A 57,671-nucleotide genomic window follows, 5' to 3' on the forward strand; every position below is an offset into this window, starting at 1 on the left:
CCCCGCCGATCGGCGGCTGCGGCTCGCCTCCTGCGCCGTCCCGCTCGATGTCGCCTGGCACGGCCGCGCAAAGGCCAGCGTTAGGGTTGCTTGTCCGGGCCCGCAAGCCTGGCAGATCTTCATCGCCCTGCGCACCCCCGCCCCGGCCGAGCGCGCCGCGCCCGCCATCGCCCGCGGCGACCCGCTGACCATCCAGATCCGCGGGCGCGGCTTTACCATTCAGAAACCGGGCGAAGCGATGGAAGCGGGCGGCGTGGGCGAATGTATCGCAGTCAGCACCGGTCGCGGGAGCGAGACATTGCGCGCGCGCATCGAACGCCCCGGTCTCGCCGTCATCCCCGCGGGATAGGGCGTCGCTGCCGAAAAGGCGCGTCCGCCCTCTTAAATCTCCGGCGCCGCAACCGTTCTTTAACTTGCAGACTATCGGGAGCCCTCTCATGCCCTCTTTCGAACTGACCAAATTGCAAGCCATTACAGGGATTTCGCCGATCAGTGGCGCCGATCGCGCGGGCGCGCGTGCCGGCGAGACGCGCGCAGCGGGCGGCGCCGGGGCCGAGCGCGCGGGCGATCCCGGGATCGCTCTGGAGATCGGTGCGCGGTTGCGGGCCGGTATCCCCCAGGACGACAACCGCGTCGCAGAGATCCGTGAGGCGTTGCGCGACGGCAGCTACCCCCTCATCCCCGCCAAGATCGCCGATGCGATGATCGCGGCGCAGTTCAGTTACGAGAGCGAGCGATGATGCCCGCTCCTTCCCCGGTCCCCTCTCCGGCCAGTGGCACTGAGCTTGGCGATTGCCTGCGGCAAATGGTTGCCGCTCTCGAGGCAGAGCGGCAGGCGCTTGCCGGGCTCGAAGCCGACGGGCTGATCGAGGCGACCCGCAGCAAGGAAGCCTTGTGCGCGCAGCTGAGCGGGGTCGGGCCCGACGCGCTCGATCCGCAAATGCGCGAGCTTGCCGAAAGCGCGCGGGCGCTGAACGAGGTGAACCGCCGGGTGCGCAACCTGCTGGCTGCCAATATCGCCGCCCGGCTCGAGGCGTTGGGCGCACCGCCTCGCTCCTATGCGCCGCTCAACAGCGCGCTGGCCTGAGGGTTCGTCACAAGCGGCGGACAAACATCCCGCTAACTCCAAGCGTCTGGCACGCCCCTTGCTAGGCTGCTCTCGCCCCTCCCGCAGCGAGACAGCCCGCCAAGGAAACGCCCGTGCCAGCCTACCCCCTACCTTCAGCTCCGCAAGCGAGCCTGGAAGCCGCCTTTGACGCGGCGCGCCGCGCCTTTCCGCACGCTTCGCAAGGTCCAGCCCCGACGCGGCGCTTCGAGCTGCCCCCCGTCTCGGCCCCCACGCCATCGCCGGTCGAGCACGCGATCGCCAGCGCCGCGCGCGCGAGCCAGGTCGACTACGACTATCTGCTGGCGCAGGCGCAGGTCGAGTCGGCGATGAACCCGGCGGCGCGTGCGCGCACGTCGAGCGCGACCGGGCTCTACCAATTCATCGACAGCACCTGGCTAGATACGATGCGCCGCCACGGGGAACGCTTCGGCTTGGGCGAAGTCAGCGCCCGGATCGGCATTGATGCGCAAGGGCGCGCGGCAATCGCCGATCCGGCGGGGCGCGCGGCAGTGCTCGCCCTGCGCAGCGATCCGCAGATCGCGTCCTTCATGGCCGCGGGGCTCGCCGAGGACAATCGCGCGCATCTCGCCCCGATCCTCGGGCGCGAACCCGATCACGGCGAGCTTTACCTCGCGCATTTCCTTGGCGCAGGCGGCGCCGGTCGTTTCCTGACAGCGATGGCGCAGGACGCCGGGCAGAGCGCCGCCGCCCTGTTCCCGAAGCCCGCCGCGGCCAACCGCCCGATCTTTTACGAACCGGGCGGCGCGGCGCGCAGCCTCGAAGGCGTCCTCGCGCATCTCGGCGGCAAGATCGAAAAGGCGAAGGCCCTGGCCGGCAACGGGCACCCCATTGCCGCCCTCGCTGCCCCGGCAGGTCAGCCACCGATCCCCGCGCGGACAGGCGTGCGAGGTCTCGCATATGCCGATCTCTCCCCGCGCCCCGCGATCCGCCAGCTTCCCCCGCTCGGCCTCGCGCAGCCGGGGCAGGGCCGCGCGATGTCGAACCTGCTAAAAACCGCCTTCGCCACGCCGGGCGGCGCACACGCGGTGCCGGGTGAGGTCGCGCGCGCCTATGACAAGCTCAGGGCGCTCGGATTTTGAGCGCGCCCGCCACCTCGCTCACCGGCCCGGCCTCGCTGACCCAGCGCCTGCGCGCCGCGCCCGCGGCCATCGCGCTGCCGTTCGGCATCTTCGCGCTGTTCGTGCTGATGGTGCTGCCGATCCCGCCGCTGCTGCTCGACATGTTCTTCGTCCTCAATATCGCCATCGCGGTCGCGGTGCTGATGGTCGCGCTCAATGCGCGCGCCCCGCTGGATTTCTCCTCCTTCCCCAGCGTCCTGCTGTTCGCGACTTTGCTGCGGCTCGCCTTGAACGTCGCCTCGACCCGGATCGTGCTGGTCAACGGGCACGAGGGCGAGGACGCCGCGGGCGAGATCATCGAGAGCTTCGGCCAGTTCCTCGTCGGCGGCAATTTCGCGGTCGGCCTGTTCGTCTTCACCATCCTGCTCATCATCAACATGATCGTCATCACCAAGGGCGCGGGCCGCGTGTCGGAGGTGTCGGCGCGCTTCGTCCTCGATGCACTGCCGGGCAAGCAGATGGCGATCGACGCCGACATCGCCGCAGGGCTCATCACCGCCGACGAAGCGCGCGCGCGGCGACGCGAGGTGACGGTCGAGGCCGATTTCTACGGTTCGATGGATGGCGCGTCCAAATTCGTGAAGGGCGACGCGATCGCCGCCTTGTTGATCCTGGCGGTCAACATCATCGCCGGCTTCGCGCTCGGCATGTTCAGCCATGGCCTGTCCGCAGGGCAGGCGGCGGAGCTCTACATCACGCTCGCGGTGGGCGATGCCCTCGTCGCGCAGGTGCCCGCGCTGCTCCTGTCGATCGCCGCCGCCGCGATCGTCACCCGGGTTTCCGACTCGCGCGATCTCGCGGGCCAGATCGGCGGACAATTCTCCGATCCGCGCGGCTGGCTCCCAGTCGCCGCGATCCTCGCCGCGATCGGCACGGTGCCCGCCATGCCGCAGCTGATCTTCCTCCCCGCCGCCGCCATCGCCGCCGGCATCTGGTGGACCTTGCGCCGCCGCAGCGCCGAACCGGAACCGGTCGAAGAGGTGGCCGAGGTCGCCCCCGATGCGATCGACATCGCCGAGGTGTCGGACCAGACGCTGGTGACGCTCGAGCTGGGATATGGCCTCGTCCATCTCGTCGACGAGCGCAGCGGCGCGGGCGGTAACGCAGCTGGCAACGCCCCTCTGCTGACCCGGATCACCGGCATTCGCAAGCAGATGAGCCGCGATCTTGGCTTCGTCCTGCCGCAATTCCGCATCCGCGACAGCCTGGAGGCGGGGCCGAACGACTATCGCGTGCTGCTCGGCGGACTCGCCATCGCCAGCGGTTCCGTCCGGCCCGGGCGCATCCTCGCGATCGACACCGGCGAGGTGCGCGCGGGCCACGCCATCACCGGCGAGGCAACCCGCGATCCCAGCTTCGACTGCCCGGCCCTGTGGATCGAACCCGCCACGCGCGATCATGCCATCGCCGAGGGGTTCCTGTGCGTCGATCCCAGCACCGTGATTGCCACCCATGCCAATCAGGAATTGCTCGCCGCGGGCGACCGCCTGCTCGGTCCTTCCGAAGTGCAGGCGATGGTCGACGACCTGAAGGAACGCGCGCCCGCATTGATCGGCGCGGTCCATCCCGAACCGCTCAGCCTCGCCGCGCTGACCCGGATGCTGCGCGCGCTGCTCGCCGACGGCATCACGCTCGCCCACCCCCAGCCGCTTTTGACCAGCCTCGCTCTGGCGCTGCAGACGACGCAGGATTTCGACGCGCTGGTCGATGCCGTGCGCGCGGATCTCGGCGCGCGGCTGATCGCGCGGATCTGCGCACCCGGCGAACGGCTGAAGGTGGTGACGCTCGACGCCGCGCTCGAAGGGGCGATCCTTGGCGGCATGGTCGATCCGGGCAGTGGCCAGCCACTGATCGAACCCGATTGCGCCGCGCTGATCGCCGCGCGCGTCAACGCAGCGATGGAGGAAGCGGGCGGTCCGGTCGCGCTGATTGTCCAGCCGCCCGCGCGCCGCGCGCTCGCCTCGTTGCTGAAAGCGCGCGCCGCAAGTTGCCTGGTACTTTCGATTAACGAATTGCCGGCGACCCAGGGCGTTGAGGTCGTTGCAGTAATCGGCGGCGACACCGGCGAGGGTGCCGCCCTCGAAGACGCGCCCGCTCCCGCTCCTCCAAAGCCGAGCCTTGCCGCATGAAACAGGACCACGCCGCCTTTACCGCCCCCTATGCAAGTGCCTCGCGGGCCGATGTCGAGGATCGCATCGCCCGCTTCCTCCCGCTGGTCCGCCGCGCCGCCTGGCACATCTATGGCGACGGGCGCCATGCCGCGGGGCTCGAGGTCGAGGATCTGATCCAGGTCGGCCTCGTCGCGCTCACCGAATGTACGCAGCGCCATGCCCGGCCGGGCGAGGACGGCTTTGCCGCCTATGCCAAGATCCGCGTGCGCGGCGCGATGGTCGATTGCCTGCGCAAGCTCGCCGAAGACACCCGCAACTCCCGCCGCAAGCGCGCGCAACTTGCGCAGACGGTGGAGACCCTGCGCGCGCAGAGCGGCGCCGAACCCAGCCGGACCGACATCGCCCGCGCGATGCAGGTGAGCGAGGACGAGCTCTTCGCGATCGAGTCCTCGGGCATTAGCGTCACCTCGATCAGCGAGGAATATGACGAGACCGACACCGCCTTTGCGAGCGACGATCCCGATCCTTTCGAGCAATTGTGTTCGAGCGAGGACCGCGAACGGTTGGTATTGGCCCTCGCTAAGATGCCCGAACGGCTGCAACTGGTCATGCAGCTGTTTTTTGTCGAGGAAATGAACCTGACCGAAATTGCCGCCGTGCTCGAAGTCAGCGTGCCACGGGTGCACCAGCTGCGGGCCAAGGCGCTGAAGGATTTGCGGGGGCTGTTGGAGGTGGCGGATTGACCCGCCACCTCTTGTCATTCCCGCGAATGCGGGAACCCAGCCTGGCCACGGCACTACTCCCGCCCTGGGTCCCCGCTTTCGCGGTGATGACCACTATTTCGAAAACTGCCCCCGCTTCGGCCCGAGATAGCCGAACAAATACGCCCCCACCTTCCGCATCTGAATCTCCTCGCTGCCTTCTGTGATGCGATAGCGGCGGTGGTGGCGGTAGATATGTTCGAAGGGCTTGTGCCGCGAATAGCCGATCCCCCCATGCACCTGCATCGCACGGTCGGCGGCGTCGCAGCAAAGGCGGTTCGCGTAGTAATTGCACATCGAGACCTTGTCGCTGATCGTGCGCTCGATCTCCTCGTGCTCCATATTGTCCATCTCCCACGCGGTCTTGAAGATAAGGAGGCGCAGCATCTCGGCCTGCGTCGCCAGCTCGACCAGCGGGAACTGGATCGCCTGATTGCGCGACAACTCCTGCCCGAAGGGTTTGCGCTCGCGGGCATGTTTCACGCTCTCGTCGATACAGAACAGCGCCGCGCCGCAGCTGGACGCCGCCTGCCGGATGCGGTTCTGGTGGACGAAGCTCTGCGCGAGCGCGAGACCGCGACCTTCCACGCCGAGGATCGCGCTGTCGGGCACCCACACGTCCTTCACCGAAAGGCGGGGGTGGTCGGTGGGCATGTTGAAGGTCCACAGCCATTCCTCGATCTCCAGCCCCTCGGTGGGATTGGGGACGAGAAAACAGGTGATCCCGCTCGCATCGCCATCCTCGCCGCCGGTGCGCGCGAACATCGCGCAATGGGTGGCGGTGTGCATGCCGGTGATCCACATCTTCTCGCCATTGATGAGCCAGCCGTCCACGCCATCGCGGGTTTCGCGAACCGCGCGCGTTTCCATGTGGGTGGCATCGGAGCCGTGGTGAGGTTCGGTGAGGCCGAAGGCGACGCGGCGTTCCCGCTCGAAGCCGCCGGTGATGAATTCTTGCTTCTGTTCCTCGGTCCCCCACTGGTCGAACATGGCGACGAAGGGGAAATTGCCGACGATCGAATGCTCGTTCTGGAGATCGTTGTGGAGGCCCAGGCCCTTCCTCGCGAAATCTTCGCGGATCACCGCCATCCAGAGGTTCGAGCCATCTTTGCCGCCATATTTCTTGGGCGCGGAGAAGCGCCAGTGGCCGGCAGCATCGGCGCGTTTCGTCGCTTCCTTGAGGAGGTCCTCCCACTCCTTGCGCGGCAAGCCCCCGCCCTCAAAATCGGTGCGCGCCCACTCGCGGCGATGATCGAAGAAGCGGACGTTGTCGTCTTGGCTCTCAAGCGGCTTGATCTCGGCCTCGATGAAGGCGTCGAGTTCGCCCAAATAATCCTGCAGGTCGGCGGGAATTGCGAAGTCCATCAGTTCTCTCCAGTCCACTTCTTCCGCGCGACCGCGAGCGCAGGATATTTCGGCACGTCCTGCATGATCGTCGCCAGGATCGCCTCGCGCAATTCGGCGAGCAGGCCCTCGTCTTGCAGGGTCGCCTCACCAGCCATGATGCGGCGAGCAAGCGGCGCGTTCTCGAAGGCGGGGATTGCGGCTGCATTGTAGCGCGAAATCATACCAAGCGCGTTGCGGGCGACGGCATATTGAAACTTGTCGTGGCCGGAAAAGCGGTCCTTCACGGTGCCCAGCCATTCGTAGATCGCGATGGCTAGTTCGCCATCGGTCGCTTCGCCGACCTGCGGGGGCGCTTCCGGCACGGCGACCGTCCTGGAACGCTCGGCCTCCGGCGCTTCCTCCTCCAGCAACATCAGGAGGTCGAGCTCGTTCTCGCTCGTCCTCCTCGAGATCACCACGCGCTCGAGCATCCGGTCCTGCCCCTCGCGCCAGAATTTCGCCATGCGCAGGCAGCCGAGCGCCCACCACACGGTGCGGTGGATCAGCCAGTAGCGAAAGCGCTCGCGGTCGACGCGGACACCCGCCTCGGCCTCGTAGACGGCGAAATAGTCTTCGAGGCTGCCGAGCCCGAGCGCGGGCCGGTCGTAGCGGTGGAAGCGCCACACCGCCATGCACCCGAAGGCCAAGTCTTCGTGCCGGTCGCCGAAATGCGCCAATTCCCAATCGAGCACGCCGGTGAGCTTGCCCGCCTCGGCGAGCAGATTGCCCATGCGATAATCGCCGTGGTTGAGCACCGGCTCGGGCGCCTGTGGCGGACAATTGTCCTCCATCCATTTAAGGCCCAAAGCGATGATCGGTCGATCGCCGCCCGCTTCCTCGAATTGCGCACGCAACTCGGCGATCGCCGCCCGGTAATCCATCGCCGGAACGGCTTCGGGCACCGCATCGCGCGGGACCGCATGAATGCGCGCCAGATCGCGCGCCGCCTGCTTCAGCAGCGCGCCGGAATCGTCCATTTCGAGGATAAGCTTGGGGTTCGGCGTCCCCGGCAGAGCGCGCATGACGAAGCCCGACCCGATGCCATCCTCCGGCTCCAGTTCCGCGACGACCTCGGGCGCCGTCACGCCGCCCGCATAGGCCGCGCGGATCACCGCCGCCTCGACATCGTGCCCGAACGGGCGGTCCTTCATGAATTCGAGGCTGGGCGCGCGGCGCAGGACAAAGGCGTCCTCACCCGCCTCGAAGCGCCAGCTCTCCATCGTTGCCCCGCCCGTCAGGCGCGTGAGGTTCGACGGCGGCGAAAGGCCGGCGCGCGCGCAAACCCGCGCCAGCCCTTCGATCAGTTGGTCAGGTGAGGTGTCGCCCACGGTTTAGGCGACGACATTGTCCTTCTTGACGGTGATGACCTGCGGATAGGTGAATTCCTTCAGCCCCTCCTTGCCGTATTCCGCGCCGAAGCCTGACTGCTTGTGCCCGCCGAACGGGGCGAAGGGCGACAGGTGCATGTATTCATTGATCCACACCGTGCCCGTCTCGAGCTGTTCGGCGATCTCGACGCCCTTGTTCGTGTCTCCGGTCCACACCGCGCCGGCAAGGCCGTAATCCGAGGCATTGGCACGCTTGATCACCTCGTCGGTGTCGGAGAATTTCATCAGCGGCATGACGGGTCCGAATTGTTCCTCGGCGACGATCCGCGCATCTTCGGGCGGATTGTCGAGGATGGTGATCGGCACATAGTAACCGCTGCCGCTGGGATCCTTGTCGCCGCCGAGCAGGAACTTGTAACCGTTGTCCTTGGCGTCCTCGATCAGCTCGAGCACGCGCTCATACTGCTTCTTGTTCTGGATCGGGCCGACGCCGGTCCCCTGCTCCGCCCCGTCGCCGACGACGACGTTCTTCGCATATTCGGCGATCGCGGCGGACAGCTCGTCATAGATGTCCTCGTGGATATAGACGCGCTTGGCCGCGACGCAGATCTGCCCGGCATTGGCGAAGCTCGACCAGAACAGCTGTTCGGCGACCTTCTTGGGATCGGCATCGGGCAGCACGATCGAGGCATCGTTGCCGCCCAGTTCCAGCGTGATGCGCTTGAGGTCGGCGGAGGCGCCTTCCATGATCTTCTTGCCCGTCGCAGTCGAGCCGGTGAAGGTGATCTTGTCGATGCCCGGATGCTCGGTGATCATCGGCCCGAGCGCATCCTCGCCGGTGATGATGTTGACAGTGCCCGCCGGCACCTTGTCGGCGATCAGCTCGGCGATCCGCAGGGTGGTGAGCGGGGTGAAGGGCGAGGGTTTGAGGATGATGGTGCAGCCGCTCATCAGTGCGGGCACGATCTTCTGGATCGCCATCATCACCGGAAAGTTCCACGGCACGATCCCGCCGACTACGCCCACCGGCACGCGGCGATGGCGATGGAGGCGCGTATCGTCGTCCTGGATGATCTCCTCTTCGAGCTTCAGGGTCGATTGCGCGCTCGCCATGCCGGCCGCGCCGTAGATTTCCTGCTGCGCCTGGGCGTGCGGCTTGCCCTGTTCGCTCGTCAGCAGGCGGAACAGCTCGTCGGCATTTTCCTTGATCGCGGCGGCGATGGCCTGGCACACGGCCTGGCGTTCCTCGAAGGAGCTGGTCTTCCAGCTCTTGAACGCCTCGCGCGCGGCGAGCACCGCGCTATCCAGTTCCTCACTGCCGCAGGCGGGCACCTGGCCGATCACTTCCTCGTTCGCCGGATTGACGACGTCGAGCCAGCCGTCGGCATGGCGCATCTCGCCATTGATGAGGTTCTTGTACTGCGTGACCATGTCTCTCTCCCAGCAAATGCTATGCGTTGCGTCTCGCTTTTGAAGGTGGACGATGCGCAGGAAAAATCAATCATCAAAAGCGTGAGATGACGGGGAGAGACGGCGTATCGGTGATTGCGCGCTCGCAAGGGTGCCCTATCACCTGCACAGACAAAGAGGAGACGAGGCATCATGAGCGACAGCGAAAGCAGCGATACCAAGCCCGATCTGCTGTTCTACGGCAGCCCGCTTTCCCCCTTCCTGCGCAAGGCAGCGGCGGTCGCGATCGAGAAGGGCGCGGACTTCGACGTCGAGCCGGTCGATATCTTCAACATGCCCGACTGGTTCCTCGCGATATCCCCGATGCGCCGCATTCCCGTCCTGCGCGACCGTTCGATCGCCGAGGAGGGCACGGGCGGCACGATTGCCGATTCATCCGCGATCTGCGCCTATATCGAGCGCAAGCATTCCCAGCCGCCACTCTATTGCGAGGACGCCTTCGCGCACGGCCGCGCGTTGGCGATCGAGGAATATGCCGATACGGCGCTGGCGATGGCCTGCGGCATGGGCATTTTTCGCCCGATCTTCTTTGCGAGGATGCAGGGGCAAGAGCCGGATCTGGACAAGGCGCGCGCGACCTGGCGCGAGGACATGCCGCCGATCCTTCAACGGCTGGAGGATATGCTGGATGGCCGCGACTGGTTTGCCGGCAGCGCCATCTCGATCGCCGATATCGCCGTGACGGCGGTGCTTATGCAGATCGATCTGGTCGCGGATTATGCGCTGGACGACGCGACTGCTCTGGCCGCGCATCAGAAGCGGGTGCGTCAGCGGCCGTCCATCGCGCAGCCCTTCGAAGGCGCCGAACGCTTTGTGCGCAAGGCCTTGCCCGAAAGGTTCGACCTGACCTAAGGCCGCGCGAGGCAAGAGGACAGGCTGCCCGACATTCATGGCAAAGAACTGGTGTATCGGGATTATCGGGGGCTCGGGCCTCTACGATATCGAGGAGATCGAGGACGAGCAGTGGCTCGCGATCGAAACGCCGTGGGGCGATCCTTCCGATGAAATCCTGTGCGGAACGATTGCCGGGGTGAAGGTCCGCTTCCTGCCGCGCCACGGCCGTGGCCATCCGATCGCGCCAGGCGAGGTCAATGCGCGCGCCAATATCGATGCATTGAAGCGCGCGGGCTGCACCGATATTCTCGCGGTGTCGGCGGTCGGCAGTTTGCGCGAAGAGATCGAGCCGGGGCGCTTCGCCGTGGTCGAGCAGTTCATCGACAATACCAGGCAGCGCGCCTCGAGCTTTTTTACCAGCGGACTCGTCACCCATGTCTCGATGGCCGATCCGGTCTGCGAGCGGCTGTCCAAGATGGCGGTGAAGGCGATCGGCGCGGCGGGCGGCAAGGTGGCGACGGGGGCGACCTATCTCGCCATGGAAGGCCCGCAATTTTCGACCCGCGCCGAAAGCCTGATGTACCGTGCCTGGGGCGCCGACGTGATCGGGATGACGGCCATGCCCGAGGCCAAGCTCGCGCGCGAGGCGGAGCTGCCATATGCGCTGATCGGCATGACGACCGATTATGATTGCTGGCGCATCGACGAGGACGGCAATCCCGAAGCCGCGGTCGACGTCGCCAGCGTGGTTGCGCAGATGCAGGAGAATGGCGCGCTCGCCCGCGCGGCGCTGGTGGCGTTTATCGAAGGGCTGCCAAAGACCCGGCGCGCCTCGCCGATCGACACTGCGCTCGACAACGCGATCATCACCGCGCCCGAAGAACACGACCCCGCTCTGATCGCGCGGCTCGGCGCGGTCGCGGGGCGGGTGCTGGAATAGGCTGACGCGCTCTCTCCAACCGGGTGGGTCAGCCAGGCGTGTTGCTCACATTGTAGTCGCGGATCTCGTCCTGGCTCAGGCAATAGCGCGTGCTCGGATCGTCCTCGTTCTCGACCGCCTGTTGCTGATACATGACGTCGGTCAGGAGCTTGCGGCTGATCCCCATGCGGATCAGGAAATCGTTGTCCTCCGAGGCGAGCAGCGCGCTCGACTGTTCGATGCTGGCGATCAGTTCGGTGGTCGCTTCTGCGCCGTCGATCACCGCATCGTCGATCATCCAGCGATCGCGCGTATGGGTGAACATGTGGACCATGAAGATGCCGCCCTCGTCGACGAAGCGCGGCTGGCCGCCCATGAAGACGAAATTGCACGCCGAAAAGCACGCCCAGCCCGCCGGAATACGCGTGGCGAGGCCGGGATAGGAGCGGATGATCCGCCCCGCTTCGTTGCCCGCGCTGGCATTGCCGCCCTGCGAGCGCAGCCAGATTTCCGCGATCTGCGGGTCGCCGTCGATCGCCGCCTTCAGCCGCTCCGGCAGCCCGGCATCGATCCGCCCCTCGGCCAGCAGCACGCGCACGCCGCCGCGATCCGCCGGGGCCAGTGTCATCTTTTCGGCCGGGCCCCAGTCGGGCTCGGCAGGGCAGGAGGGATTGTCGGGATCGTAGGCCGGCTCGGACGCCGCCAGCGCCAGCAGGCCCAGCGCGCTCGCTACAAGACGCCCTGCGCGCCTCGAGAAGCCTAGTCTAGGCAACGATCGTGTAGCGGGCATTGCCGGCGAAGCGGCACATCCGCTTTTCCGCGCGGGTTTCCTCGCCCTCGACGATGACGACATCGGTCACGGTGATGCAGTCCGAGCCATCGCCCGACGCGTTCGCTTCGCGTGCGGTGACGGTGGAGGAGCCGCTCACGCCTTCGCGGGTGCGCGAGGTCCAGCTGCTGGTCTGGCCGACCGGCGGACCGCGCAGCGCGCCGTCGTCGCTTTCATCGTCCTCGTCGACGACCACATCGGTGTCCGCGTCCGATACCTCACCGGATTCGCCCGGCGTTGCGCTGTCATCGCTCGCTTCGTCGGCGGCAGGCACCCGCGTCGCCTCGAGCGTCGCTTCGGCGGCCTGTTCCTGCTCCTCGGGTTCGAGCAGGCAGGCGATTTCGTTGGAGAGGACGTTCGTGAACTCGGCCACCGGCACGAAGGTCGGCACCCCGGCGCGGCGCGCGGTGCGGCGGCCGATGCCGCCCAGAATACCCCCCAGCACGCGGCCCGCGCGGCTGCTTTTCTTGCCCTCGCCGCACGTATCACTGCTCCGCGCGCTGCGCTGAACGTCGTTCAAGAGCCCACGAAACTGCGCCTGCGCGACGACAGGCTGCGCGGCGAGAATGCCTGCGCTCGCCAGCATGGCCGCGCGTCTGAAAACCTGTCCCATTGCAAAAACGCCCCCCTGAAAATGCCCCCCGGCGCATCCTGCGCCACGGATGCCGGTTTACGCCCGCGCTGGGGCAAGGTCAAATCGGTGCGCCCGGCGACGCGGCGCGATTTGCCGCGTAAAATCAACGCCCGGACGTGCTCGCCCGCGCTTTGATCACTCGTCCTTCCAACGTCCGCGCAAGGGCTCGAACCGGTCGACCCGGATCGACTGCCACACCCCGCCGACGAGATAAGGATCGTCGTTGACGGTCGCGCGCGCGGCCTCCTCGTCCTCGGCCTCGATGATCAGCAGCGAGCCCACGAACTCGCCCTTGGCATTGGTCAGCGGCCCGGCGACGGCGTAGTTTTCGGTATGCTTCGCCATGAAATCGCGCTGCGCCTCCTTGTGCGCTTCGCGCAGGCGCTCGTTGTTCTCGCCATCGCGGCAATAGAAGCAGAACAGGGCCATGCGCGTGGGGACTCCCGTGAAGAACGAAGGGTTGGCCCGCGAAGATAGCCGAGCCCCGGCAGCGATCAAGGGAGCGCGCATCCCGGACGCAGGCGCTTGATTGCGCGTCGGTGCAGGTCCACATCCGACCGCAGCACAAAAGCCGGGCGAATCGCCTCGCTTCGCGCAACGCCTCCTCCCCAAGCGAAGGGAATGCCCGCCGACGTGAACGCCCCGCACAAACCTGAACGGCCCGCGCCGGAAACCGCCGCCTTCCGCCCGCTGGATCGCAGTGAGCTGCGCCGCGCCTACCGCGCCGAGGAAGAGGCCTGCATCGCGCGGCGGCTCGAACAGGCGGCGCCGGCGCGCAAACTGGCCGGCGAGGCGGCGGATTTCGCGATCCGCCTGATCGAAGGCGCGCGGGCGCATAAGGCATCCGGGATCGACGCTTTCCTTCAGCAATACGGGCTCGACACCGAGGAAGGCATCGCGCTCATGTGCCTGGCCGAAGCGCTGCTGCGGGTGCCTGACGATGCGACCGCCGATGCGCTGATCCGCGACAAGCTGGGCGAGATCGACTGGGGCGAGCATCTGGGCGAAAGCTCCTCCACCTTCGTCAATGCGGCGACCTTCTCGCTGATGCTGACGGGCGAAGTGCTCGAACAGCCCGACGCGCATCAAAAGGGCATGGGCCGCACGCTCAAATCGGCGATGAACAGGCTGGGCGAACCCGTCATCCGCAAGGCGACGCTCCAGGCGATGCGCATCCTGGGCGGTCAGTTCGTCTATGGCCGCAACATCGAGGAAGCGCTGAAACGCGCAAAGCCCGAGCGCGCGAAAGGCCTCACCCACAGCTTCGACATGCTGGGCGAGGCGGCGATGACCTTTGCCGATGCGGAGCGCTATCGCCGTTCCTATGCCGAGGCGATCGAGCGCCTGTCGCGCGAGGCCACCGGAACGGTCGCGACCGCGCCGGGCATCTCGGTCAAGCTCTCCGCGCTGCATCCCAAATATGGCTATCTTCACGCCGAGGAAGCGATGCGCGACATCGTGCCGATCGTGAAGGCGCTCGCCTCCCAGGCGCGCGATGCGAACATGCATTTCACCATCGACGCCGAAGAGGCCGAGCGGCTCGAGGTCAGCCTGGACATTCTCGAGGCGCTGGTCGCCGACGACGAACTGTTCGCGCGCGCCGACGGCACCTGCTGGGAGGGTTTCGGCCTCGCCATCCAGGCCTATCAGAAGCGCGGTCTGCCGCTATGCGACTGGACCGCGAAGCTCGCGCGGCGGCACGGGCGGCGGCTTTTCGTGCGGCTCGTCAAAGGCGCCTATTGGGACAGCGAGATCAAGGTGAGCCAGGTCGGCGGGTTCGAAGATTACCCGGTCTTCACCCGCAAGATCGCGACCGACGTCTCCTATCTCGCCTGCGCCGCGCGCCTGTTCGAGCATGACGATTGCATCACCCCCGCCTTCGCCACCCACAATGCCTACACCGTCGCGGTGGTGAAGAAATTGTCGGACGGAAAGCCTTTCGAATTCCAGCGCCTGCACGGCATGGGCGAAGAAGTGTTCGAGACGCTGGCGCGGATCGAGGGCAATGCGAAGACGCCGGTGCGGATCTACGCGCCAGTCGGCGGTCACAAGGAGCTGCTCGCCTATCTCGTGCGGCGCCTCCTCGAAAACGGCGCGAATACCAGCTTCGTCAACCGGATGGGCGATGCCGAGATTGCCGCCGAGGAGCTGGTCGGCGATCCGGTCTCCGAACTCGCCGCAATGGAGCCGCGGCGCAATCCGGCGATCCCGCTGCCGCGCGACATATTAGACGAGCGGGTCAACAGCGCGGGAATCGACCTGTCCGATCCGCTGGTGCGCGAACCGCTGATGAAACGGCTGGCCGAACTTGCGCAGGAGCAGTGGAGCGCCGAGCCGACCTTCCTCGCGCGCGAGGCGGGCGAAATCGCGCCGATCACCATGCCGCACGATCTGACGCGCGAGGTCGGCACGCGGCGCGACAGCACGGCCGAGGAGGTCGACACCGCCTTTGCCCGCGCGGCCGAGATCCAGCCGGGCTGGGATGCGCTGGGCGGCGAGCGGCGCGCGCTGCTGCTGGAGGCCGCCGCCGACCTGTTCGAGGAGCATTCGGACGAGTTCCTCTCGCTATGCCAGCGCGAGGCGGGCAAGACGCTGCTCGACGCCATCGCCGAACTGCGCGAAGCGGTCGATTTCCTGCGCTATTATGCAAGCGAGGCGCGGCGGCAATTCGCCGGGCCGATCCACTTGCCCGGCCCGACCGGCGAGGAAAACACCTTGCGGATGCATGGGCGCGGTGTGTTCGCCACGATTTCCCCCTGGAACTTCCCGCTCGCGATCTTCATCGGCATGGCCTCGGCCGCGCTCGCCGCGGGCAATTCGGTGATCGCCAAGCCCGCCGAACAGACGCCGCTGATCGCCGCGCTCGCCGTCAAGCTGTGCCACCGCGCGGGCATCCCGCCCGAGGTGCTGCAATTGCTGCCCGGTGCGGGCGATGTCGGACAGATGATCGTCGCCGATCCGCGCGTGGCCGGGGTCGCCTTCACCGGCTCGACCGAAACCGCGCGCAGCATCAACCGCGCGCTGGCCGGGCGCGACGGGCCGATCGCGACGCTGATTGCGGAAACCGGCGGACAGAACGCGATGATCGTCGATTCGTCCGCGCTTCCCGAACAGGTGGTGCGCGACGTGCTCGCGAGCGCATTCCAGAGCGCGGGGCAACGCTGTTCGGCGCTGCGCATGCTCTATCTTCAGGACGATGTCGCCGACGAGATGCTGGAGATGATCCGCGGCGGCTTCGAGGCGCTGCATGTCGGCGACCCTGCGCTGCTTTCCACCGATGTCGGCCCAGTAATCGATCCGGATGCCCAGGCCGCGCTCGAACGCCATGTCGCGCGGCGCCGGCAGAACCATCGCACCGTCTGGCGGCTGGACCTCGATGCGCAGCTTGCACGCGGCTGCTTCGTCGCGCCGACCATCATCGAACTGGATTCGATCCTCGACCTTAAGCGCGAGAATTTCGGGCCGGTCCTCCACGTCGCGCGGTTTGCGGGCGAGGAGCTCGCGCAGGTGATCGAAGACATCAACGCGACTGGCTACGGCCTGACGCTGGGCCTGCACAGCCGCATCGCCGCCACGCATCGCTTCGTCCAGGCGCGCGCGAAGGTCGGCAATCTCTACATCAATCGCAACCAGATCGGCGCGGTCGTCGAGAGTCAGCCGTTTGGCGGGGAGGGCCTGTCGGGCACCGGCCCCAAGGCGGGCGGACCGCATTATCTCGCGCGTTTCGCCACCGAACGGGTGACCGCGATCGACACCACCGCCGCTGGCGGCAATGCGAGCCTTCTGGCAAGCCTTTGAAGCGGCGGGTCTAATCCGCCTTGCATCGCCGGGGCGGGCTTGCCTCGCAGGGGCGGGGCGCGATAGGAGAGCGCCATATGATGCAACCCCTCCTGCGATACGCAAGCCACTTCCTCGCCATTCTCGCCCTGCTGTGGAGCGGGGCGGCGCTCGCCGATGTGCGCGTCCACTTCCACAGTTTCGACGGCTCGGTCCTGTTCGGCAGCCGCTATCCGCACGCTTTCGTGGTGCTCGAGGGGACGCTGGACGACGGCACGGTGGTGAACGAGAATTACGGCTTTTCCGCGCGGCGGGTGACGCCCGCGATCCTCTCCGGCCCGGTCGAGCATATCGTGATGACCGAAAGCGCCAAGAGCGTGGCGAGCACCAACCGCCATTTCACGCTGACGGTGGACGACCGCGACTATGCCAAGGTGATCGCGCTGGTGCGCAGCTGGCAGAATGCGCCGGGTCGGTTCTACGATCTAGATACGCGCAACTGCATTCACTTCGTCGGCGAGATCGCCAAGGTGCTCGGCGTGCGGGTGACCTATCCCGACAATATGCTACGCCGCCCCAAGAAGTGGCTGAACCACGTGGCGAGCCTGAACCCCGCGCTTGGCGCGGCGCGGGTGGATTGATGGATTGGGGGCTGGTGCCCCCTATTCCTTCCAGCCCCTATTCCTTCCAACCCCACGTCATCAGGCAGGGCGGAATGTTGCGCCAGACATAGCCGGTATCGAGCCGGTCGAACTTTTCGCGGGTCAGATCGCGCGCGGCGGGTTTGAACTGATAGGTCATGAACGAGCCTCCCGGACGCAGCACGCGGTAGGTCGCCCCGACAATTGCCTCGCCCACAGCCTCGGGCAGCGAGGACACCGGCAGGCCCGACAGGACATGATCGGCATGGGCATACCCGGCGCGGTGCACGATATCCTCGACATCGCTCGCCGATCCGAGCACCGCGCTGAACCGGCGATCCTCGATCTCGCGCCGAAGGTAGTCGACGAAACGCGGATTGGTGTCGATCGCGATCAACCGCGCGCCCGGCTTCATCCGCTCCAGGATATGCGGGCAGAACGTGCCTACACCCGGCCCGTATTCGACGAACAGGTCGCATTGCTCCCAGTCGACCTTCGAAAGCATGACGTCGATCGTGGCGCGTGAGGACGGGATCACCGAACCGACCATTTTCGGATGTTCGAGGAAGCCACGAAAGAAAATGCCGAGCGGTCCCATCATGCGATCGGCCCTGCGACTGACAGCGCGTCTGGCCCGATAACTCAAACTCCTACTTCGCGCCCGCTCGCGCCCGCGCCGCAGCGCCTGCGCGCTCAAATTCCCAGTCAACTTCGAAACTCCCATCGCGCGCCCCTGATTTGGAAGCGCTCGTGCCTATACTAACGATCCGGGCGCTTATGTCGAATGCCGCCCCGACATACAAACATCATAGTTTGTGAAGAAAAACCTTAATCACAGTCCCAGCCCATCGCAAAGCGCGCCTATCCAGGATGGGATAAGCCCGGCACCCACGCTTGCGCGCCTGCGCCCCATGCGCAAGGCAGGGACATGGCCATTCTTTCCGACAAATGGATTCGCGAAGCCGCCACCACGCGCGCGATGATCGAGCCTTTCGTCGAAGCGCAGTGGCGCGAGGGGTGCATTTCCTACGGTCTTTCCTCCTTCGGCTACGACGCGCGGGTTGCGCCCGAATTCAAGATCTTCACCAATGTCGACAGCGCCGTCGTCGATCCCAAGGACTTCGCCTCGAACTCCTTCGTCGACCGCGAGACCGATATCTGCATCATCCCGCCCAATTCCTTCGCGCTCGCCCGCACGGTCGAATATTTTCGCATTCCGGACGACGTGCTGGTCATTTGCCTCGGCAAAAGCACCTATGCCCGCTGCGGGATCATCGTGAACGTGACGCCGCTGGAGCCGGGCTGGGAGGGGCACGTGACGCTCGAATTTTCGAACACCACCCCGCTGCCCGCGAAGATCTACGCCAATGAAGGGGCGTGCCAGTTCCTGTTCCTGCAGGGGAACGAGCGGCCCGAGACGACCTATGCCGACCGCGCGGGCAAATATATGGGCCAGCAGGGCGTGACGCTGCCGCGGCTCTAGGCGCTGGATGGTTCGAACGCCGCGGATTTTGAGGGCAGTGTTCGCACAACAAGATGCTGGCACGCAGCGTCCGATGCGTCTAGCGGAGCTTCGCCACAATCGAAGCGCCTCCGCACCGAATGATCCGCAACCCGATACGACTGATCCCCGCGCTCTTCTTCGCGGTCATCGCGTTTGGCACACTGCTCCTGTGGCTGCCGATCTCCGCCGCGGACGGCACGCCTGCGCCCTTCATGACCGCCCTGTTCACCGCGACCTCTGCCGTTGCGGTTACCGGGCTGATCGTCGTCGACACGCCGACCTATTGGTCGACCTTCGGGCAGAGCGTCGTCCTGCTGCTGTTCCAGATCGGCGGCTTCGGCATCATGACTGCAGCGACCCTGCTCGGTGTCGTGGCCGGGCGGACCTTTCGCCTGCGCGATCGCCTCGCGACGCAGGTCGAACGCAGCCGGCTCGATTTCGACGATGCGCGCTCGGTGCTGCGGCTCGTCTTCGTCATCACCCTGGCGGTGGAGGCGCTGGTCTTCGCCATCCTCGCCGCGCGGCTGCGCTTCACCTATGGCTACGAATGGGGCGAGGCGGCGTGGCACGGATTGTTCCAGGCGGTTAGCGCCTTCAACAATGCGGGCTTTTCGACCTATTCGGACAGCATGATGGGCTTCCAGAGCGATCCGGCGATGCTCTGGCCGATCATGATCGCCGTCATCATCACCGCGCTGGGCTTCCCGGTGATGCAGGAATTGCGCTACCGGCCCTTCGATTTCAAGCACTGGACCCTGCACTCCAAGATCACCGTCAGCGGCACGGTCATCCTGCTCGCATCCGGCTTCCTGTTCGTGCTGCTCGCGGAATGGGACAATGCCGATACGCTGGGGCCGATGGCGATCGGGGACAAGGCGTTGAATGCGATGTTCCATTCGGTCATGCCGCGCACTGCGGGGTTCAATTCGCTCGATGTCGGCGCCTTTCGCGATGAGACGCTGCTCGCCAACTACGCGCTGATGTTCATCGGCGGGGGAAGCGCGGGCACGGCGGGCGGCATCAAGATCACGACCTTCGTGCTGCTGCTGGTGATCGTCGCCTCCGAAGTGCGCGGACAGCGCGACGCCGTTCTGTTCGATCGCCGCGTCAGCCGCGATGTCGAGCGTCAGGCGCTGTCGGTCGCCGTCCTCGCCGCCACGCTGATCGCGATCGGATCGGCGATCATCCTCGCCACCACCGAACTCGCGCCGCGCGACGTGTTCTTCGAGACGATCAGCGCCTTTTCCACCGTCGGCCTGTCGACCGGGGCGACGGGCAGCCTCGGCACGGTAGGGGAACTGGTCATCATCGTGCTCATGTTCGTGGGCCGAGTGGGAACCATCACGGTCGCCACCGCGCTTGCCCTTGGCGCATCGCGCAAGCCCTATCGTTACCCCGAGGAGAACCCGATTGTCGGATAATCGCTACCCCGTGCTCGTGATCGGTCTGGGCCGGTTCGGAACGGCTGTCGCCAATTCGCTCACACGCATGGGGCATGAAGTGCTTGGGATCGACAATGCCGAGCCGTGCGTCCAGGCGCTCGCCGACAAGCTGACCCAGGTGGTCGAGGCGGACACCACCGATATCGACACGCTGCGCCGCCTGGGCGCCGCCGATTTCCGCAACGCAGTGGTTGGGATCGGCAGCGATATCGAGGCGAGCGTGCTCACCGTCCTCGCGCTAAGCGACCTCGGCGTGCCGAACATCTGGGCCAAGGCGACCAGTGCCAATCACGGGCGCATCCTGGAACGCACCGGCGCCACCAACGTCGTCTATCCCGAAGCGCGCATGGGCGAGCGGGTCGCCCATATCCTGTCGGGTCAGATGATCGACTTCATCCAGTTCGACGACGAATTCGCCATCGCCAAACTGCGCGTGCCCGATGCGATCGTCGGCCAGACGCTGGAAGAGGCCGGAGTGCGCACGAAATACGGCATCACCGTGGTGGGCATCAAGCGGCCGCAGCAGGACTTCGTCTATGCGGTGCCGGAGACACAGGCGCTCGAAGGCGACCTGCTGATCGTGTCGGGAACCACCAACCAGCTGCAACGCTTCGCGGCCAAAGCGTAAGGTCGAGGCGCGGCGTTACACGGCGACGCGCCCGCTTACGCCTATGCCGATCCCGAACCGCTCAGCTCTTCGAAGCGGAGGTGGCGAAACGCACCGGTGCTGGGTTTCGCAAAGTAGAACCCCTGGCAAAGGTCGATGCCGAGCTCGCGCACGAACTTGGCTTCCTCCCTTGTCTCGATCCCCTCGGCAAGACAGGTCACCCCGAGCGCTGCGGTCATTTCGACGATGGAATGGACGATTGTCTGCCGCGCGATGCAGCGATCGATCCCCCTGATGACGGCCATGTCCAGTTTGATGAGGTCGGGCTGAAAGTCCGAAAGCAGGGAAAGTCCGGCAAATCCGGCACCGAAATCGTCGAGCGCGATGGTGAAGCCGAAATTCTGATAGGCCGCGATGATCTTGCGCAGATGATCGACGTCGCGCATCTGTTCGTCTTCGGTGAATTCGAACATCAGCTGCGACAGATCGATCTCGGCCCGGCTGGCGGCCTCGAGGGTCGTCCGGATACAGGCCGCCGGTTCGTAGACCGCGTTCGGCTTGAAATTGATCGAGAGCTTCGTTCGCCCATCGCGCGGCAAGCTGGCGCCCGCCAGTTCGATGGCTTTCACGCGGCACGCCTGGTCGAAGGTGTAGACGCTCTCGTCATCGACCTGGTCCAGCACATGGCTGGCGGGTTGGTAGTCGAGCCCTCTGACCAGCGCTTCGTAACCCCAGATGCGACCCTGCTTCAGATCGACGATCGGCTGGAATGCCATCGTGAAGTCGAAGCCGAGGGACCGGCCCCGGTGGCACGCACTGCAGCCTCTCGCCCGCGCGGGGAACGCAATTGGAGATGATGGATGAGCGATGGCGTTCATGAAAGACCTTGGACGCGGGATTGCCCGGTGTTCGCGGTGCGAGGTTTCAATTCGATTAACGCTTGCCTACGCATATCTCGCCGGTTGGCTGTGGTCGGACGATCGGCCAGGCCAATGCCGCCGCCCGGCTTTCCTACATGCGGCAAGTCTGGCTTGGTGGCGTGTATGATCCCCGCCCCTCCCCCACACCTCGCCGGCGCATCTCGCACAGTGACACTTGGCCGCGCCGACAGTGCCACTTCACGCCCGCGGAGGGTGACGGTTTGGACCGAAAATGTGACACTTTTCGAAGGCCCGGGTGACGCTTTCACGCCGACAGTGACACTTTCGGCCCCCTATAGTGACACAATCGCGTTTTCGCTCCTGGACCGTGTTCCACCTGTTCCATGCTGTAGGAATGGCGCGGCGCATTCGCGCCCGCCTTTGACAGGCCCGCAGACAGCGCCCATGTCGGCGCCCGAAGGAGAGAACACCGATGGCTGACAGCAACGACACCCGCGAATTCGACATCATCGTCTATGGCGCAACCGGCTATACCGGGCGGCTCGTCGCCGAGCACTTCGTGCGCGAATATGGCGGCAAGGCGGACGCGCCCAAATGGGCAATGGGCGGGCGCAACAAGGCGAAGCTCGAGGATGTGCGCACCCTGATCGGCGCAGCCGACGATACGCCGCTTGTAGTCGCCGATGCCGATAGCCGCGAGGCGATGGAAGCGATGGCGAAACGCGCCCGCGTGGTGCTGACCACGGTCGGCCCCTACCAGCTCTATGGCGATGAACTGGTCGCGGCCTGCGCGACGCATGGGACCGACTATGCCGATCTGTGCGGCGAACCTGCCTGGATGGCCGAGAAGATCGAGGAACTGCACGAGGAGGCGAAGGCAAGCGGGGCGCGCATCTGCTTCTCCAGCGGGTTCGATTCGATCCCCTTCGACCTCGGCGTGCTCATGACACAGAAACACGCGACGGAACGCTTCGGCCAGCCGGCGAGCCGCGTGCGCGGGCGGGTGCGGGCGATGCAGGGCACGTTCTCGGGCGGCACCGCGGCGAGCCTGACCGCGACGATGAAGGCGGCGGCAAAGAACCCTGGCGTATTCAAGGTGCTGAGCGATCCCTTCGCGCTGACCGGGGACTTCACAGGGCCGAGCCAGCCTTCGGGCATGGTGCCAACCCATGAGAAAGACCTGGGCAAATGGGCTGCGCCCTTCGTCATGGCGCCGATCAACACCAAGAACGTGCACCGCACCAACTACCTTCTCGGCCATCCCTATGGCGAGGACTTCCGCTATGACGAGATGGTCCTGACCAGCCCCGGCGAGGCCGGCAAGGCGGCGGCCAATGCGGCGGCGCAGATGATGAAGAACCCGTTCGGGGCGAAGCCGCCCAAGCCCGGCGAGGGGCCGACCAAGGAGGAGCGCGAGAACGGCTTCTACGACGTGCTGTTCGTCGCCGAAGGGCCCGATGGCAGCGCGCCGCTGCACTTCGCGGTCAAGGGCAAGTACGATCCGGGCTACGGCTCGACCAGCCGGATGCTGGCCGAAACCGGCATGGCGCTGCTCGAAAGCGATGCGGCGGGCGGGGTCGGTACCCCCGGCTCGTTCCTGGGCGAAGCGCTGGTCGATCGCTTGGAGAAGCGCGCCGAGCTGACCTTCGCCTTGGAGAACTGACGCCAGCGCGCGGGGCCGCCCGCGACTGGGCTTTCCTACAAGTCGCCGGTCTCGCTATGCGGCGGGGCGGTCCGGACGAACCGCCCGCGTATCAGGGTTAGAAGCTAAGGCGCGCGCTCGCACGGATGTTGCGGCCGGGTAGCGGCACGAACTCCTTGGTGAAACTCGAATGGCGGCGCCCGGTCGCGTCGAACAGGTTCTCGCCCGCGAGCTGGAAGACGACGTTGCGGTTCTGCTCGAAGGGACGCCAGCTGAGGTAGAGATTGACGAAGGTGAAGTCGTCGGTGACCGTTTCGAACTCGGAGACCTCTTCCTGGGTACCGAAGAACTGGACCTCGCCGCGAATGCCGAAAGCGCCCGCCTCGGCATCGAGCGCGCCGAGCAGACTGAGGGGCGGGATGCGCGGCACGTTCGATCCGTCGGCGAACTCCGCCTCGACATAAGAGGCGCGCACGTCGCCCTTGATGAGGAGATCGTCAGTCTCGACGATCGGGAAGACAACGTCCGCCTCGAAACCGATGAAGTCAGCATCCTGCTGGAGGAATTCGAAGACCGGCAGATCGTCCTCCTCCTCGCCGGTCGCGCTGAGGAAGATGTAGTCGTCGAAGGACTGGTAGTAGATGGAGGCGCCGAACTCGAGATTTCCGATATCGCCCCTGGCAAAGGCTTCGAGACCGATCGAGCTCTCCTCGCGCAGGTCCGGGTCGCCGATCTCGAAGGTCTGGGTCGCGATATGCGGCCCGTTGGCGAACAGTTCCTCGCCCGCCGGCGCGCGTTCGGAGGTGGAGAGCGATGCCCCGATGCGCACGCCAGCCTCGGTCTCGATCGCGGCCGAGATCGCCGTCGAGAACAGGTCGAAACCGCGCTCTACATCGGTGACGAGGTTCTCGACATCGACTCGCTCGTAGCGGATGGCGCTTTCGAGATCGAACATGCCCAGCTGCGTTTCCTGGACGGTGAAGAGCGCGAATTGCGTGGTGTCGTTGGGCTGGACGAAAGCCTCTTCGCCCACCGCGCGGAATTCGCGCGAGACGAACTGGGCGCCGATCACGCCCCCGCCGCGCTGCGCCAGCTCGGCGCGCGCTTCGTAGGTTTCCGTGTCGAAGACGGTGCCGACTTCGGTGCCCTCGAACTCGGTGTGGGTGTAGTCGGAATAGGCGCCGCGCAGCTTCAGCCGCTCGAAGAACCCGGCACCCAGCGCGATATCGCCGCGCAGATCCGCCCGCCATTGCTCGAGACCGATCGAGACGGTTTCCTCGCCTTCTTCCTCCTCCTCGCCCTCTTCACCTTCCTCGCCCTCTTCGCCTTCCTCGCCGTGATGATGGCCGCCCTCGGGATTGCCGACGAGGCCGTAGAACGTATCGAAGTAACCCAGCGAAGCGCCGAAGCTGCTTTCGCCCAGGATCAATCCGACCCCGCCATTAAGCGTGTAGGTCTCGGTCGAGCTGTTAGGGAGAAAGTCCTGCTGGTTTGCCGCTTCGCGCAGTTCGGCGGCTTCCTCGAGTTCGCCCTCTTCCTCCTCCTCGCGCGCATCGGCGAGCAAATCGGCGCGCAAGGCCGGGCTGAGCTGGAAGTTGGGAATCTCGAGATCATCGGTCTCGCGGTAGGACCCGTCGAAATGGAGCACCAGATTGCTCGCAATCGCAAAGTCGATTGAGGCCCCACCGCTGCGCAGTTCGCTGGCCGTGTCGAACGCGGTAAGAGCGTCGATATGCACGCCGTTCTCGGGGACTTCGAGCGGGATGCGACGGTCGATCACGTTGACGACGCCGCCGATCGACTGGCTGCCGAAGAGCAGCGCCGCCGGGCCGCGCAACACCTCGATACGGGTGACGGTAAGCGGATCTACGGTGGTCGCATGGTCCGCCGACGTGTTGCCGACATCGGCGGTGCCGAGCCCATCGATCAGCACGCGCACGCGTTCGCCATCGAGCCCGCGCAGGATCGGCCGCGACGCGCCCGGCGCAAAACTTGTCGCGCTGACACCGGGCACCTTGATAAGCACTTCGCCCAGCTGCCCGGCAAGATTGCGCTGCACCTCCTCCAGTTCGAGCACGTCCTGTCCGGCGATGAAGTCGAGCTCGTTGAGGGATTCGGCAGACACCAGGATGTCGCCGCGATAATGCGGTTCGTCGCGCGGCGGCTGCACGCGGCGATCCGAACGCTGCTCCCGGTCCTGCGTCTGCTCCGTAGCGGAGGCTCCGGTTTCGCTATCGTCGACGCCGTTCTCGGCAAAAGCGGGCGTGCCGTAGGCAGCGAGAGCGATCAGGCTGACCGCGGCAAGTGGGCGAGCGAAAGTAGTCATAGGAAGTCCATCCGGGGCCTTGCTGATGTAATAACGTATCATCGCTTTAGTGCAATCGCGCCGAACCTCAAGCGCCGCAGTCCGGAAAACCCGCTTTGCAACGGTGTGCGGGACCACATCTTCCCGCGCTGCGACAAAAAGGTCACATTCGCGCATGGAGGGCACGTGTGGAATGGGGCAATCGCTTTCCTGGAAAGCGATGCGGGCAACTCCGGCCCACTTCTGTCCAAGCTCAGTCCTGCCGACCTTCGCTACCGGCGTTTACGGGGTAGGCGTCCACCAGTTGATCGTCTCAACATCGTGCGCAGAGGTCCAGACGCCCTCGGGGGTATGGCGTATGGCGCCGCTGCCCTCGGGGCGACCGACGCGCGCCCGGATCGCGCCGTCGGCGGCGTCGATCACGACGAAGGTCTGATCCTTGGTCGTGCGCAGCCAGACCAGGCCCGCGCCCGTGTCGATATCTCCGTAGAGCAGATCGTCGCCGACCTTCGTGCGGCCAAGCACTTCGAGACTGTCGGGATCGATGCGCGCGACCGTGCCATCGCCCTGTTCCTGCACCCACACCGCGCCCTCGCCCGCGGCCAGGAAGCCGGGCTGCTTACCGAGCGTGGCCGTGCCGGTGACTTCGTTGGTTGCGGGGTCGATCCGTTGCAGGAGGTTCTCACCGCTCGATACCGCCCAGAGATTGCCCAAAGCGAATGCCAAGAAGAACGTGCCCGGTGCGACCTCAACCTGGGCGATCGTCTCGTTCGTCTGCGGATCGATCCGCGAGATGAGGCCCTCGGCATCCGTGGGCACCCATACCGAGCCGGCTCCGGCAACCACATTCGTCTCCCCGCGCGGCTCGGCGATCCCGGTGTCGAGGATCGCCTCCACCCGGGCCGCTTCGGTGTCGATCTTGTAAAGATTTAGGTCGGCGCAATTGGCGACCCAGAGGGAGCCATCGAGCAATGCCATTGTGCCGCAGGGGCGCGGCACCTTGACCGTCGCCACCAGTCCATCCTGCGACCATTGCTCCACCATTCCATCCTCGCGCGAAAGGCGGTTCGTGGCCCAGACAGTGTCGCCATCGATCGTCAGAAAATCGACGAAGCCGGGCACTTCGATCGCTTTTTCCTCGAATGCCAGCATTCCCGCATCGCGCGGCGCGGGAGTCGTGCTGCACGCGGCGGGTGCGAGCGATACGAGGGCAAGGGCGGCAAAAGCAGGGCGGACCATCGGCACATCTCCTTCATGCACCGCACTGCAAAGCGCGGTTTCGTTCGGTTGCCGGGCACCCTCTTCGACGGACCGTCTGATACGGCTTCTGTGTCAGTAGAGAAACATATGAATAATACCCGCGCGCGCAACGGTAATAATTTTGCGATGGACACAGCGGCGGAATGGCGCAATGTTGCACATGCGAAAGGAATTGACCGATGTTCGACCTGCGCCGCCGCGCTCTGGCCTTCTTTGCCCTAGCCTTCGCATTCGCGCTCGCCTCCTGCGGCGGTCCGACCGAAGACGCCGCGGCAGAGCGGACCGAGTTCGATATCGGCTGGTCGATCTATGCGGGATGGATGCCCTGGCCCTATGCCGATCAGGCGGGCATCGTCGAGAAATGGGCCGACAAATACGGGATCACGATCAATTTCGTGCAGGTCAACGACTACGTCGAATCGGTCAATCAATATACTGCGGGGCAGCTGGACGGTGTCACTGTAGCCAATATGGACGCGCTCACCATCCCCGCCGCCGGCGGGAAGGACACGACCGCGATCATTCTTGGCGATTATTCAAACGGCAATGATGGCATCCTGCTGAAAGGCGCGAGCGACCTGGCCGCGATAGAAGGGCGGTCGGTCAACCTCGTCGAGCTTTCGGTGTCGCATTATCTGCTGGCGCGCGGTCTGGAAAAGAGCGGTCTGGGAATGACCGATGTCAGCACGATCAACACCTCGGATGCGGACATTGCGGGGGCGTTTTCGTCACCCGACGTCACCGCCGCCGTCGCCTGGAACCCGCAGCTGACGACGATGAAATCCGCCCCGCAGGCCAATCTGGTCTTCAGCTCGGCGGACATTCCCGGCGAGATCGTCGATCTGCTCGTTGTCGATACCGCGACGCTCGAGGCCAATCCCGCCCTGGGCAAGGCGCTTGCGGGGATCTGGTACGAGACGCTTTCGATCATGATGCAGGACGATGAGCAAGGGGCCGAGGCGCGCGCAGCGATGGCGGCGCTCGCGGGAACGACACCGGACGTGTTCGAAGGTCAGCTCGAGACCACCTATCTCTACGCCGATCCGGCGGCGGCGGTGGAAGCGACGTCGAGCGAGGCGCTGGTCGAAACCATGCGGCGGGTGCGCGATTTCAGCTTCGCGCAGGGACTGTTCGGACCGGGCGCAAGATCCGTGGACGAGGTCGGCATGAGCTTTCCGGGTGGGACGACTTTGGGCGACGAGAGCAACGTCACGCTGCGCTTCGATCCGACATATATGCAGATGGCCGCCGACGGCGCGTTGTGATCGCCGCCCGGCCTGATACTTCCGCTCCGCCGCCGGGCCTTCGATGAGCGGGTTTCCGGGAGCCGGACAGAAGGGCACCCGCTTTCTGCTGGGTCTTCTTCCCATACTGCTGCTGCTCATTCTCTATCTGATTGTGGCAGCGGACCGGAACGCGATCAATCCGAACGACAAGATCCTGCCGCTGCCGAGCGCGATGGGCGAGGCGATGTGGGGCCTCGCTTTCGAGCGTGATCGGCTGTCGGGCCGCTATCTGTTCTGGGCGGATACGGCGGCGAGTCTTTACAGGCTCGGCATCGGGCTGGCGATCGCGACGCTTAGCGCGCTTGTCATAGGTCTGTTGCTCGGAGGGCTGCGATCGATACGCGCGACGTTCGGCCCTCTGGTCACCGGCATTGCCGTCATCCCGCCGATCGCACTGCTGCCTATCCTCTTCATTACATTCGGCCTCGGCGAAACGGCCAAGGTCGCCCTCATCGTGATCGGCATCACGCCGTTCATGGTGCGCGACATCGCCGCCTATGTCGCCGCCTTGCCGCGTGAGCAGATCGTAAAGGCTCAAACCCTTGGTGCGAGCACGTGGCAGCTTCTTCTGCGCGTCGCACTGCCGCAGGCCATGCCGCGCCTCATCCAGGCCCTCAGGCTCTCGCTCGGCCCGGCCTGGGTCTTTCTGATTTCCGCGGAAGCGATCGCCTCGGATATCGGGCTTGGCTACCGCATATTCCTCGTTCGGCGATATCTCGCGATGGATGTCATCCTGCCTTATGTCGCATGGATCGCGATACTCGCGGCGAGCATCGACTTCCTCCTCGCCTGGGCGAGCCGGCGCTTGTTCGCCTGGGCGCATGGAGAGGGACAGTGAGCGCGGCGTTGCAACTTCGCGACGTGTGGGTCGAATATGGCGACAAGGTCGTTCTCGAACGGGTCGATCTCGATATCGAGGAAGGTGCCTTCGTCTCGATCGTCGGCCCGTCGGGTGCGGGCAAGAGCAGCCTGCTCAAGCTCGTCCTCGGCCAGACGTCGCCGAGCCGCGGCGCGATCTCGCTGGGCGGCGTCCCGCTCAAGCCGCAATGCACGCCCGATCGCGGGGTAGTCTTCCAGCGGTATTCGGTGTTCCCGCACCTGACCGTTTTGGGCAACACGTTGTTCGGCCTCGAATGCGAAACGGCGCCGCTCATGGGCCGGCTGTTCGGCAGGCGACGCCGCGCAGCTTTGCAAGAGGCGCGCGAAATGCTCGAGGCGGTCGGGCTCGAAAACGCCCTCGACCTTTATCCGGGTCAGATGTCGGGCGGAATGCAGCAACGCCTCGCGATCGCACAGGCGCTCATCAAGCGTCCCCGTATCCTGCTTCTGGACGAACCCTTCGGCGCGCTCGATCCCGGGATTAGGGGCGACATGCACACGCTGATCACCCGTCTCTGGCGCGAATACAGGCTGACCATTATCATGGTCACCCACGATATCCGCGAAGCATTCGGTCTGGGAACGCGCGTTCTGGCGCTCGACAAGGTCCGTATCGATCCGCACGCCCCCGATCGCTATGGCGCAACGGTGGTCTACGACCTGCCGCTGGATCGTAAGATTGCCGCCGAGGCCGAACGCGCGAAGGCGCGGCCCGAATGCGAAGACACCGGCCCCGACGATGCCGAGTCTGCCGATGGCGGTATTACGATTGACAAGATACATAATAATTGAGAGGATTTTCCATCATGGCAACGAGCCCCGCCAATCTCGCCCGCCTCAGTATGAGCCTGCCCGCGGAATTGCTGCGCGACCTCGACTGCATGGTCGAGGAACGCGAATTGCCCTCGCGGTCCCAGCTGATCGCGCAGCTTATCCGCCAGGCATTGGCCGAGCACGAGGCGATGGTTCGCCCGGAAGAGATGCTCGCCGGGACGGTCACGCTGGTATATCGCGGCGATCGTGGCAGCGTGCGGCACCAGCTCGCCATTACTCAGCAGCATTATTTGAAGGAGGTCATCTCCTCGCAGCACGTCTTTCTGGAAGACGACCAGTCGCTGGAGGTGCTGCTGGTGCAAGGTCCGGCCGAGCGGCTCGAAGGATTGTGCGACGCGCTGCGCCGCATCCGCGGGGTCGATCAGCTGCAATTGGTGACGACCACCGCCCTGCTCCCGCCCCTGCACGAGCAGGACGACGACAGCGCCCTGCCCGATCGCGGCGGTATAGCCGCGTGACAGGAAAGCTCGACGATCCCAAGGCGGCGCGCGACCATGCCCGTTCGATGGCGGGCACGCTCGCCGAGGCGATGCCGATCCTGCCGCCGGTTGCCGAAGACCTGCCCGAGGGCGTCGATGCCTCGGACCTGGTCTGGGAAGAGTCGATCGCGCCGGGCGGCTACGCAGCGCGGCGGCTGTCGCGCGGGTCGCGGCTGCGCCTGATCGACACGCAGGGCGATGCCTGCGCCGCGCTGATGATATTCAATGCCGAGATGCCGACCGAACGGCTGAACGTCGCGGATACGGTCAAGGTTCAATGGAACGCCTATCTCGAAGCGGGCATGCTGTTACTGTCGGACATGGGCCGCGTGCTGATGAGCATTCTGGAAGACGATGCCGCGACCCACGATGCCTTTTGCGGGACGTCGAACGCGCGCACCAACGCCGAGAAATATGGCGAGGGCCGCAACAGCGGCGCATATCCGAACGGCCGCGATCGCCTGCTGCTCGGCGCGGCGAAGTTCGGCCTGGGCCGCCGCGACGTTCACCCCTGCGTGAACCTCTTCAAGGGCACGCGGATCGAGCACGATGGGGCGATCACGCCGCTCATCGGTCCCTACGAGCCGGGTCGAAAGGTAATCCTGCGCGCGGAAATGGATGTCTTCGTGGTGATCGCGAACGTCCCGCACGTCCTCGATCCGCGTGCCGACTATACCGTCACCCCGCTGCGCGCGACCGCATGGCGCGGGGCGCCCGCAGTGATGGACGATCCCGTCCGAACCGCCACGCCGGAAGGCATGCGCGCTTTTCTCAATTCCGAAGATTATTGCCGCCGATGAACGACATGGCTGCCATCGAAGGCCTGACAGGCGCGATCGTCCATGACGAGATCGTGCCGGCGCGCGCCCCCTGGCTCCACCATGTAAAGGCCGGTCAAACCCTGCGAATCGTCGATCTCGAAGGCAATCAGGCGGTCGACTTCCTGCTCTATTCGACGGCCGACGATGCCGAGCGCTACAGCGCGCAGGACACGGTCGCCGCCCAGGGCAACATCTTCCTGCGCGAAGGCAGCATCATCCGCTCGAACGAGGGCAATGCGATGATGACGGTTCTGGGCAGCTCGGTCGATTACCATGACACGATCGGCGGGGCGTGTTCGTGCGAATCCAATACGCTTCGCTACGGCCATCATACGAAGGCGCAGCATGCCTGTGTCGACAATTTTATCGAGGCGAACCTGACCGAAGGGCGCGGCAAGCGCGACATGGTCTCGAACATCAATTTCTTCATGAATGTGCCGGTGATGCAGGACGGGACGCTGGGGATTGTCGACGGCATTTCCGCGCCCGGCCTGTGGGTCGATCTGCGCGCCGAAATGGACGTCACCGTGGTCGTCTCCAACTGCCCGCAGATCAACAATCCGTGCAACGGTTTCAATCCCACGCCCGTCCGGATGATCATCACCCAATGAGCGCGAACACCGTGCTCGTCGCCAACCGGGGGGCGATCGCGACGCGGATCATGCGCACGGTGCGGGCGATGGGCCTGCGTTCCGTCGCGGTCTATTCCGAAGCGGACGCGGGGTCGCTGCATGTCAGCCACGCGGACGAGGCGGTCTGCATCGGCCCCGCCCCGGCCGCCGAGAGCTATCTCGACATCGAGCGTATTCTGGAGGCCGCGCGCAAGACCGGCGCCGACCTGATCCATCCCGGTTACGGCTTCCTGGCGGAGAACGCGGATTTTGCGGAAGCCTGCAAGGCTGCCGGGATCGCTTTCGTCGGCCCCACGCCGGACAACATTCGCACCTTCGGCCTGAAGCACAGCGCCCGCGCTTTGGCCGAGGCGAGCGGGGTTCCGCTCGCGCCGGGCAGCGGTTTGCTCGGCGATATCGACGAGGCCGTGCGCGCTGCCGAGACGATCGGCTTTCCCGTCATGCTCAAGGCGAGTGCGGGCGGCGGCGGCATCGGTATGCGCGTCTGCCGGGATATCACGGAGCTGCGCGATGGGTTCGCCAGCGTCGCGCGGCTGGGTGCGGATAATTTCGGCGATGCGGGCTTATTCCTCGAGCGGTTCGTCGCGCAGGCGCGCCATATCGAGGTCCAGATCTTCGGCGACGGCGAAGGTCGCATCCTGCCGCTGGGAGAACGCGACTGTTCGCTTCAACGCCGCAACCAGAAGGTGGTCGAAGAGGCGCCTGCCCCCAATCTGCCGGCAGACAAGCGGGCCGAACTGATCGCAGCGGCGGTAAGGCTGGGCGAGGCGGCGAAATATCGCTCAGCCGGAACCGTTGAATTCCTGTACGATGCGACCCGCGAAGAGTTCTTCTTCCTCGAAATGAACACCCGGCTGCAGGTCGAACACGGCGTCACCGAGGAGGTGATGGGGATCGACCTCGTCGAATGGATGATCCGCGGCGCGCAGGGCGACTTCGCCTTTCTCGACCGCGCGCCGCCCGAACCCAGCGGTCATGCAGTTCAGATGCGGCTCTACGCCGAGGACCCTGCCCTCGATTATCGCCCGACCACCGGGACGATCACCGGGCTGCATATTCCCGAGAACATCCGGGCAGATACCTGGGTCGCGCCCGGCAGCACGATCGGCGCCTGGTACGATCCGATGATTGCGAAGTTCATCACCCATGAGAATAGCCGCCAAAAAGCGATCGCGGCCATGCGCACCGCGCTCGACGAAGCGCGCCTGGGCGGGCTCGAGACCAATCTGCGCTGGCTTCGCAGCGTGGTTGGCGATCCACGCTTCGCCGATGGCGACGTCGATACGAAGCTGCTCGAAGGCGTGCACTTCACGCCTCAAGCCGTGCGCGTCGTTTCGGGCGGGGCGTCGACCACGGTGCAGGAATGGCCGGGGCGGCTCGGGCTCTGGTCGGTGGGTGTGCCGCCATCGGGTCCGATGGACGATCGCTCGTTTCGCCAGGGCAACCTCGCGCTCGGCAATCCCGAGGGAACCGCCGGCCTCGAAGTCACCTTCACCGGCCCTTCGCTGAGCTTCGCTGCGCCCGCGCGCATTTGTCTAACTGGCGCCGATTTCGATGCGACGCTGGACGGCGCGCCGGTGCCGCGCGGCGAACCCTTCGACGTCGCTGCCGGCCAGACCGTCGCGCTCGGCCGGGTGCGCAGGGGCGGCGTGCGCGGCTATATCCTGTTTGCCGGCGGGCTCGACATACCCGAATATCTCGGCAGCCGCGCAACGTTCGAGCTCGGACAGTTCGGCGGCCATCAGGCCCGGCGGCTGGTGGCGGGCGACGTTCTGCACATGGCCGGCGCTCCAGTCGGCGAAGAGGCGGACGCGTCCCAACCGGAATTCGCGGATGATTGGCGCATCAGGGTGATGTACGGCCCCCACGGCGCGCCCGATTTCTTCACCGACGACGACATCGCCGCCATCCTGTCCGAAACCTGGAAGGTTCATTACAATTCCAATCGCACCGGCGTGCGCCTGATCGGACCCAAGCCCGAATGGGCGCGCAAGGACGGTGGCGAGGCAGGGCTTCACCCCTCGAACATCCACGACAACGCGTACGCCGTCGGCGCAGTCGATTTCACCGGGGACATGCCGATCATCCTGGGGCCCGACGGCCCTTCGCTCGGCGGCTTCGTCTGTCCCTTCGTGGTCGTCGCGGCGGACCGCTGGATGATCGGCCAGCTCGCACCGGGCGACAGCGTCGAGTTCGTACCCGTCGAGATCGGGCAGGCCGAAGCCGCTCCCGCAATCAAAGCCCCACGCAAGGAGACAGCCGGTCTTTCGCCGATATTGGCCGAGTTCGCCGCCGAAGGGGAGCGCCCGCGCATCGTCTATCGCCAGCAGGGCGATCGCAACATTCTCGTCGAATACGGGCCCATCACGCTCGACATCGAGCTGCGCATCCGCGCTCACGCCCTGATGCAGGCTCTGGAAGCGCAAGCCCTTCCCGGCGTCATCGATATCACGCCGGGCATCCGCTCGCTCCAACTGCATTTCGACGGGCAGCGTTTGACTCAGGCCGACGCCCTCGCCGCGCTGATCGAGGCGGAGGAGGAGCTCGGCGAACTCGGCGACTTCACCATGCCGTCGCGCATCGTCCATTTGCCGCTCAGCTGGCGCGATCCGGCGATAACGGAGACAATCGAGAAATATGCCGCCACAGTGCGCGACGATGCGCCGTGGTGCCCGGACAACATCGACTTCATCCGGCGCATCAACGGACTGGCGGATGCAGACGCGGTCAGGCGCACGGTGTTCGATGCGAGTTATCTCGTCCTCGGGCTCGGCGACGTCTATCTCGGCGCGCCCGTCGCCACGCCGGTCGATCCGCGCCATCGCCTGGTGACGACCAAGTACAATCCCGCACGTACCTGGACGCCGCCCAACGTGGTGGGGATCGGCGGCGCCTATATGTGCATCTACGGCATGGAAGGGCCCGGCGGCTATCAGCTGTTCGGACGCACGATCCAGGTCTGGAATACCTATCGTCAGACCGATGCTTTCACCGAAGGAAAGCCCTGGCTGCTGCGGTTCTTCGACGAAATTCGCTTCTTCCCCGTATCGGCTGAAGAGCTCGCCGAATGGCGGCGGGACTTTCCCGCCGGAAGACGATCGATCGAGATCGAGGAAAGCGAATTCAGTCTTTCCCGCCATCGCGCTTTCATCGCCGAAAATGTTGCGTCGATCGCCCGCTTCGAAGACCGCCGGCAGGCCGCATTCGATGCCGAGCGCGACGCTTGGGAGCGCAGCGGCGAATTTGCCCGCGTCAGCGAACTGACTGACACCGCAGGCTCAGCTGCCGCAGACCGACGCGCCCTCGACGTACCTGGGGATGCAGATCTCGTCGAGGCGCCCTTCGGCGGAAGCCTCTGGAAACTGCTGGTGGCCGAAGGAGATAAGGTCGAGGCGGGTCAGAGGATCGCGGTGATCGAGGCGATGAAGATGGAAAGCCCGCTGGAAAGTCCTGTCAGCGGTACTGTCGAGGCTTTGTACGTCGAAGAGCGGCAGGCGATCGATCCCGGGACGCCGATCCTCGCCGTCAGGAAAAGCGGGTGAACCCGCTCGGCGAGCGACTGCGCGCCTGCGTCATTGCCGAGGCGGTCAACACACGCCAAACCAGTGCCGAAGCAATCGCCGAAGACGCTATCGAGCGGATTGCAGTCTACGACGCGGTCCAGCCACAGATATGGATCAGTCGTCCCTCGTCCGGCGATATTCTCGATAAGGCGCGCGCCGTGGACGCGCGGGTCGCGGCTGGAGAAACGCTGCCGCTGGCAGGGGTGCCGTTTGTGGCAAAGGACAATATCGACGTTGCCGGAATGAAGACGACGGCCGCCTGTCCGGCATTCGCCTATTTGCCAGCGTCCGATGCCACGGTCGTGGCGAGGCTCCTCGACGCAGGTGCAATCTGCCTCGGCAAGACCAACCTCGATCAGTTCGCGACCGGGCTCGTCGGGACGCGCAGCCCCTATGGCATTCCGCGCAACGCCTATCATCTCGATTATATCAGCGGGGGTTCGAGTTCGGGCAGCGCGGTCGCTGTCGCGGCGGGGCTGGTGGCCTTCGCGCTCGGCACCGACACGGCGGGGTCGGGACGGGTGCCGGCCGCGTTCAACCATCTGATCGGCTTCAAGCCTAGCAAGGGCCGTTTCAGCACCACGGGGCTGGTCCCCGCCTGCCGCACGCTCGATTGCATCACGGTTTTTGCTGGCGCGCCGAGCGATGCCTTGCTGCTCGACGAGGTTCTTGCAGGCTTCGATCCCGCCGATCCCTTCTCGCGCCCGCACGAAGACCGCCCGCTGGACGCGCGCCGCATCGGCGTTGCCCGGCCCGATCAACGCGCATGGTTCGGCGACGCGGAGGCGGAACGCCTCTATACCAAGGCGCTCGAAAACCTCGCTGACCAAGCAGAGATCGTCGAATTCGATATCGAACCGCTGAACGAGGCGGCGCGCCTGCTTTACGACGGCCCCTGGGTGGCCGAGCGCACCGCCGCCATCCGCGATCTGCTGGCGCGCGACGCGCATGCGCTCGATCCCATTGTCCGCGCCGTGATCGAACCGGGCGCCGCGATCGGTGCCGTCGACGCCTTCGAGGGCATCTACCGTCTGGCCGAGATCAAGCGCTGGTCCGATCACCTATGGCAGGATATCGACGCGCTCCTTTTCCCGACAACCGGAACCATCTACCGGGTGCGCGAGGTCGACGCGGAGCCGATTGCGCTCAACAGCAATCTGGGGCGCTACACCAATTTCGTGAACCTGCTCGATATGGCGGCGATCGCCGTGCCCGCCGGCGCGCGCGCCAATGCGACCGGCTTCGGCATCACTCTGATCGGCCCCGCGCATAGCGATCGCGGCCTTATCGACCTTGCTGCAACCTACCTGTCGGCTGCGCATCTTCCAGCGCTGCCGCCGCTCGATCTGGAGGGACGAATGGACCGTGTGAAACTCGCCGTTGTCGGCGCTCATCTCAAGGACATGCCGCTGCATTGGCAGCTGACCTCGCGCGATGCGTCATTCGTCGAGGCGACCACGACGGCGCCGACCTATCGCCTGTTCGCGATGGCCGACAGCGTGCCGCCCAAACCCGCCCTCGTCCACGCCGCCGATGGCGCGTCGATCGAAGTCGAGATTTACGAGCTCGATGTGGCCGCCTTCGGCAGTTTCACGGCGGAGGTCCCCGCGCCGCTGGCCATTGGCACAGTCACCCTTGCCGACGGATCGAGCGTCAAGGGATTCGTCGCTGAGCCCCGCGCTACCGAGGGCGCGCAAGACATCACGGAACTCGGCGGATGGCGGGCCTTTATCAAACCTGCGGACTAACGAACGATAATTACGCGCGCGCTCGTGTTTCTTATCAAGATTACGCCGGACTGGCATAAAATTGTAATATTACTCTTGACGCAACTCGTCATATCGATACGCTGCAATCAATAAGAGAAACGGGAGATTGGATGCCTCGCCGGGACACGCGTTCCGGCGGCACTTCGTCGTGCTGCATGCGAAGGGTTTGCGGCAACTGGGGTCGGCAGATCATGGAGAACTTACGATGGCAGGTGTGCAAGTCGGCAACCGGATAATCGGAGCGGACGCCCCCGTCATCGTCGGCTGGGAGAATATCGGACGCGTCGAAGGAGGACCGCTGAAACGCGCCTTCTTCACCTATTTCCAGCCCGCCATGCTCTTCGGCGCCATCGCCTTTTTCTACTGGGCGCCAAACGAATGGGCCGTGGCCTCCACCGCCTTCGCTTTCGGGATCGTCTTCAAAATCTTCCTGCTCTGTTTGGAGTGGATCAATCCGCGCTACGACAGCTGGAAGCTGACGTGGAAGGAATTCGCCACCGACGTGTTCTATGTCGGCATGGGCTACACCGTCGTGCGCATGATCGAGGCCTATTTCGGTGCCGATGTGATAACTTCGGCCGTCCAGGGAGCGTTCGACTGGGACAAGTTCGCCTGGTTTCTGGCAATGCCCCTGATCGTGCAGGCGCTGGCGATCTCGCTGATCTTCGAATTCGGCCAGTACTGGATGCACCGCGGGATGCACAATTGGTATCCGCTGTGGCTGACCCACGCCCCGCATCACTACATCACACAGCTGAACATCAATAAGGGCGCGGTCGGGCATCCGATCGAACTCGTCCTGATCGGCCTGGGTGTCGGCGGCTTTTTCGATTTCATTCCCCGCGCCTTCCTCCTGGCCGGCGCGATCGGAATGACCGTGGGCGTTTATCAGCACATCAACGTGCGCTTCAACACGCCGCGCTGGTGGCGCTACATCTTCAACACGACGGAACATCACAGCGTTCACCATTCGCAGGATTACCAGGCGACCCGCAGCAATTACGGCGCGAACTGGATCATCTTCGATCGCATGTTCGGAACCTGCATCGACGGCGAAGCGGAAAAGCTCGGCATGGAAGGCGGACGGCGCATGGATATTCGAGAGACCATGCACTTCCCCTTCAGCGAGGGCATGAAAACGATGAAAACGCGGTTCGGCAACCGCGCAAAGGCAGGACCAGAGGGCGAAGTAGAGCCGGCGGAATAAGTCGGCGATCGACTGCCGTCCCAGATAATGTGGGGCATTTCGAGAGGCTGGATCGGATGACCCGCGCTTGCGGGAACGGGGAAGCTTTGCCCGGCGACGAGATGGATTGGAAACGAGAATGACATTCAGGATCGCGATCGAGGAATGAGCGGGGGGCTTCGCCTTTTCGAGCGCATCTGGCGCGTGCGAAGCTCTCTGCCACTCGAAGAAGATCTTTCTACTTCGCAGGTGTTCGAACGCCTCGATCCATTGTTCCAGACCCCGGGGACCGAGGTGGATATCGCCGGCGACACGCTGACCTATTCCAAGGCCAACCCCGCCGCGCAGGACAAGCTGGCGACCTTTACCAGCGGCACCCTCACCGTGACCGAAAGGGAAGGCGCGCCCGCGCTCGCCTACGATGTGCGCAGCACCGCTTTGTGGGTCTGCTTTCTCGCTCCGCTATTCTTCGCGGGGATGGCGCTGCTCGCGATGGGCCTGAATACGCTCGACCCGGTTGACCCCGATCGCGATCGCAGCGCGCAGGAAGAAAGCGAGGAGGCGGAGCCCCCGCGCGAACTGCACTGGATCGACCAGATGCTGGGCGCGCCCGCGCCCGAAACCGAAGAGGAAAAGGAGCGCCGCGAAGCCGAGGAAGGGGAGGACGAGGAGGAAGCCCATGACTGGATACCCGGCGCGGTTCTGGCCGTGATGTTCATAGTCATCTTCGCCGTGGGCCGCGTGCTCGAGCCCTACCTTCTCCGGCGAACCTTGCGAACCGCCCTGCGCGGAGGCTTCGTAGCGACGCCCGAAGGGCCTCGCTTGCGCGAAAGCTTCGATCAGCGGGACGATTCCGACAAGACGCCCAAAGACGCGGCCGCAGAAGCCGCGCCAGTCAACGAGAACCGGGAGAGGAGGACAATTTAGCGCAAAGGGGGAAATTTCATGACCACCGATCGTCCCGCAACATCTCGCCACGCGGTTCTGATGGCATCCTTGCTGTCGGTTTCGGCAACGGCACTTTCGGCATCGCCGCTTGCCGCTCAGGATATCGAAGCGACGCAGGATACGCCGAACGGGGACGACATCGTCGTGACCGGTTCACGGCTGAAGCGCGATCCGAATCTTGGCTCCGCCTCGCCCGTCGTGACCATTACCGCCGAAGCGCTGCAGGGCGGCGCGGACGTTACCGAGGGACTGCGCGAGATACCCGCATTGGCAAGCTCGGTCACCAGCGCACAGACAATTGACCCCGGCGAACTCGATTCCGGCGCGTCGATCGGCGCGGCGACGTTGAACCTTCGGGGGCTTGGCGCGCAGCGCACCCTCGTTCTCGTGAACGGCCGCCGCCATGTTGCGGGCGTAGCGGAAAGCGCGATCGTCGATGTCAACTCGATCCCGCCTTCCCTGATCGAAAGCGTCGAGGTGCTGACCGGAGGCGCCTCGGCGGTGTATGGGGCGGATGCCGTTACCGGGGTGGTCAACTTCGTCCTGCAGGACGATTTCGACGGCGTCGAGGTCGGCGCGCGCGGCGGTATCTCGGACAATGGCGACGGCGAGCGGTTCGAACTGTTCGGAAAATTCGGCAAGAATTTCGGCGACGATCGCGGCAATTTCGTGATCGCGGCGGATTACAGCCGCGATGACGGGCTGCGTTTCGGCGACCGCGAGCAATATCGCGACGGGAATATCAGCGCCGACGGACCAAACCCCTTCCTGCGCTTTCAACAGGGCGATCTCGGCGGCACGGATACGCCCAATTTCAACGCCTTCTACCGCCCCGAAAACGGTCGGTTCCCCTTCGGCTTCCGCATCCCTCAGCCCGGCAGTTCGGACTTCGACGCGATCTTCTCAGGTGGTGTCGCACCCACCGCGGCCGAACAGGCGCTGATCGACCGGGCAGTCAACGCGCCAACGCGCTTCATCGGATCGCAATACCAGTTTCAGATCACCTCTGCCGGCGGCGTGATCATTCCCGCCGACTTCCTCGATCCCCAAACCGACATCAACAGTAACGGCATAAGCGACTGCCTCGAAAGCTTCACCGGCTTCAACGGCCTGTTCGATTTCGCAAACGCCTTCGGTCTCGCCGGAGGGTGCTACATCAATACCGAGAACGGTCTGGAAGTCGTTCAAGACGGGCTAATCGCGAGCGACTTCAACGCGTTCGGCGGCAATCAGGTGATCTTCGACAACAACGCCTTTCTCGTGCCCGAGATCGAACGTTTCGCGATCAATATTCTCACGGATTACGACATCTCGGACAATGCGAACGTCTATTTCGAGGGCAAATATGTCCGGCAGGAAACGACCTTCGGCACCGTCCAGAACAGTTTCTACGATCTTCTGTTCGTCGCCCCGGACAATCCGTTCATTCCCACCCAGCTGCAAGGCGTGGCGGACAATGCGGGCGGGCTCTACATCACCCGCGATCCGACCGATCTCGGACCGAACATCGATGAAAATCTAGCCGAAACTTACCGGTTCGTCGGCGGCATCAACGGCGAGCTGAGCGATACGATCACCTTCGACGCTTCGGTCAACTGGGGGCGCTACGAAACGGTCGAGACGAACAACAACAACGTCCTGCTCGACCGGTTCTTCGCGGCGATCGACGTGACGACGGATGCCAGCGGCAACCCGGTCTGCCGCAGCGAGCTCGATCCGACGGTCCGCTCGCCTTCGACCATCTTCGGGATCCCCACCGGCCAGTTCGGCTACCTCACCTTCGAGCCCGGACAAGGTCAGTGCGCGCCCGCCAATCTGTTCGGGGTAAACTCGATCAGCGCCGAAGCGGTCGACTTCATCACCGCGACGACGATCAACCGCTTCGAGACCGAACAGCTCGTCATTCAGGGTTTGCTGACCGGCGACACCAGAGCGTTTCTGAACCTGCCCTATGACGCGATCGATTTCGTCGTCGGCCTGGAATACCGGGACGAGCGCAGCTTTTCCCAGTTCGATCCGCTGGTCCGCGGTATTTTACCGGTGACCACCGTCGACGGGGAGGCGGGGCAATTCGTCGGCGACATTCTCGATGCCGACGGCAACCGGATCTTTCCGCAGGATTCGCTCGCGACGCCGCCGGACGTCTTTCAGGCCAATTCGGGCGGGCAATTCGACGTCTTCGAGATTTTCGGCGAGATCGGAACCACCCTGGTCGAAGATGTGCCGGGCATCAACGAGCTGCGGCTCGAAGGGGCGGCGCGTTACGGCGACTATTCGACCGTAGGCGGCGTGCTGACCTGGGCGGTGAACGGCTTCTATTCGCCGGTCGAGGACGTCCGCTTTCGCGGCACCTTCTCTCGCGCGGTGCGAGCGCCGAATATTTCCGAATTGTTCGCTCCGCCGCAGGGGGTGGGCTTTCGCCCCTTCGATCCGTGCGACCAGACCGAGATCGATCGTCTCCAGGCCGACGGCGATCCCAACATTCAAAACCGGATCGCCAATTGCCGGGCGGACGGCATCCCGGTCGGCTTTTCCGATCCGCTCAGTGCGCGCTTCACCGGCACGATCGCGGGCAATCCCGACCTGCAGGAAGAGACCGCCGACACCTTTACCGTCGGCGTGGTGTTGCAACCGCGCTTCGTTCCCGGGCTCAACGTCACCGTCGATTACTACCAGATCGACATCAGCGATGCGATTTCGCTGCCCGATCCGCAGGACGTCGTCGACAATTGCTACGACAGCGCCACCTTCCCGAACGATTTCTGCAGCTCCTTCACCCGCAACCGCGACCCGGCTTCGGCGCAGTTTCTGGGCTTCAACTCCTTCACCCAGCAACAGATCAACTTCGTGGCCATCGAGACGGCGGGCATCGATGCGGCGATCAGCTACGGCTTCGCGATCGGGGAGCACGATATAGGCCTATCCGCGATCGGCTCGTGGGTGGACAAGGTCGACTTCTTTTTCGATCCGACCGACGACACGAATGTCGATCCCGAATTGGGCGAAATCGGAAGACCGGAATGGTCCGGCCGCGCCTCCGTGAATTGGGCGTTCCGCTCCTTCAGCCTTGGCTACACGCTGCAATATCTGAGCGAAATGACGCTCGGCGATGTCGAAATCGAGACCGTCGATGCTCAGTTCGGCGAGGTGGGCTTTGCCGACGAATATTTCATTCACGATCTAATCGCGTCCTACAGCTTCTCCGACGATCGTTTCGAAGTGTTTGGCGGGGTGAACAATTTTACCGACGAAAAGCCGTTCATTACCGAGCGTGCCTATCCGGTGAACCCGATCGGACGGTCCTTCTTCCTCGGCGTGCGCGCTTTATTCTGAGAAGTCTGCCGGGGCGATCCGGCAGCGGAGCCCGACGCCACCGCACCCGGTTCGCCGCCAAGTCGTATACAATCGTCGGTTGAAGAATGCCTTAAGTTAGCGTAGCACAGCCGATTGTATACATCAGAGAGGTCGGGCCTGCATGTTGCGCTATGAGTGAGGCGTCGTCGAATGCTTACGATGTGATCCGCCGTTCGATCATGGAAGGCGATCTGCTCGCCGGGCAAAGGTTGCGCGAGGCCGATCTCGGACGTTTGTGCAAAGTGTCGCGCACGCCGATACGAGAGGCGCTGAGACGTCTCGAAAGCGACGGTATCGTCTCGATCACGCCGAATTCGGGCGCGGTGGTCACCACGTGGAAGCCCGACGAATTGCCGGACCTCTTCCTGGTCCGCGCGACGCTCGAAGGAATGGCCGCACAATTCGCCGCGCAGCGCCGCAGCGAGGGCGATCTTCATGCCCTGACACAGCTCGTCGAGGCGATGGACGAGATGGTGACAAAGGCGGGCGATTTCCCGCTCGGTGATGGCGCTCTTGCCCGAATCGCCAACATAAACCGCGAATTTCACGACACGGTTCTCAGTGCCGCGCGCAGCCGGGCGCTCCACGACACGGCGCGCAGATTGCTGGACGCCTCGGTAATGCTGCGCAGCTTCACCGATTACGACCGTAGCGCTCTCGAACGCAGCTGCGCCCAGCATCGCGAACTGACCGAGGCGATCGCCGCGCGCGATCCGGAGCGAGCTTGCGCGGTCATGCGCGCCCATATCCTTGCCGCAAGAGGAGGCGTTCTCGCGGAGGAATGAAAAGGGGCCACCGGACATAACAGATACCCAGCCGGCGGCCGCGAATTGAAGGGAGAGACCATGAGGAACCTTGCATCTACCGGACTTGCCGCGCTTGCCTCGGGGGTTGCGCTTTCGTGTTTGTCCGCACCCGCCCTTGCTCAAGAGTCGCCTGCCCAGGACACCGAAGGCGTGCCTTCGCCCGAAGCGGACGAACTTGTGGGGCCGGGGATCATCGTCACCGCCCGCCGCCGCGAGGAATCGGCCCGCGACGTTCCCATTTCGCTCAGCGTTTTCGGGGAGCAGGAATTGCTCGAGACCAATGTCGAAGGTCTCGACGATATCTCGCTCTATACGCCCAATCTCGTGGCCAGCTGGGACTTCAACCCGCAATTCACGACCATCTCGATCCGCGGGCTCACCTCCAACACGTCCAATGGCGGTATCGACCCGAGCGTCGGCGTCTTCCTCGACGGGGTCTATCTCGCGCGGCCCGAAATGTATTCGACCGAACTGGCGGATATCGAACGGGTCGAAGTGCTGCGCGGACCGCAAGGCGCGCTCTACGGCAAGAACACGACCGTCGGCGCGATCAACATCATCACCCGCGAGCCGAGCGACGTGTTCCAGGGCCGGGTCGATGCAACGATCGGCAATTTCGATCAGCGGCGCGTGCGCGGCTGGGTAAATGTTCCGATAAGCGACCAGGTCAGCGGGCTCGTATCAGGCTTTGTCCACCGGCGCGACGGCTTCACCACCAATACGGTCAACGGAGAGGACCTCGGCCGCACGGATTCGCAAGGGGTCCGGGCCAAGCTGCGTGTCGAGCCGACCCCCACACTCGATATCACCGGCACGGTCGAATATTACGAAGATGATGCGGACGGAACGACGGGGGATTTCTTCATCCTCAGCCCGCTCACCGGATTGCTCGAGGGCGACACCAATCCGCGCGACTATCGCAATGCGGTGAACGACAACGAGGTCGTCGCGCGGGAGAGCTACGGCTACACGCTGACCGCCAATCTCACCGCCTCCGACGACATCACGATCACATCGATCACCGCCTATCGCGAACTCGATTTCGACCTCGTCTTCGACTTCGACACCACGCCCGCGCAATTCATCCAGTCGGGCAAGATCGAGACGCAAAGCCAGTTCACCCAGGAATTGCGCGCGGCTTCGGATTTTGCCGGGCCGTTCAATTTCGTGGTCGGCGCGTTCTATCTCGACAGCGAACTCGACCAGTTGACCGAAACGGTCATCGGCCCAGCGCTCATCGATTTTGAGCTAGTGCGCCAGCGCCCGTTCCTCCAGAACACGTCGTCAATGGCCCTGTTCGGCGAATTGAGCTGGCAGCCGACCGACAGGCTGCAGATCGCGGCGGGACTTCGCTACACCGCCGAAGACCGGGACGTCGTGACCTCACAAAGCGGGCTCGACATTCCGACGTTGGACGAGGAGCGGCTGGCGCGTTCGGAAACCGATCTCTCGCCCACGCTGACCGTGACCTACGAGGCCTCGCCCTTCGTCACCCTGTTCGCCCGCTATGCCCGGGGGTTCAAATCGGGCGGCTTCAACGCGGCGACCGTCGAAGGCGACATCACCGATTTCTCCGGCACAGAATTCGAAGAGGAAACGGCCGACTCCTGGGAAGCGGGCGTCAAGGCTGTTACCCCCGACGGGCGTCTCGCAGTCAATATCGCGGCCTTCTACACCCTCGTGCAGGATTTGCAGGTCTCGGACTTCGATGGCGACCAGATCGTGGTGCGCAACGCGGCAGAGGCCGAAAGCTACGGGATCGAAGCCGATTTCAACTGGACCCCGATCGACGAATTGCTGATCGCCGGCTCCGTCGGTTTCAACCCGACCCGCTATGTCAGCTATCCCGACGCGCCGGGCAATCCGCCCATTCCGCCGAACCCGCCAACACGCGATCTTTCGGGAGAACCCCTCTCGCGCGCGCCCGAATTCAATGCATCGATCCGCGCACGCTACGAATTCGATCTCCTGGCCGGCAGCTACGCAGCGGTGGACTACACCTATCTGTCTGAGCACTTCCTCGGCGCGGAAATCGATCCCGCCAGTCTTCAGGACGATTACGGCCTGCTCAACGCGCGGATCGGCGTGAACATCGTGGACGACCTCGAGGTAGCCGCCTGGGCCCGGAACCTGACGGACGAGTATTACTTCACCGCCGTTGCCGCCCCGTTCGGCGATGTCGGGCGGATCGGCTGGCCGGGTCAGCCGCGCACTTACGGCGTCGACGTCATCTTCTCGTTCTGAAGCGATGAGCGACGAGGCATCGGCTGGGACTGCCAGCGTCCTTCGCAGATGGCAGCGATCGGTCTATGGACTGCCCTATCTTGGCTATTCGATCGCAACATTGCCGGTTGCCGCGTTCATCCCCGCCTTCTACGCGTCGGAAAGAGGCCTCGAGCTTGCAGCCGTCGGCGCGCTGCTGGCGCTGACCCGGCTGAGCGACGTAGTCACCGATCCTTTGATCGGCTGGCTTTCGGACCGGCTGCGCACCCCGATCGGTCGGCGCAAACCCGTCATCCTCGCGGGGCTGCCCTTGCTGTGCCTGTCTGCCTGGATGCTGTTCGTGCCGCCGCAGGATGCGGGCGCAGCGCATGTTTTTGTATGGTCCGCCCTGCTCTATCTCGGCTTCACCCTCGTCGACCTGCCCTTCAAGGCGTTCGGGGCGGAATTGTCGCCGCAATATGACGAGCGCGCGGAGCTGGCGGGATGGCGCGAAGGCTTCGGGCTGCTGGGAACGGCGCTCGGCCTCGTGGCGGTCTTCGCTCTTACGCGCGAGGGAGAGGGGTCGCTTGGCGAGCAGCTTTACGTTCTGGCGCTTATCGCCGTTTGCGCGACGCCGCTCCTGTTTCTCCTGACTCTTACCGCGCTGCGCGAGCCCCGGCCTCCGGGCCAGGCGAGCCGCGATTTGTCGTTCGGCGCGAAGTTCCGGGTGATCTGGCGCAACGGACCCTACCGCAGGCTGCTTTTCGTGTCGCTCGTGCTTGTCGCGAGCGGCTTCGGCGCCGCCGCGCTGACCGCGTTGATTCTCGACCAGATGTTCGGGGAGGCGCAGCTCTTTCCCGTCCTGCTGCTGGCCGAGCTGATCGCCATGGTCGCCGCGATCCCATTCTGGCTGTGGCTGGCGAGGCGAACCTCCAAGCATATGAGCGTCGCGATCGCGGCGGGATGGGGCGGGCTGATCAGCCTGCTCATGCCGCTGATCGCGCAATCGTCGTTCGAGCTTTTCTTCGTTCTCGCCGTTCTCAAGGCGATATCGCTCGGCGCGATCACCGTGCTCCTCAACGGCATCGCGGCCGACGTCGTCGATCTCGATGCGGCCAGGACCGGCGAGGAACGCACCGGCATCTACTTCGCCTTCTGGGGAATGGTGAACAAGGGCGCGGTGGCATTGGGCGTGCTGGCGGCCACCAACATGCCCGCTCTCTTCGGCTATTCCGCGAGCGCCCAAGGCGTCACGAATGCCGGCGTGTTGTTGTGGGTCTACGGGCTGGCGCCGGCACTGGGCCTTTTGCTGTGCATCCCCGTGCTTTGGAATTGGCCGCTGACGAGAAAGCGACAGGAGCGCCTTCGCAGTCTGATCGATCGCCGAAATGCGCGCATCGTGCAGTTCGGGGCGGCGCCTTGAGGGCAGGCACACGCGCAATTCGAAGCCCTGCTGGACGTTCCGTCGCCGCGTCTCTGTCGACAATCTTTTCAACGCAGCAGAATGCGCAACGGTTTTCCGCGCAGAAGCAAAGCCATCCGCTGATTTGGAAGAAAATGGAGCGGGCGAGGCGATTCGAACGCCCGACCCCAACCTTGGCAAGGTTGTGCTCTACCCCTGAGCTACGCCCGCTCACTGGCGCCATGACAGAGTGGCTAGTTCAGCATTCTCTGCCGGGGAGGCGGCGCAGTTAGCAGCGGTGCATCCGGCTCGCAAGTCCAAATGCCTCGCAGGTCCAAAAATCGCAGTTTATCGCCGCCGATGCTGGCCAAGCCCGCCCCTACGCTTCACAAGTCGGCAATAGGCCCCACATTGGGGCGAAGCGGGGCGAAGCGCCCCACGCCGGTTGTCCGGAGCAACGACAGGAGCACGACCTTGGCCAGTATGGGTCTGAACATCGAAGAACAGAAAGCCGTCGAGACGTTTCGCAAGGAGGTCGTCGATCCCTCGCAGACGAAACTCGTCATCGTCGATTTCTGGGCCGAATGGTGCGGGCCGTGCAAGGCGCTGACCCCGGTGCTCGAGAAGGTCGCGGCGGACTATGCCGAAAAAGGTGTGGTGCTGGCAAAGATCAATGTCGATGAGCAGCAATTCATAGCCGGCCAGTTTCAGGTCAAGTCGATCCCCACGGTTTACGCGATGTTCCAGGGCCAGCCGGTCGCCGATCTCACCAATGCCCGTACGGAGAGCCAACTGAAACAGCTCCTCGATCAGTTGCTGGCGCAACTGCCAGTCCAGGCTGGCGCCGATGGCGGCGGGGCGGGACAGCAGGGTCCTTCGCCGCAGGAGATCGACCAATTCGTGGCCATGGGCGAGACCGCACTCGGCGATGGCGATGCGCAGCGTGCGGCGGGCATCTTTTCGCAAGTCACCGAATTCGCGCCCGACAACGCCGCCGCGCATGCCGGGCTGATCCGCGCGCTCGTCGCAATGGAGCAGGTCGACGAGGCGCGGCAGGTTCTCGCCTCTGTCGAAGCCGATCCGCGGCTTTCGGGCGATCCGGCCATTGCCGCGGCGAAGAGCGCGATCGAGCTCGCCGGAATACAGGTCGACGAGGGGGAGCTGGCGGCCCTGCGCGACGCTGCGGCCGCTTCGCCGGACGATATGGACGCGCAGTTCGCCTATGCCGAAGCCGCCTTCGCCGCTGGCCAGCGCGACGCTGCCGCGGACGCGCTTCTTGGCATGATCGAGCGGGACCGGGAATGGAACGAGGGCGCGGCGCGCGCCAAGCTGCTGCAGATTTTCGAGGCGACCGGGCTCGAGGACGAGTGGGTCGTCGCTACTCGCCGGCGACTATCGAAAATTCTTTTCGGATAGAGCCTGAGCGCCCATGTCCACTCGCCTTTCGATCTTTCCGCTACCCGGCGCGATCCTCTTTCCCGGATTGCAATTGCCGCTTCACATCTTCGAGCCGCGTTACCGCGCGCTGGTAGGCGATGCGCTGGTGCGCGATCGGCGGATCGCGATGATCCAGCCTCAGCGCGCTGTCGAAGGCGCGCCACTCTACAAGGTCGGCTGCGTCGGACGGATCGGCGAGATCGAGGCGATGGATGACGGGCGCTACAACCTGATCCTGGAAGGACATGCGCGCTTCCGCCTCCGCCGTGAGCTCGATGTGGCCACCGCCTTTCGCCAGGTCGAGGGCGATCTGATCGAGGACGACGCGGACGAGACACTGAGTCATGCACAGCGCGGCGGCTTCGAACGCGAGGCGCGCGCTTTCGCCGATGCGCAGGGGTATAGCGTCGACTGGGATTCGGTCGAGCGGCTGGACGACCAGTCGCTGATCAACGGCGTTTCGCAGATCGCGCCGTTCGATCCCGCTTCGAAACAGGCGCTGCTCGAAGCGGACAGCCTTACCGACCGCTGCGAATTGCTGGTCCAGCTGATGCAGTTCTTCGGCCGCGGCGATCCGAGCGAAGAGATCACCACGCTGCAATAAGCATGGGGCCCTAGCCCGCCCCGAATGCCCCGCGCAGCCCGTCGATCACATATTGCGCGGCCAGCGCCGCCAACAGCACGCCCAGCAGCCGTGTGATGACCGCCTCGACCTTGTCGCCGAGCAGGCGGATGAGCGGTCCGGCAGCGACCAGCGCGGCGGCGGTGATGGCGAGCACCAGGCCGAGCGCTGCGAACACTTCCACCGTTTCGGCCGGCGTTGCCGCCTCGTTCATCAGCAACATAATCGCCGCGATCGCGCCCGGCCCCGCCAGCATCGGCATCGCCATCGGGAAGACCGACACATCTTCGACCTCGCTCGCGCTGACCTTGTCTGCGCGTTCGGTGCGCCGCTGGGTGCGTTTTTCGAACACCATCTCGAAGGCGATGAAGAACAGCATCAGCCCGCCCGCGATGCGGAAACTGTCGAGCTCGATGTGGAGCGCCGCCAGAAGGTCTTCGCCGAAGAACGCGAAAATGAGGAGGATGACCGCCGCGATGGCCGTCGCGCGCAGGGCCATGATGCGGGCCTGCGCGTTGGTCGCGTGTTTGGTCAGCCCGGCATAGATCGGGGCGCAGCCCGGCGGGTCGATGACCACGAACAGGGTGATGAAAGCGGAGACGAAGAGTTCGGGCAGCATGGCAGCGCGCCCTCCATCACCCTTCCGGCGTCGATGCAAGGCTTTCTTCGATCGCCGTCACCCATGCGCCTTCGTAGTGATATTCGGCGACGACATATTTCGCATCCGTTCCACGATGTTCGAAGCGCCAGCGCAAGGTGCTGTCGGGGGATTGGCGCACATCGCCCGGACGCTCGGCGAGCGGCGATGCGGATGGCGGGGGCGGCACCGGACTGCCCGGTCGCGGACAGGTCGCGACCAGACCTTCGACCGCGTCGATCGCGGTGACGACGATGTCGCCATCCTCGAATTGCGGGCGCGGCGGAGGCTGCGGCACATCCGGCCCGGCAACATCGTAGACCCAGAGATAGGTCCCATCCGCCTGCCTCTCCCAGACGGTCACGTAATTGCCGACCAGCCCTTGCGGATTGCGAAAGCGTCCCTGGCTGATCGCAAGCGCCCCATCACAGCTCATGACTACCGCGCGCGGCCCCCATTGAACGGGCTCGGCGGGGTCGGACAGGCTCGCGAACAGCGCCTCCGCCGCAACCGGTCCGCTGCGCCCGTGAATGACAGCGCCCGGAGCTGCGAAATTGCCGTGTGCCGTCCATTGCCCCTCTTCGCGCGCGGCCCGGGCGAAGGCGATTTCGGTCTTGACGATGGCGCTGGGCTGCGCCGCGCCGGGCGCGGTTTTCAGCGCGCGGGCGATGACGGTGTCGGATGGACCCCTCGGGCGGCTCGGCCCGCATGCCGCGAGCGCGAAGGTCGCTATTGCGAGCAAGGTAAGGCTGGCGGCGGTTTTCATAAGTCTTGCAGAACCTCAAGTCCTTCATTGCGATAGGCGGCAACCAGCGTGTTACGCAGCAGGACCGCGATCGTCGTCGCCCCCACCCCGCCGGGAACGGGCGTGATGGCGCGGACATGTTCCGTCGCTTCATCATAGGCCACGTCGCCCACGATCCGCCCCTTCGCTTCGCCCGGTTCGGGGTCGAGCCGATTGATGCCACCGTCGAGTACGACAGAGCCCGGCTTGAGCCAGTCGCCACGGATCAGATTGGGCACCCCCACCGCAGCCACCACGATATCCGCGCGTCGAAGCAAGCTCTTGAGATCACGCGTACGGCTATGCGCCATCGTTACGGTGCAATTTTCCGAAAGGAGCAGCTGTGCCATAGGTTTGCCGAACAGGATCGAGCGTCCGATCACCACTGCATCGAGACCGCTCAGATCGTCGAAAAGGTCGCGCAGCAAAAGCAGGCATCCCAGAGGCGTACATGACACAAGCGTATCCATGCCGAGAACCAGTCGACCCGCGTTCGTCGGCGTGATGCCATCGACGTCCTTATTCGGGTCGATCGTTGCGATGACAGCTTTCTCGTCGAGATGTTTCGGCAAAGGCAATTGGACAAGAATGCCGTCGACAGCTTCGTCCGCGTTCAGCCTTTCGACCAGATCGATCAACGTTTGCTGGTCGGTATCCGCGGCAAGGCGATGTTCGAAGCTCGCCATGCCCGCAGCGATGGTCGCCTTCCCCTTCGCGCGGACATAAACCTCGCTCGCGGGATCCTCGCCGACCAGCACGACGGCAAGCCCGGGTTTGCGCCCAGTCTGCTCGGCAAAGGTGTTCGCCTGCGCGCCGACCCGCTCGCGCAGCTTCGCGGCGAACGCCTTGCCGTCGATCCGCTCGGCGCTCATGCAGCGGCGGTGATGATGTTGCGCAGCACGATCAGCACGATCTGCGCGCCCACGATCAGCACCAGCGGCGAGAGGTCGAGCGCGCCGGTCTGCGGCATGACATTGCGGATCGGGCGCAGGACCGGATCGAGCAGGCGATTGATGGATTCGTAGACCTGGCGCAGGAAGTCGTTCGACGGGTTGACGACGTTGAAGGCGAATAGCAGCCCGATCACGAACTGGATGATGATGAGCATCACGAAGACCTGCACCAGCAGCTCGATGATCTCGTAGAGGGCGAAAAGTCCTTGCATGTATCCTGTCTCGAAGCCTTGTGTTCAGAAAGCCGCCTTAGCCGGTCGGCAAATGGATGTAGTTGCTCGTAGCCGTATTATCCAGCTAATACGCCAATGATCGAGGCGCATCATGCGGGCCAGCCGCTCCCGCCCCTCTTTCATACCGCCGCCTGGCGCACCAGCGTGCCGGCGCCGCGCGCGGTGAAGAACTCCAGCAGCATGGCGTGCGGCACCCGTCCGTCCAGCACCACCGCCGCCTCGCAGCCCGCTTCGACCGCGGCCACGCAGGTTTCCAGCTTCGGCACCATGCCGCCGCTGATCGTGCCCTCCTCCCGCAAACGGGCGATGTCCGCGGGCGTGAGTTCGGGCAGCAACGCGCCCTGGCTGTCGAGCACGCCGGCAACGTCGGTCAACAAGAAGAGCCGCGCCGCCCCCAGCGCGGCGGCGATGGCGCCGGCCATGGTGTCGGCATTGATGTTGTAGGTCGCGCCGTCCCTGCCGCCCGCTATCGGGGCGATGACCGGGATCATCCCGGCGGCGACCGCGGTATCGATCAGGCTGGTATCGACATGCTCTGGTTCGCCCACGAAGCCCAGGTCGACGACGCGTTCGATCAGGCTGTCGCTGTCGCGGGTGGTGCGCTCGACCTTGCGCGCGGTGACCAGCTTGCCGTCCTTGCCCGATACGCCGATCGCCTTGCCGCCCGCCTGGTGGAGCCAGCCGACCAGTTCCTTGTTGATCGCGCCCGACAGGACCATTTCGGCCACCTTCGCCGTCGCCTCGTCGGTGACGCGCAGGCCATCGACGAAGGTGCTCTCGACCCCCAACCGGCCCAGCATCTCGCCGATTTGCGGTCCGCCGCCATGCACCACCACCGGATTGATGCCGACCGCCTTCAGCAGCACGATATCCTCGGCGAAGTCGCGCGCGGCGCGCGGTTCGCCCATCGCGTGGCCGCCATATTTGACGACGAAGGTGCGCCCGGCATAGCGCTGGAAGTAGGGCAGCGCCTCGATCAGCACTTCGGCCTTGGCGAGGTCGCGCGTCCCGTTGGCAGGCGAGCCTGCGATAGCACCGCTCTGTTCCTGCGACGTCATCGCATTTCCCTCTTCGTTGGCTCGCGCATCATGTGGGGCGCTTAGACGTTCGGCCGACGGGTTGGAAGGGTGCGGCGCAGCGAAGGGGCTTGCCGCGGCGGGTACGATCCGTAGACTGCATCGTGGGCGATCAAACATGCAAGGGGATCACACATGGAAGACCGGACCAAATCTCAGGAGGCGGACCCGGCCGCCACGCACACCGATACGCGCAGCGCCGCCCCCGGTTCGAGCCACCCGCCGAGCACCGGGCCTTCCGGCAGCAGCCCGGCCAATACGACCGGCTTCGACTTCAACCAGCCGACGATCATCGCGCTGTGCTATCTCGGCAGCTTCGTGACCGGGATCAGCGGGCTGGTCGGCATCGTCCTTGCCCACGTCTGGCAGGGCGAGAACCGGGAGGGCTGGGCCGCCTCGCACTTCACCTATCTCATCCGCACCTTCTGGATCGGCTTCGCCGCCAGCCTGGTGGCGCTGGTGCTCAGCTTCGTGCTGATCGGGTTCCTGCTCTATCCGATCATCGCGGTCTGGGTCGGCATTCGCAGCGTCATGAGCCTCATCAAGGCGCAGCGCCGCGAGCCGATCGCGGATCCGAACACGCTGGCGTTCTAACACGGCTCTCTAAGACGGCCATCTAAACTCGCAACCGAACACGACGAGGGCGCGGTATGGTTTGTCGCCATACCGCGCCCTTGTCTTTGTAGGAAAGGGCGAAACCTAGTCGGTCGTCGTCGTCTCGTTGGCGGTCGCGCTGCTCGCCGGCATCGCGCTGTCGGCGGTGATGTCGTTGGTCGGCTCGGCGCCCGAGGGCGCTTCGTCCTCGCTTGTATCTTCGGGACCATAGGCGTTTTCGCCCGGCACGGCGGTCACCGGACTGGCATCGCCTTCGGGGTTGGGAACGCCGATACCGGGCGCGTCGGCGGAGACGACGCTGCCGTCCTCGGCGGGCGATTCGCCGATCACTTCGGGTTCGGTCGAACAAGCCGCCAGGGTGAAGCTCAGCGCGGTTGCGCTGGTCAGGAAGGCGGCGATGGGTTTGAACGTTTGACGCATTGGTAAGCCTTGGGTTTGTCGTGTCAGGTTTGCCCAATCAACGCCGCGGACCGCTCGCAGTTCCGCCGGCGCAGCCATCCGTCCCGAAGCGCATTGCCCTTCGGCTCAATACTCGTCGGGCTGCAGGCCGCGCTCCTCGCCGCGCTGGGTGCCGTCCTCGCCGCTTGGCAGGATGTTCTCGCCTTCGGACAGTTCCGCATTGCTCGACGCCTCTCCTTCGGGATCGACCGCATCGACCCCCGGCACCGCCTGGACGATCGCGGGATCGCTGATCGTGTCGGGTTCCTCGGCGATCGTGGGTTCGGGCATGTCGTCCACGCCGGCATTGGCGCTTTCGTCCTCGGCGGTGCAGGCGGCGAGCGCAAAGGCCAGCGCGAGCGGGGTGGTGAGAGCCATGGTGCGGCTGCGGAAGGGGATGCGCATTGGGGATTCCTCCTACGTAACTGCCCTATGCAATGCCGCGGCGCGGAGTCGGGTTCCCGCATCGCCCTTAAGCAAGCGCCGATCCGAGCCCACCGCCTGCCGACCCGCCGCGCATTGGGCTGGCCGGGTTCGTGCGACCAAACCCTACAGGATGGAACAGGTGGAACACGGTCCTGGGCGGAAAATGCCGACTGTGTCACCCTGGCCCGCAAAAGCGTCACTCTAGGCCCCAAAGTGTCACTCTTTCGCGGCAAAGTGTCACCCTGCCGGGCGCGGAGCGTCCCTGTCTGGCAAGGCGAGGTGCGGCGGAAGATCGGGAGCGGACGCATCGGCATAACCGGCCCGCAATAGCGCGCGGCGCCGCATGTAGGAAACGGCGCCCGCGTCTCTTTGGGCTTGTCGGGGCATATCTGGCCAAAGAGTCATCCGCACCGTTTCTCCTGACATCCCCGCCCGTTACTCGTCATCCCCGCGAAGGCGGGGATCCCGCTTCTTCTGAACCCGCCGAGCAGAAGTGAGCTGGACCCTGGATCCCCCGCCTGCGCGGGGACAGGCAAGTTCGGGGTGACGGTTGTGGGGAGAGATAGTCATCCCCGCGGGAGCGTGGACCCAGCTTCTTCCGGGTCCGCCCGCCAGAAGTAAGCTGGACCCCTGCCTTCGCAGGGGTAACGAGATGGTCTGCTAACGGTGATGATCGACGACCCGCTGACACAGGGCCACGAATTCCTCGTGGCTCATATCGTTCTTGGCATCGTTGTGCGCCACCCGCAGATGACGAAGCGCCAGGAGCCGTCCGGCTCGAATACGTGGTCGACCGATACGCTCTTTTGTTGGAAGGCTCAAAAGAGCACCGCGGCGAGCGGCGAAACGTCTGCAATTAAGTGGCAAGCGGACCACTACCTCCGACGTCATCCCGGACTTGATCCGGGATCAGGCTTCTTTTGGCAGCCCCGAGCAGAAGAAAGCCAAGCCCCGGATCCCCCGCCTGCGCGGGGGCAGGCAAGCATCTCCAGAGCTTGTCGAAGGGTCCGGGGCGACGTTTAGGGGAACGGTGGGAAGACGACCGGTGCCCACCCTACCAGAAATAGACCACCACAAACGCCCCCGCACATAGCTGCAACCCCGCGACCATGTGGAGGTGCGTGCTGAAGGGCTGTTTGCGGGTCTTGTGCCGGAACAGCGCGCGGCCTGCATAGGCGCCGCCGATCCCGCCGATCAGCGCAAGGTTCAAAAGCGTCGCTTCGGAAATGCGCCGGTTTCCCTTCTCGGCATAGGACTAGTCCAGACCGAAGGCGGCAAAGGCGAGGAGATTGACCACGGCAAGCGCGGTAATCCAATCGGCCGGGCCGACACCGAGTTCGCTGAAGGGCATGGGGGCGGATTAGCACGCGAGGAATTGAGGAACCCTTGCCACCGAAAGCGCGCCCCCATCCTCCCTCGTCATCCCCGCGAAGGCGGGGATCCCGCTCCTTTTGGAACTGCCGAGCAGAAGTAAGCTGGACCCCGGATCAAGTCCGGGGTGACTATTAGGGACGGCGTGAACGAAATTCATCACGGCCAGCGCGGTGATTCGGACGACCGGGCCGACACCGAGTTCGCTGAAGGACATAGGCGCTTTCACACAGGAAAGAGCTCTGTAATCAATTGGATGATCTGACTTAGTTGACCAGAGAAGATCAAGTACGCTGTTGCAAGGACATGAGGTTTCGCGGCGTTTTTTCCGGCTTCTTTGAAGAACTCTTCGAAGAAGAATTTCTGATGTTTTCCAACCCACTCAATGATCTTATTGCCTGTGTTTCGTAGGACATTTTTGGCCGCGCCGATTTTGTCAAAGTTAGGCGATTGGCTCTCAATCTCCGCTGATAGTTCATTTAATGCCGAGCCCACCTCATCTAATTCTCTTGCAGTTAGCGCTGATCCACCGGGCGGATTATTGTGTCCTATCAACCCATCTTTGGCACTCACACCTTGTTGCTGCCTAATGGACGCAAGGGTTTCTCGTGCCCTTATGATTGGTTCGCGAGCCCCTAATCTTGCAAGCTCTATGTTCGAGGCGTCCGGCTTCTCACCACTTTCTTCTTCGGATTTTCGGATCAGCCGACCTCGCTCGAGTCTGTAAAACCTAAAGACCGGATTCTTTATCATTGGCCGCAGCACGTGAGCGCCATCAAATCGTGTGGTTTCGTCGGCGACTGCTCCCGTCAGATCGTTATCTTCCACCAACCGAACATTCTGCAAATCAGCTCCGCGCAGGTCAGCTTGGCAAAGGTTCGAGTTGTTGAATATCGCGCCCCGCAAGCTCGCGTTGATAAGGACAGCTTTATCAAAATTCGTGTGTACGAAGCTCGTTGACGTGGCGATGCAGCCATCCAAATTTGCGCCGCTCAAGTTTGTTTGGGTGAAGCTTGCGCGTGTCAAGATTGAGCGCCGCAAGTTCGTTCGCGGGAGTTCCGCATGATCAAATTTCGCGCCGGAGAAATCTCTGTGACTTAGGGACAAGCCGGCAAGGGTTGCTCCGCGAAAATCAGCATTTACGAGGTCTTTTTCTCCGGCATTGAGCGCCGCTATATCGGTCGGGTCCGCCACCTATCAGACTGGACCTACTCCGCAGCCTCAACCCCAAACAAACCCGGACCGCCGTCCTCGGCCTCGTCCTCGTTCACAGCCTTCGCCTTCTGGCGCTTATCGAAGCTCGACCACACGTCGTTCCAGTTGCCGGTCGTCGCGCCCTTCGAATACTCCGTCGCGCGGGTTTCGAAGAAGTTGGCGTGCTCGACGCCGTTCAGAAGCGGGGCGAGCCAGGGGAGCGGGTGCTCCTCGACCATGTAGATTTCCGTGAGGCCCAGCTGCTTGAGGCGCCAGTCGGCGATGTAGCGGATGTAGCGCTTGATTTCCTTGGCCGTCATGCCGTTCACCGGGCCCATCTCGAAGGCGAGGTCGATGAAGGCGTCTTCGAGGCGCACGGTCTTCTGGCAGATGTCGATGATGTCTTCCTTCACCGCCTTGGTCAGGCAGTCGCGCTCCTCGCAGAAGGTGTGGAACATCTTGATGATGCCTTCGCAATGCAGGCTTTCATCGCGCACCGACCAGCTGACGATCTGGCCCATGCCCTTCATCTTGTTGAAGCGCGGGAAGTTCATCAGCATGGCGAAGCTCGCGAACAGCTGAAGCCCCTCGGTAAAGCCGCCGAACATGGCGAGCGTGCGGGCAATATCCTCGTCATTGTCGACGCCGAATTGCTGCATGTAATCGTGCTTGTCCTTCATCTCCTCGTAATCGAGGAAGGCGGCATATTCGCTCTCGGGCATGCCGATCGTGTCGAGCAAGTGGCTGTAGGCCGCGATGTGCACCGTCTCCATATTGGAGAAGGCGGTGAGCATCATCTTGATCTCGGTCGGCTTGAACACGCGGCCATATTTGTCGTGGTAGCAATCCTGCACCTCGACATCGGCTTGAGTGAAGAAGCGGAAGATCTGGGTGAGCAGGTTGCGCTCGTGCTCGGTGATTTTCTGCGCCCAGTCGCGGCAATCCTCGCCCAGGGGCACTTCCTCGGGCATCCAATGGATCTGCTGTTGCCGCTTCCAGAACTCGTAAGCCCAGGGATATTCGAACGGCTTGTAGGTCTTGCGGGCTTCGAGCAACGACATCTTGTGTTTCCTTCGGTTCGCTTGAACGACTCATATAGGGAATCATGCCGGCTTTTCGAAGGCAAGCGGGGTCACGCGGCTGGGG

General features: G+C 64.4%; 50 protein-coding genes, 1 tRNA gene and 1 pseudogene. 31 read left to right on the plus strand and 21 right to left on the minus strand.

The genetic code is table 11. The features are described 5' to 3' along the window. The 6 genes from V2I30_RS02900 to V2I30_RS02925 all read left to right on the plus strand — a co-directional run. On the plus strand, positions 1–349 hold a 349-nt coding region (locus V2I30_RS02900), incomplete at its 5' end, for a flagella basal body P-ring formation protein FlgA (RefSeq protein ID WP_330660567.1). 88 nt (positions 350–437) lie between these two features. Continuing rightward, positions 438–740 carry a flagellar biosynthesis anti-sigma factor FlgM gene (locus tag V2I30_RS02905; protein WP_330660568.1) on the plus strand — a complete coding sequence of 101 codons (303 nt, stop codon included), beginning with the start codon at positions 438–440 and terminating at the stop codon, positions 738–740. Continuing rightward, positions 740–1,087, plus strand: coding sequence for a flagellar protein FlgN (locus V2I30_RS02910; RefSeq protein WP_330660569.1), 348 nt, complete (start codon positions 740–742; stop codon positions 1,085–1,087). The genes V2I30_RS02905 and V2I30_RS02910 overlap by 1 nt, the downstream gene beginning before the upstream one ends. A gap of 113 nt (positions 1,088–1,200) precedes the next feature. Further along, positions 1,201–2,208 carry a transglycosylase SLT domain-containing protein gene (locus tag V2I30_RS02915; protein ID WP_330660570.1) on the plus strand — a complete coding sequence of 336 codons (1,008 nt, stop codon included), beginning with the start codon at positions 1,201–1,203 and terminating at the stop codon, positions 2,206–2,208. Positions 2,209–2,315: 107 nt separating this feature from the next. After that, positions 2,316–4,376 carry a flagellar biosynthesis protein FlhA gene (locus V2I30_RS02920; protein WP_442896896.1) on the plus strand — a complete coding sequence of 687 codons (2,061 nt, stop codon included), beginning with the start codon at positions 2,316–2,318 and terminating at the stop codon, positions 4,374–4,376. Then, a complete protein-coding gene (locus V2I30_RS02925; protein ID WP_330660571.1) occupies positions 4,373–5,101 on the plus strand; it encodes a sigma-70 family RNA polymerase sigma factor in 729 nt (242 codons plus the stop codon). The genes V2I30_RS02920 and V2I30_RS02925 overlap by 4 nt, the downstream gene beginning before the upstream one ends. 93 nt (positions 5,102–5,194) lie before the next feature. Here V2I30_RS02925 and V2I30_RS02930 read toward each other — a convergent pair whose 3' ends face one another. Genes V2I30_RS02930 through V2I30_RS02940 form a run of 3 tightly spaced genes read right to left on the minus strand, consistent with a single transcriptional unit; the run spans position 5,195 to position 9,264 of the window. Beyond that, complete coding sequence (locus tag V2I30_RS02930; protein WP_330660572.1) at positions 5,195–6,484, minus strand: acyl-CoA dehydrogenase family protein; 1,290 nt, start codon at positions 6,482–6,484, stop codon at positions 5,195–5,197. Beyond that, positions 6,484–7,833, minus strand: a complete 1,350-nt coding sequence (locus tag V2I30_RS02935; RefSeq protein ID WP_330660573.1) for a phosphotransferase family protein — start codon at positions 7,831–7,833, stop codon at positions 6,484–6,486. Before V2I30_RS02935 ends, V2I30_RS02930 begins: the two co-directional genes overlap by 1 nt. Before the next feature lie 3 nt (positions 7,834–7,836). Beyond that, on the minus strand, positions 7,837–9,264 hold the full coding sequence (locus V2I30_RS02940) for an aldehyde dehydrogenase family protein (RefSeq protein WP_330660574.1): 1,428 nt from the start codon (positions 9,262–9,264) through the stop codon (positions 7,837–7,839). 171 nt (positions 9,265–9,435) lie between these two features. On the opposite strand from V2I30_RS02940, the gene V2I30_RS02945 reads away from it, so the two are divergent. Both V2I30_RS02945 and mtnP read left to right on the plus strand, forming a co-directional pair. Further along, on the plus strand, positions 9,436–10,155 hold the full coding sequence (locus V2I30_RS02945) for a glutathione S-transferase family protein (protein WP_330660575.1): 720 nt from the start codon (positions 9,436–9,438) through the stop codon (positions 10,153–10,155). A 37-nt stretch (positions 10,156–10,192) separates the two neighbouring features. After that, on the plus strand, positions 10,193–11,077 hold the full coding sequence (mtnP, locus tag V2I30_RS02950; RefSeq protein ID WP_330660576.1) for an S-methyl-5'-thioadenosine phosphorylase: 885 nt from the start codon (positions 10,193–10,195) through the stop codon (positions 11,075–11,077). A 28-nt stretch (positions 11,078–11,105) separates the two neighbouring features. Here the strand turns inward: mtnP and V2I30_RS02955 are convergent, their stop codons facing one another. The 3 genes from V2I30_RS02955 to V2I30_RS02965 form a co-directional block, all read right to left on the minus strand. Beyond that, the gene (locus tag V2I30_RS02955; protein ID WP_330660577.1) at positions 11,106–11,828 is read right to left on the minus strand and encodes a hypothetical protein; all 723 of its coding nucleotides are present in this window, start codon (positions 11,826–11,828) and stop codon (positions 11,106–11,108) included. Further along, positions 11,821–12,471 (minus strand): hypothetical protein, encoded by a 651-nt coding sequence (locus V2I30_RS02960; RefSeq protein WP_330660578.1) that lies wholly within the window; start codon positions 12,469–12,471, stop codon positions 11,821–11,823. Before V2I30_RS02960 ends, V2I30_RS02955 begins: the two co-directional genes overlap by 8 nt. 183 nt (positions 12,472–12,654) lie before the next feature. Continuing rightward, entirely contained in the window at positions 12,655–12,948 is a 294-nt protein-coding gene (locus tag V2I30_RS02965; RefSeq protein ID WP_330660579.1) for a YciI family protein, read from the minus strand. A gap of 192 nt (positions 12,949–13,140) precedes the next feature. Between V2I30_RS02965 and putA the strand changes: the two genes are divergently transcribed. Then, positions 13,141–16,317 carry a bifunctional proline dehydrogenase/L-glutamate gamma-semialdehyde dehydrogenase PutA gene (gene putA / locus V2I30_RS02970; RefSeq protein WP_330660580.1) on the plus strand — a complete coding sequence of 1,059 codons (3,177 nt, stop codon included), beginning with the start codon at positions 13,141–13,143 and terminating at the stop codon, positions 16,315–16,317. Positions 16,318–16,394: 77 nt separating this feature from the next. Next, the gene (locus tag V2I30_RS02975) at positions 16,395–16,937 is read left to right on the plus strand and encodes a hypothetical protein (protein WP_330660581.1); all 543 of its coding nucleotides are present in this window, start codon (positions 16,395–16,397) and stop codon (positions 16,935–16,937) included. Between the two features lie 37 nt (positions 16,938–16,974). Here the strand turns inward: V2I30_RS02975 and V2I30_RS02980 are convergent, their stop codons facing one another. Continuing rightward, complete coding sequence (locus tag V2I30_RS02980) at positions 16,975–17,538, minus strand: class I SAM-dependent methyltransferase (RefSeq protein ID WP_330660582.1); 564 nt, start codon at positions 17,536–17,538, stop codon at positions 16,975–16,977. A 327-nt stretch (positions 17,539–17,865) separates the two neighbouring features. Here V2I30_RS02980 and dcd point away from each other — a divergent pair, with 327 nt between their 5' ends. From dcd to V2I30_RS02995, 3 genes are all read left to right on the plus strand, one after another. Continuing rightward, positions 17,866–18,420: a dCTP deaminase gene (dcd, locus tag V2I30_RS02985; RefSeq protein WP_330660583.1), complete on the plus strand. Its 555-nt coding sequence runs from the start codon at positions 17,866–17,868 to the stop codon at positions 18,418–18,420. 119 nt (positions 18,421–18,539) lie between these two features. Beyond that, the gene (locus V2I30_RS02990) at positions 18,540–19,862 is read left to right on the plus strand and encodes a TrkH family potassium uptake protein (RefSeq protein WP_330660584.1); all 1,323 of its coding nucleotides are present in this window, start codon (positions 18,540–18,542) and stop codon (positions 19,860–19,862) included. Beyond that, a complete protein-coding gene (locus V2I30_RS02995) occupies positions 19,852–20,511 on the plus strand; it encodes a potassium channel family protein (RefSeq protein WP_330660585.1) in 660 nt (219 codons plus the stop codon). Before V2I30_RS02990 ends, V2I30_RS02995 begins: the two co-directional genes overlap by 11 nt. Positions 20,512–20,552: 41 nt before the next feature. Here the strand turns inward: V2I30_RS02995 and V2I30_RS03000 are convergent, their stop codons facing one another. After that, positions 20,553–21,266: an EAL domain-containing protein gene (locus V2I30_RS03000; protein ID WP_330660586.1), complete on the minus strand. Its 714-nt coding sequence runs from the start codon at positions 21,264–21,266 to the stop codon at positions 20,553–20,555. Positions 21,267–21,843: 577 nt separating this feature from the next. Here V2I30_RS03000 and V2I30_RS03005 point away from each other — a divergent pair. Then, a complete protein-coding gene (locus V2I30_RS03005; RefSeq protein ID WP_330660587.1) occupies positions 21,844–23,034 on the plus strand; it encodes a saccharopine dehydrogenase family protein in 1,191 nt (396 codons plus the stop codon). 97 nt (positions 23,035–23,131) lie between these two features. Here the strand turns inward: V2I30_RS03005 and V2I30_RS03010 are convergent, their stop codons facing one another. Both V2I30_RS03010 and V2I30_RS03015 read right to left on the minus strand, forming a co-directional pair. Next, a complete protein-coding gene (locus V2I30_RS03010) occupies positions 23,132–25,339 on the minus strand; it encodes a TonB-dependent receptor (protein WP_330660588.1) in 2,208 nt (735 codons plus the stop codon). Positions 25,340–25,600: 261 nt separating this feature from the next. After that, a complete protein-coding gene (locus tag V2I30_RS03015; RefSeq protein ID WP_330660589.1) occupies positions 25,601–26,557 on the minus strand; it encodes a Vgb family protein in 957 nt (318 codons plus the stop codon). 200 nt (positions 26,558–26,757) lie between these two features. Between V2I30_RS03015 and V2I30_RS03020 the strand changes: the two genes are divergently transcribed. The 14 genes from V2I30_RS03020 to V2I30_RS03085 all read left to right on the plus strand — a co-directional run bounded on the left by V2I30_RS03020 (position 26,758) and on the right by V2I30_RS03085 (position 46,760). Then, positions 26,758–27,843, plus strand: a complete 1,086-nt coding sequence (locus V2I30_RS03020; protein WP_330660590.1) for a putative urea ABC transporter substrate-binding protein — start codon at positions 26,758–26,760, stop codon at positions 27,841–27,843. Positions 27,844–27,886: 43 nt separating this feature from the next. Next, on the plus strand, positions 27,887–28,702 hold the full coding sequence (locus V2I30_RS03025; protein WP_330660591.1) for an ABC transporter permease: 816 nt from the start codon (positions 27,887–27,889) through the stop codon (positions 28,700–28,702). Then, positions 28,699–29,535: an ABC transporter ATP-binding protein gene (locus V2I30_RS03030; protein ID WP_330660592.1), complete on the plus strand. Its 837-nt coding sequence runs from the start codon at positions 28,699–28,701 to the stop codon at positions 29,533–29,535. Before V2I30_RS03025 ends, V2I30_RS03030 begins: the two co-directional genes overlap by 4 nt. A 14-nt stretch (positions 29,536–29,549) precedes the next feature. Next, positions 29,550–30,035 (plus strand): CopG family ribbon-helix-helix protein, encoded by a 486-nt coding sequence (locus V2I30_RS03035; protein ID WP_330660593.1) that lies wholly within the window; start codon positions 29,550–29,552, stop codon positions 30,033–30,035. 47 nt (positions 30,036–30,082) lie between these two features. Continuing rightward, complete coding sequence (locus tag V2I30_RS03040; RefSeq protein ID WP_442896897.1) at positions 30,083–30,856, plus strand: urea amidolyase associated protein UAAP1; 774 nt, start codon at positions 30,083–30,085, stop codon at positions 30,854–30,856. Positions 30,857–30,861: 5 nt separating this feature from the next. After that, entirely contained in the window at positions 30,862–31,488 is a 627-nt protein-coding gene (locus tag V2I30_RS03045) for an urea amidolyase associated protein UAAP2 (protein WP_442896892.1), read from the plus strand. Further along, positions 31,485–35,051 carry an urea carboxylase gene (uca, locus tag V2I30_RS03050; RefSeq protein ID WP_330660596.1) on the plus strand — a complete coding sequence of 1,189 codons (3,567 nt, stop codon included), beginning with the start codon at positions 31,485–31,487 and terminating at the stop codon, positions 35,049–35,051. Before V2I30_RS03045 ends, uca begins: the two co-directional genes overlap by 4 nt. Then, positions 35,048–36,820, plus strand: coding sequence for an allophanate hydrolase (atzF, locus tag V2I30_RS03055; RefSeq protein WP_330660597.1), 1,773 nt, complete (start codon positions 35,048–35,050; stop codon positions 36,818–36,820). The genes uca and atzF overlap by 4 nt, the downstream gene beginning before the upstream one ends. Before the next feature lie 226 nt (positions 36,821–37,046). Beyond that, entirely contained in the window at positions 37,047–38,048 is a 1,002-nt protein-coding gene (locus V2I30_RS03060) for a sterol desaturase family protein (protein WP_330660598.1), read from the plus strand. A gap of 144 nt (positions 38,049–38,192) precedes the next feature. After that, positions 38,193–38,954, plus strand: coding sequence for a hypothetical protein (locus V2I30_RS03065; protein WP_330660599.1), 762 nt, complete (start codon positions 38,193–38,195; stop codon positions 38,952–38,954). Between the two features lie 18 nt (positions 38,955–38,972). Then, positions 38,973–42,308 carry a TonB-dependent receptor domain-containing protein gene (locus V2I30_RS03070; protein ID WP_330660600.1) on the plus strand — a complete coding sequence of 1,112 codons (3,336 nt, stop codon included), beginning with the start codon at positions 38,973–38,975 and terminating at the stop codon, positions 42,306–42,308. 152 nt (positions 42,309–42,460) lie between these two features. Then, complete coding sequence (locus V2I30_RS03075; protein WP_330660601.1) at positions 42,461–43,114, plus strand: GntR family transcriptional regulator; 654 nt, start codon at positions 42,461–42,463, stop codon at positions 43,112–43,114. A gap of 171 nt (positions 43,115–43,285) precedes the next feature. Further along, positions 43,286–45,379 carry a TonB-dependent receptor gene (locus tag V2I30_RS03080; protein ID WP_330660602.1) on the plus strand — a complete coding sequence of 698 codons (2,094 nt, stop codon included), beginning with the start codon at positions 43,286–43,288 and terminating at the stop codon, positions 45,377–45,379. Between the two features lie 4 nt (positions 45,380–45,383). Next, positions 45,384–46,760: an MFS transporter gene (locus V2I30_RS03085; RefSeq protein ID WP_330660603.1), complete on the plus strand. Its 1,377-nt coding sequence runs from the start codon at positions 45,384–45,386 to the stop codon at positions 46,758–46,760. A 135-nt stretch (positions 46,761–46,895) separates the two neighbouring features. Here the strand turns inward: V2I30_RS03085 and V2I30_RS03090 are convergent. Next, a tRNA-Gly gene (locus tag V2I30_RS03090) sits at positions 46,896–46,970 on the minus strand. 252 nt (positions 46,971–47,222) lie between these two features. Between V2I30_RS03090 and V2I30_RS03095 the strand changes: the two genes are divergently transcribed. Next, positions 47,223–48,155 (plus strand): tetratricopeptide repeat protein, encoded by a 933-nt coding sequence (locus tag V2I30_RS03095; protein ID WP_330660685.1) that lies wholly within the window; start codon positions 47,223–47,225, stop codon positions 48,153–48,155. 13 nt (positions 48,156–48,168) lie between these two features. Then, positions 48,169–48,780 (plus strand): LON peptidase substrate-binding domain-containing protein, encoded by a 612-nt coding sequence (locus tag V2I30_RS03100; protein ID WP_330660604.1) that lies wholly within the window; start codon positions 48,169–48,171, stop codon positions 48,778–48,780. A gap of 10 nt (positions 48,781–48,790) precedes the next feature. Here V2I30_RS03100 and V2I30_RS03105 read toward each other — a convergent pair whose 3' ends face one another. The 5 genes from V2I30_RS03105 to argB form a co-directional block, all read right to left on the minus strand. Continuing rightward, complete coding sequence (locus tag V2I30_RS03105) at positions 48,791–49,417, minus strand: MarC family protein (protein WP_442896893.1); 627 nt, start codon at positions 49,415–49,417, stop codon at positions 48,791–48,793. 16 nt (positions 49,418–49,433) lie between these two features. Beyond that, a complete protein-coding gene (locus V2I30_RS03110; protein WP_330660605.1) occupies positions 49,434–50,201 on the minus strand; it encodes a hypothetical protein in 768 nt (255 codons plus the stop codon). Continuing rightward, positions 50,198–51,091, minus strand: coding sequence for a bifunctional methylenetetrahydrofolate dehydrogenase/methenyltetrahydrofolate cyclohydrolase FolD (gene folD, locus V2I30_RS03115; protein WP_330660606.1), 894 nt, complete (start codon positions 51,089–51,091; stop codon positions 50,198–50,200). Before folD ends, V2I30_RS03110 begins: the two co-directional genes overlap by 4 nt. Beyond that, a complete protein-coding gene (locus V2I30_RS03120) occupies positions 51,088–51,384 on the minus strand; it encodes a YggT family protein (protein ID WP_330660607.1) in 297 nt (98 codons plus the stop codon). Before V2I30_RS03120 ends, folD begins: the two co-directional genes overlap by 4 nt. Before the next feature lie 140 nt (positions 51,385–51,524). After that, positions 51,525–52,463, minus strand: a complete 939-nt coding sequence (gene argB / locus V2I30_RS03125; protein ID WP_330660608.1) for an acetylglutamate kinase — start codon at positions 52,461–52,463, stop codon at positions 51,525–51,527. 153 nt (positions 52,464–52,616) lie between these two features. On the opposite strand from argB, the gene V2I30_RS03130 reads away from it, so the two are divergent. After that, positions 52,617–53,075 carry a DUF4870 family protein gene (locus V2I30_RS03130; RefSeq protein WP_330660609.1) on the plus strand — a complete coding sequence of 153 codons (459 nt, stop codon included), beginning with the start codon at positions 52,617–52,619 and terminating at the stop codon, positions 53,073–53,075. 105 nt (positions 53,076–53,180) lie between these two features. Here V2I30_RS03130 and V2I30_RS03135 read toward each other — a convergent pair whose 3' ends face one another. From V2I30_RS03135 to V2I30_RS03155, 5 genes and pseudogenes are all read right to left on the minus strand, one after another. Next, on the minus strand, positions 53,181–53,516 hold the full coding sequence (locus V2I30_RS03135) for a hypothetical protein (RefSeq protein WP_330660610.1): 336 nt from the start codon (positions 53,514–53,516) through the stop codon (positions 53,181–53,183). A gap of 105 nt (positions 53,517–53,621) precedes the next feature. Then, positions 53,622–53,939: a hypothetical protein gene (locus tag V2I30_RS03140; protein ID WP_330660611.1), complete on the minus strand. Its 318-nt coding sequence runs from the start codon at positions 53,937–53,939 to the stop codon at positions 53,622–53,624. Between the two features lie 1,075 nt (positions 53,940–55,014). Further along, a pseudogene (locus V2I30_RS03145) lies at positions 55,015–55,200 on the minus strand (DUF1294 domain-containing protein); the annotation flags it as partial. A gap of 356 nt (positions 55,201–55,556) precedes the next feature. Next, the gene (locus V2I30_RS03150; RefSeq protein ID WP_330660612.1) at positions 55,557–56,525 is read right to left on the minus strand and encodes a pentapeptide repeat-containing protein; all 969 of its coding nucleotides are present in this window, start codon (positions 56,523–56,525) and stop codon (positions 55,557–55,559) included. A gap of 14 nt (positions 56,526–56,539) precedes the next feature. Next, on the minus strand, positions 56,540–57,586 hold the full coding sequence (locus tag V2I30_RS03155) for a ribonucleotide-diphosphate reductase subunit beta (RefSeq protein ID WP_330660613.1): 1,047 nt from the start codon (positions 57,584–57,586) through the stop codon (positions 56,540–56,542). Between the last annotated feature and the right edge of the window lie 85 nt (positions 57,587–57,671).

This window comes from Erythrobacter sp. (assembly GCF_036351135.1).
In the GTDB taxonomy this organism is placed as follows: domain Bacteria; phylum Pseudomonadota; class Alphaproteobacteria; order Sphingomonadales; family Sphingomonadaceae; genus Erythrobacter.

Coding starts and splice junctions, on each gene's coding strand:
- V2I30_RS03035 (WP_330660593.1), top strand. CDS start 29,550: ATGGCAACGAGCCCCGCCAATCTCGCCCGCCTCAGTATGAGCCTGCCC.
- V2I30_RS03075 (WP_330660601.1), top strand. CDS start 42,461: ATGAGTGAGGCGTCGTCGAATGCTTACGATGTGATCCGCCGTTCGATC.
- V2I30_RS02910 (WP_330660569.1), top strand. CDS start 740: ATGCCCGCTCCTTCCCCGGTCCCCTCTCCGGCCAGTGGCACTGAGCTT.
- V2I30_RS02940 (WP_330660574.1), bottom strand. CDS start 9,264: ATGGTCACGCAGTACAAGAACCTCATCAATGGCGAGATGCGCCATGCC.
- V2I30_RS03105 (WP_442896893.1), bottom strand. CDS start 49,417: ATGCTGCCCGAACTCTTCGTCTCCGCTTTCATCACCCTGTTCGTGGTC.
- V2I30_RS03005 (WP_330660587.1), top strand. CDS start 21,844: ATGGCTGACAGCAACGACACCCGCGAATTCGACATCATCGTCTATGGC.
- V2I30_RS02960 (WP_330660578.1), bottom strand. CDS start 12,471: ATGCTGGCGAGCGCAGGCATTCTCGCCGCGCAGCCTGTCGTCGCGCAG.
- V2I30_RS03000 (WP_330660586.1), bottom strand. CDS start 21,266: ATGGCATTCCAGCCGATCGTCGATCTGAAGCAGGGTCGCATCTGGGGT.
- V2I30_RS03110 (WP_330660605.1), bottom strand. CDS start 50,201: ATGAAAACCGCCGCCAGCCTTACCTTGCTCGCAATAGCGACCTTCGCG.
- V2I30_RS02990 (WP_330660584.1), top strand. CDS start 18,540: ATGATCCGCAACCCGATACGACTGATCCCCGCGCTCTTCTTCGCGGTC.
- argB (WP_330660608.1), bottom strand. CDS start 52,463: ATGACGTCGCAGGAACAGAGCGGTGCTATCGCAGGCTCGCCTGCCAAC.
- V2I30_RS02975 (WP_330660581.1), top strand. CDS start 16,395: ATGATGCAACCCCTCCTGCGATACGCAAGCCACTTCCTCGCCATTCTC.
- V2I30_RS03010 (WP_330660588.1), bottom strand. CDS start 25,339: ATGACTACTTTCGCTCGCCCACTTGCCGCGGTCAGCCTGATCGCTCTC.
- V2I30_RS03045 (WP_442896892.1), top strand. CDS start 30,862: ATGGCTGCCATCGAAGGCCTGACAGGCGCGATCGTCCATGACGAGATC.
- V2I30_RS02920 (WP_442896896.1), top strand. CDS start 2,316: ATGGTGCTGCCGATCCCGCCGCTGCTGCTCGACATGTTCTTCGTCCTC.
- V2I30_RS03120 (WP_330660607.1), bottom strand. CDS start 51,384: ATGCAAGGACTTTTCGCCCTCTACGAGATCATCGAGCTGCTGGTGCAG.
- V2I30_RS03100 (WP_330660604.1), top strand. CDS start 48,169: ATGTCCACTCGCCTTTCGATCTTTCCGCTACCCGGCGCGATCCTCTTT.
- V2I30_RS03065 (WP_330660599.1), top strand. CDS start 38,193: ATGAGCGGGGGGCTTCGCCTTTTCGAGCGCATCTGGCGCGTGCGAAGC.
- V2I30_RS02980 (WP_330660582.1), bottom strand. CDS start 17,538: ATGATGGGACCGCTCGGCATTTTCTTTCGTGGCTTCCTCGAACATCCG.
- V2I30_RS03130 (WP_330660609.1), top strand. CDS start 52,617: ATGGAAGACCGGACCAAATCTCAGGAGGCGGACCCGGCCGCCACGCAC.
- V2I30_RS02945 (WP_330660575.1), top strand. CDS start 9,436: ATGAGCGACAGCGAAAGCAGCGATACCAAGCCCGATCTGCTGTTCTAC.
- V2I30_RS02965 (WP_330660579.1), bottom strand. CDS start 12,948: ATGGCCCTGTTCTGCTTCTATTGCCGCGATGGCGAGAACAACGAGCGC.
- V2I30_RS03135 (WP_330660610.1), bottom strand. CDS start 53,516: ATGCGTCAAACGTTCAAACCCATCGCCGCCTTCCTGACCAGCGCAACC.
- V2I30_RS03070 (WP_330660600.1), top strand. CDS start 38,973: ATGACCACCGATCGTCCCGCAACATCTCGCCACGCGGTTCTGATGGCA.
- dcd (WP_330660583.1), top strand. CDS start 17,866: ATGGCCATTCTTTCCGACAAATGGATTCGCGAAGCCGCCACCACGCGC.
- V2I30_RS03060 (WP_330660598.1), top strand. CDS start 37,047: ATGGCAGGTGTGCAAGTCGGCAACCGGATAATCGGAGCGGACGCCCCC.
- uca (WP_330660596.1), top strand. CDS start 31,485: ATGAGCGCGAACACCGTGCTCGTCGCCAACCGGGGGGCGATCGCGACG.
- V2I30_RS02930 (WP_330660572.1), bottom strand. CDS start 6,484: ATGGACTTCGCAATTCCCGCCGACCTGCAGGATTATTTGGGCGAACTC.
- folD (WP_330660606.1), bottom strand. CDS start 51,091: ATGAGCGCCGAGCGGATCGACGGCAAGGCGTTCGCCGCGAAGCTGCGC.
- V2I30_RS03085 (WP_330660603.1), top strand. CDS start 45,384: ATGAGCGACGAGGCATCGGCTGGGACTGCCAGCGTCCTTCGCAGATGG.
- V2I30_RS02905 (WP_330660568.1), top strand. CDS start 438: ATGCCCTCTTTCGAACTGACCAAATTGCAAGCCATTACAGGGATTTCG.
- V2I30_RS03040 (WP_442896897.1), top strand. CDS start 30,083: ATGGCGGGCACGCTCGCCGAGGCGATGCCGATCCTGCCGCCGGTTGCC.
- putA (WP_330660580.1), top strand. CDS start 13,141: ATGCCCGCCGACGTGAACGCCCCGCACAAACCTGAACGGCCCGCGCCG.
- V2I30_RS02925 (WP_330660571.1), top strand. CDS start 4,373: ATGAAACAGGACCACGCCGCCTTTACCGCCCCCTATGCAAGTGCCTCG.
- V2I30_RS03095 (WP_330660685.1), top strand. CDS start 47,223: ATGGGTCTGAACATCGAAGAACAGAAAGCCGTCGAGACGTTTCGCAAG.
- V2I30_RS03155 (WP_330660613.1), bottom strand. CDS start 57,586: ATGTCGTTGCTCGAAGCCCGCAAGACCTACAAGCCGTTCGAATATCCC.
- V2I30_RS03140 (WP_330660611.1), bottom strand. CDS start 53,939: ATGCGCATCCCCTTCCGCAGCCGCACCATGGCTCTCACCACCCCGCTC.
- V2I30_RS03020 (WP_330660590.1), top strand. CDS start 26,758: ATGTTCGACCTGCGCCGCCGCGCTCTGGCCTTCTTTGCCCTAGCCTTC.
- V2I30_RS03015 (WP_330660589.1), bottom strand. CDS start 26,557: ATGGTCCGCCCTGCTTTTGCCGCCCTTGCCCTCGTATCGCTCGCACCC.
- mtnP (WP_330660576.1), top strand. CDS start 10,193: ATGGCAAAGAACTGGTGTATCGGGATTATCGGGGGCTCGGGCCTCTAC.
- V2I30_RS03025 (WP_330660591.1), top strand. CDS start 27,887: ATGAGCGGGTTTCCGGGAGCCGGACAGAAGGGCACCCGCTTTCTGCTG.